The 57,671-nt window shown below is 51.8% G+C and carries 54 protein-coding genes and 1 pseudogene (1 of these 55 running past the window's edge); 11 read left to right on the forward strand and 44 right to left on the reverse strand.

Translation table 11 applies throughout. The features are described from left to right. Positions 1 to 136: 136 nt before the first annotated feature. From ABEA66_RS27660 to ABEA66_RS27690, 7 genes and pseudogenes are all read right to left on the reverse strand, one after another. Positions 137 to 889: pseudogene (locus ABEA66_RS27660) on the reverse strand (IS3 family transposase); the annotation flags it as partial. After that, on the reverse strand, positions 873 to 1,289 hold the full coding sequence (locus ABEA66_RS27665; protein ID WP_124331914.1) for a helix-turn-helix domain-containing protein: 417 nt from the start codon (positions 1,287 to 1,289) through the stop codon (positions 873 to 875). The gene ABEA66_RS27665 and the pseudogene ABEA66_RS27660, both read right to left, overlap by 17 nt. Before the next feature lie 123 nt (positions 1,290 to 1,412). Then, on the reverse strand, positions 1,413 to 2,306 hold the full coding sequence (locus ABEA66_RS27670; RefSeq protein WP_212962144.1) for a hypothetical protein: 894 nt from the start codon (positions 2,304 to 2,306) through the stop codon (positions 1,413 to 1,415). Between the two features lie 694 nt (positions 2,307 to 3,000). After that, positions 3,001 to 4,587, reverse strand: coding sequence for a 23S rRNA (uracil(1939)-C(5))-methyltransferase RlmD (rlmD, locus tag ABEA66_RS27675; RefSeq protein ID WP_345592735.1), 1,587 nt, complete (start codon positions 4,585 to 4,587; stop codon positions 3,001 to 3,003). Continuing rightward, a complete protein-coding gene (locus ABEA66_RS27680) occupies positions 4,568 to 5,551 on the reverse strand; it encodes a diacylglycerol kinase (protein WP_079914126.1) in 984 nt (327 codons plus the stop codon). Before ABEA66_RS27680 ends, rlmD begins: the two co-directional genes overlap by 20 nt. Before the next feature lie 37 nt (positions 5,552 to 5,588). Further along, positions 5,589 to 6,353, reverse strand: a complete 765-nt coding sequence (locus ABEA66_RS27685; RefSeq protein WP_345592738.1) for a sirohydrochlorin chelatase — start codon at positions 6,351 to 6,353, stop codon at positions 5,589 to 5,591. Between the two features lie 295 nt (positions 6,354 to 6,648). Continuing rightward, positions 6,649 to 6,939: a YerC/YecD family TrpR-related protein gene (locus tag ABEA66_RS27690; protein ID WP_028549983.1), complete on the reverse strand. Its 291-nt coding sequence runs from the start codon at positions 6,937 to 6,939 to the stop codon at positions 6,649 to 6,651. A 293-nt stretch (positions 6,940 to 7,232) separates the two neighbouring features. On the opposite strand from ABEA66_RS27690, the gene ABEA66_RS27695 reads away from it, so the two are divergent. Further along, the gene (locus tag ABEA66_RS27695; protein WP_256865578.1) at positions 7,233 to 7,703 is read left to right on the forward strand and encodes a hypothetical protein; all 471 of its coding nucleotides are present in this window, start codon (positions 7,233 to 7,235) and stop codon (positions 7,701 to 7,703) included. A 261-nt stretch (positions 7,704 to 7,964) separates the two neighbouring features. Here the strand turns inward: ABEA66_RS27695 and ABEA66_RS27700 are convergent, their stop codons facing one another. Next, positions 7,965 to 8,705, reverse strand: a complete 741-nt coding sequence (locus tag ABEA66_RS27700; protein WP_345592744.1) for a ThuA domain-containing protein — start codon at positions 8,703 to 8,705, stop codon at positions 7,965 to 7,967. Between the two features lie 205 nt (positions 8,706 to 8,910). Here ABEA66_RS27700 and ABEA66_RS27705 point away from each other — a divergent pair, with 205 nt between their 5' ends. Both ABEA66_RS27705 and ABEA66_RS27710 read left to right on the forward strand, forming a co-directional pair. After that, entirely contained in the window at positions 8,911 to 9,843 is a 933-nt protein-coding gene (locus tag ABEA66_RS27705; RefSeq protein ID WP_345592746.1) for a helix-turn-helix domain-containing protein, read from the forward strand. Positions 9,844 to 9,982: 139 nt separating this feature from the next. Further along, on the forward strand, positions 9,983 to 12,016 hold the full coding sequence (locus ABEA66_RS27710) for a penicillin-binding transpeptidase domain-containing protein (protein WP_345592748.1): 2,034 nt from the start codon (positions 9,983 to 9,985) through the stop codon (positions 12,014 to 12,016). 281 nt (positions 12,017 to 12,297) lie between these two features. Here ABEA66_RS27710 and ABEA66_RS27715 read toward each other — a convergent pair whose 3' ends face one another. The 4 genes from ABEA66_RS27715 to ABEA66_RS27730 are packed head-to-tail and all read right to left on the reverse strand — an operon-like array spanning position 12,298 to position 16,751. Next, positions 12,298 to 13,482 (reverse strand): Gfo/Idh/MocA family protein, encoded by a 1,185-nt coding sequence (locus tag ABEA66_RS27715; RefSeq protein WP_345592750.1) that lies wholly within the window; start codon positions 13,480 to 13,482, stop codon positions 12,298 to 12,300. A gap of 23 nt (positions 13,483 to 13,505) precedes the next feature. Further along, entirely contained in the window at positions 13,506 to 14,903 is a 1,398-nt protein-coding gene (locus ABEA66_RS27720) for an enolase C-terminal domain-like protein (RefSeq protein ID WP_345592751.1), read from the reverse strand. Then, complete coding sequence (locus ABEA66_RS27725) at positions 14,890 to 15,741, reverse strand: sugar phosphate isomerase/epimerase family protein (RefSeq protein WP_345592752.1); 852 nt, start codon at positions 15,739 to 15,741, stop codon at positions 14,890 to 14,892. The genes ABEA66_RS27720 and ABEA66_RS27725 overlap by 14 nt, the downstream gene beginning before the upstream one ends. Before the next feature lie 26 nt (positions 15,742 to 15,767). Then, the gene (locus tag ABEA66_RS27730; protein WP_345592754.1) at positions 15,768 to 16,751 is read right to left on the reverse strand and encodes a hydroxyacid dehydrogenase; all 984 of its coding nucleotides are present in this window, start codon (positions 16,749 to 16,751) and stop codon (positions 15,768 to 15,770) included. A gap of 152 nt (positions 16,752 to 16,903) precedes the next feature. Between ABEA66_RS27730 and ABEA66_RS27735 the strand changes: the two genes are divergently transcribed. Next, positions 16,904 to 17,653, forward strand: a complete 750-nt coding sequence (locus ABEA66_RS27735; RefSeq protein ID WP_345592756.1) for a helix-turn-helix transcriptional regulator — start codon at positions 16,904 to 16,906, stop codon at positions 17,651 to 17,653. A 137-nt stretch (positions 17,654 to 17,790) separates the two neighbouring features. On the opposite strand, the gene ABEA66_RS27740 is transcribed toward ABEA66_RS27735, so the two are convergent. The 3 genes from ABEA66_RS27740 to ABEA66_RS27750 form a co-directional block, all read right to left on the reverse strand. Further along, on the reverse strand, positions 17,791 to 18,945 hold the full coding sequence (locus ABEA66_RS27740) for a glycoside hydrolase family 88 protein (RefSeq protein WP_345592758.1): 1,155 nt from the start codon (positions 18,943 to 18,945) through the stop codon (positions 17,791 to 17,793). A gap of 88 nt (positions 18,946 to 19,033) precedes the next feature. Further along, positions 19,034 to 21,508, reverse strand: coding sequence for a glycoside hydrolase family 2 TIM barrel-domain containing protein (locus ABEA66_RS27745; protein ID WP_345592760.1), 2,475 nt, complete (start codon positions 21,506 to 21,508; stop codon positions 19,034 to 19,036). Positions 21,509 to 21,546: 38 nt separating this feature from the next. Next, positions 21,547 to 21,672, reverse strand: coding sequence for a hypothetical protein (locus ABEA66_RS27750; RefSeq protein WP_345592762.1), 126 nt, complete (start codon positions 21,670 to 21,672; stop codon positions 21,547 to 21,549). Between the two features lie 136 nt (positions 21,673 to 21,808). Here ABEA66_RS27750 and ABEA66_RS27755 point away from each other — a divergent pair, with 136 nt between their 5' ends. Further along, positions 21,809 to 22,666 carry an AraC family transcriptional regulator gene (locus ABEA66_RS27755; RefSeq protein WP_345592764.1) on the forward strand — a complete coding sequence of 286 codons (858 nt, stop codon included), beginning with the start codon at positions 21,809 to 21,811 and terminating at the stop codon, positions 22,664 to 22,666. A gap of 152 nt (positions 22,667 to 22,818) precedes the next feature. On the opposite strand, the gene ABEA66_RS27760 is transcribed toward ABEA66_RS27755, so the two are convergent. The 15 genes from ABEA66_RS27760 to ABEA66_RS27830 form a co-directional block, all read right to left on the reverse strand. Then, positions 22,819 to 23,061: a hypothetical protein gene (locus ABEA66_RS27760; protein ID WP_079914113.1), complete on the reverse strand. Its 243-nt coding sequence runs from the start codon at positions 23,059 to 23,061 to the stop codon at positions 22,819 to 22,821. A gap of 58 nt (positions 23,062 to 23,119) precedes the next feature. Next, entirely contained in the window at positions 23,120 to 23,320 is a 201-nt protein-coding gene (locus ABEA66_RS27765; RefSeq protein WP_345592767.1) for a hypothetical protein, read from the reverse strand. After that, on the reverse strand, positions 23,321 to 24,187 hold the full coding sequence (locus tag ABEA66_RS27770; protein ID WP_345592769.1) for a helix-turn-helix domain-containing protein: 867 nt from the start codon (positions 24,185 to 24,187) through the stop codon (positions 23,321 to 23,323). Between the two features lie 459 nt (positions 24,188 to 24,646). Continuing rightward, complete coding sequence (locus tag ABEA66_RS27775) at positions 24,647 to 25,408, reverse strand: hypothetical protein (RefSeq protein WP_079914111.1); 762 nt, start codon at positions 25,406 to 25,408, stop codon at positions 24,647 to 24,649. 244 nt (positions 25,409 to 25,652) lie between these two features. Further along, positions 25,653 to 27,347: a glutamine--tRNA ligase/YqeY domain fusion protein gene (locus tag ABEA66_RS27780; RefSeq protein WP_345592773.1), complete on the reverse strand. Its 1,695-nt coding sequence runs from the start codon at positions 27,345 to 27,347 to the stop codon at positions 25,653 to 25,655. 390 nt (positions 27,348 to 27,737) lie between these two features. Beyond that, positions 27,738 to 29,273 (reverse strand): sulfatase family protein, encoded by a 1,536-nt coding sequence (locus tag ABEA66_RS27785; protein ID WP_345592775.1) that lies wholly within the window; start codon positions 29,271 to 29,273, stop codon positions 27,738 to 27,740. A 23-nt stretch (positions 29,274 to 29,296) separates the two neighbouring features. Beyond that, positions 29,297 to 30,169, reverse strand: a complete 873-nt coding sequence (locus tag ABEA66_RS27790; protein ID WP_345592777.1) for a carbohydrate ABC transporter permease — start codon at positions 30,167 to 30,169, stop codon at positions 29,297 to 29,299. 685 nt (positions 30,170 to 30,854) lie between these two features. Further along, a complete protein-coding gene (locus ABEA66_RS27795; protein ID WP_345592779.1) occupies positions 30,855 to 31,835 on the reverse strand; it encodes an ABC transporter permease in 981 nt (326 codons plus the stop codon). Between the two features lie 39 nt (positions 31,836 to 31,874). Then, complete coding sequence (locus ABEA66_RS27800) at positions 31,875 to 33,455, reverse strand: extracellular solute-binding protein (RefSeq protein ID WP_345592781.1); 1,581 nt, start codon at positions 33,453 to 33,455, stop codon at positions 31,875 to 31,877. Between the two features lie 73 nt (positions 33,456 to 33,528). Next, on the reverse strand, positions 33,529 to 34,428 hold the full coding sequence (locus ABEA66_RS27805; protein ID WP_345592783.1) for a helix-turn-helix domain-containing protein: 900 nt from the start codon (positions 34,426 to 34,428) through the stop codon (positions 33,529 to 33,531). Positions 34,429 to 34,715: 287 nt separating this feature from the next. Beyond that, entirely contained in the window at positions 34,716 to 35,573 is an 858-nt protein-coding gene (locus tag ABEA66_RS27810; protein WP_345592785.1) for a copper amine oxidase N-terminal domain-containing protein, read from the reverse strand. Positions 35,574 to 35,784: 211 nt separating this feature from the next. Next, a complete protein-coding gene (locus ABEA66_RS27815) occupies positions 35,785 to 37,701 on the reverse strand; it encodes an FAD-dependent oxidoreductase (protein WP_377740191.1) in 1,917 nt (638 codons plus the stop codon). Between the two features lie 88 nt (positions 37,702 to 37,789). After that, on the reverse strand, positions 37,790 to 39,199 hold the full coding sequence (locus ABEA66_RS27820) for an ABC transporter substrate-binding protein (protein WP_345592789.1): 1,410 nt from the start codon (positions 39,197 to 39,199) through the stop codon (positions 37,790 to 37,792). Positions 39,200 to 39,223: 24 nt separating this feature from the next. Further along, complete coding sequence (locus ABEA66_RS27825) at positions 39,224 to 40,768, reverse strand: ABC transporter substrate-binding protein (RefSeq protein WP_345592792.1); 1,545 nt, start codon at positions 40,766 to 40,768, stop codon at positions 39,224 to 39,226. After that, positions 40,765 to 41,307 carry an RNA polymerase sigma factor gene (locus ABEA66_RS27830; RefSeq protein WP_345592794.1) on the reverse strand — a complete coding sequence of 181 codons (543 nt, stop codon included), beginning with the start codon at positions 41,305 to 41,307 and terminating at the stop codon, positions 40,765 to 40,767. The genes ABEA66_RS27825 and ABEA66_RS27830 overlap by 4 nt, the downstream gene beginning before the upstream one ends. Before the next feature lie 243 nt (positions 41,308 to 41,550). On the opposite strand from ABEA66_RS27830, the gene ABEA66_RS27835 reads away from it, so the two are divergent. Then, entirely contained in the window at positions 41,551 to 41,682 is a 132-nt protein-coding gene (locus tag ABEA66_RS27835; protein ID WP_256865574.1) for a hypothetical protein, read from the forward strand. Positions 41,683 to 41,716: 34 nt separating this feature from the next. Next, positions 41,717 to 43,756, forward strand: a complete 2,040-nt coding sequence (locus tag ABEA66_RS27840) for a peptidoglycan D,D-transpeptidase FtsI family protein (RefSeq protein WP_345592797.1) — start codon at positions 41,717 to 41,719, stop codon at positions 43,754 to 43,756. Between the two features lie 153 nt (positions 43,757 to 43,909). On the opposite strand, the gene ABEA66_RS27845 is transcribed toward ABEA66_RS27840, so the two are convergent. The 3 genes from ABEA66_RS27845 to ABEA66_RS27855 form a co-directional block, all read right to left on the reverse strand. After that, complete coding sequence (locus tag ABEA66_RS27845; protein WP_345592799.1) at positions 43,910 to 45,166, reverse strand: M16 family metallopeptidase; 1,257 nt, start codon at positions 45,164 to 45,166, stop codon at positions 43,910 to 43,912. A gap of 206 nt (positions 45,167 to 45,372) precedes the next feature. Continuing rightward, on the reverse strand, positions 45,373 to 46,308 hold the full coding sequence (locus ABEA66_RS27850) for an MraY family glycosyltransferase (protein WP_377740205.1): 936 nt from the start codon (positions 46,306 to 46,308) through the stop codon (positions 45,373 to 45,375). 135 nt (positions 46,309 to 46,443) lie between these two features. Further along, positions 46,444 to 47,280 (reverse strand): GNAT family N-acetyltransferase, encoded by an 837-nt coding sequence (locus tag ABEA66_RS27855; RefSeq protein WP_345592801.1) that lies wholly within the window; start codon positions 47,278 to 47,280, stop codon positions 46,444 to 46,446. A 256-nt stretch (positions 47,281 to 47,536) separates the two neighbouring features. Between ABEA66_RS27855 and ABEA66_RS27860 the strand changes: the two genes are divergently transcribed. The 3 genes from ABEA66_RS27860 (at position 47,537) to ABEA66_RS27870 (ending at position 48,807) form a co-directional block, all read left to right on the forward strand. After that, positions 47,537 to 47,917: a glyoxalase superfamily protein gene (locus ABEA66_RS27860; RefSeq protein ID WP_345592803.1), complete on the forward strand. Its 381-nt coding sequence runs from the start codon at positions 47,537 to 47,539 to the stop codon at positions 47,915 to 47,917. A 148-nt stretch (positions 47,918 to 48,065) separates the two neighbouring features. Continuing rightward, a complete protein-coding gene (locus ABEA66_RS27865) occupies positions 48,066 to 48,326 on the forward strand; it encodes a GlsB/YeaQ/YmgE family stress response membrane protein (protein WP_028549951.1) in 261 nt (86 codons plus the stop codon). A 31-nt stretch (positions 48,327 to 48,357) separates the two neighbouring features. After that, entirely contained in the window at positions 48,358 to 48,807 is a 450-nt protein-coding gene (locus ABEA66_RS27870) for a YtxH domain-containing protein (RefSeq protein ID WP_345592806.1), read from the forward strand. A 208-nt stretch (positions 48,808 to 49,015) separates the two neighbouring features. Here the strand turns inward: ABEA66_RS27870 and ABEA66_RS27875 are convergent, their stop codons facing one another. The 6 genes from ABEA66_RS27875 to ABEA66_RS27900 all read right to left on the reverse strand — a co-directional run bounded on the left by ABEA66_RS27875 (position 49,016) and on the right by ABEA66_RS27900 (position 52,934). Further along, on the reverse strand, positions 49,016 to 49,333 hold the full coding sequence (locus ABEA66_RS27875) for a hypothetical protein (RefSeq protein ID WP_079914094.1): 318 nt from the start codon (positions 49,331 to 49,333) through the stop codon (positions 49,016 to 49,018). Positions 49,334 to 49,421: 88 nt separating this feature from the next. Further along, positions 49,422 to 50,387: a magnesium transporter CorA family protein gene (locus ABEA66_RS27880; protein ID WP_345592809.1), complete on the reverse strand. Its 966-nt coding sequence runs from the start codon at positions 50,385 to 50,387 to the stop codon at positions 49,422 to 49,424. A 393-nt stretch (positions 50,388 to 50,780) separates the two neighbouring features. Beyond that, on the reverse strand, positions 50,781 to 51,557 hold the full coding sequence (locus ABEA66_RS27885) for a sigma-70 family RNA polymerase sigma factor (protein WP_079914092.1): 777 nt from the start codon (positions 51,555 to 51,557) through the stop codon (positions 50,781 to 50,783). Next, positions 51,554 to 52,003, reverse strand: coding sequence for an anti-sigma B factor RsbW (gene rsbW, locus ABEA66_RS27890; protein WP_345592812.1), 450 nt, complete (start codon positions 52,001 to 52,003; stop codon positions 51,554 to 51,556). The genes ABEA66_RS27885 and rsbW overlap by 4 nt, the downstream gene beginning before the upstream one ends. Before the next feature lie 20 nt (positions 52,004 to 52,023). Continuing rightward, positions 52,024 to 52,359, reverse strand: a complete 336-nt coding sequence (locus tag ABEA66_RS27895) for an STAS domain-containing protein (RefSeq protein WP_192705054.1) — start codon at positions 52,357 to 52,359, stop codon at positions 52,024 to 52,026. A gap of 131 nt (positions 52,360 to 52,490) precedes the next feature. Next, positions 52,491 to 52,934 (reverse strand): DUF948 domain-containing protein, encoded by a 444-nt coding sequence (locus tag ABEA66_RS27900; protein ID WP_079914089.1) that lies wholly within the window; start codon positions 52,932 to 52,934, stop codon positions 52,491 to 52,493. A 187-nt stretch (positions 52,935 to 53,121) separates the two neighbouring features. On the opposite strand from ABEA66_RS27900, the gene ABEA66_RS27905 reads away from it, so the two are divergent. Then, complete coding sequence (locus ABEA66_RS27905) at positions 53,122 to 53,280, forward strand: hypothetical protein (RefSeq protein WP_179136260.1); 159 nt, start codon at positions 53,122 to 53,124, stop codon at positions 53,278 to 53,280. Positions 53,281 to 53,410: 130 nt separating this feature from the next. On the opposite strand, the gene ABEA66_RS27910 is transcribed toward ABEA66_RS27905, so the two are convergent. The 5 genes from ABEA66_RS27910 to ABEA66_RS27930 all read right to left on the reverse strand — a co-directional run. After that, positions 53,411 to 54,589 carry an NAD(P)/FAD-dependent oxidoreductase gene (locus ABEA66_RS27910; protein ID WP_079914088.1) on the reverse strand — a complete coding sequence of 393 codons (1,179 nt, stop codon included), beginning with the start codon at positions 54,587 to 54,589 and terminating at the stop codon, positions 53,411 to 53,413. A 33-nt stretch (positions 54,590 to 54,622) separates the two neighbouring features. Next, complete coding sequence (locus ABEA66_RS27915) at positions 54,623 to 55,045, reverse strand: helical membrane plugin domain-containing protein (protein ID WP_079914087.1); 423 nt, start codon at positions 55,043 to 55,045, stop codon at positions 54,623 to 54,625. Positions 55,046 to 55,488: 443 nt separating this feature from the next. Beyond that, positions 55,489 to 56,538 (reverse strand): Leu/Phe/Val dehydrogenase, encoded by a 1,050-nt coding sequence (locus tag ABEA66_RS27920; RefSeq protein WP_345592818.1) that lies wholly within the window; start codon positions 56,536 to 56,538, stop codon positions 55,489 to 55,491. 173 nt (positions 56,539 to 56,711) lie between these two features. Continuing rightward, on the reverse strand, positions 56,712 to 57,266 hold the full coding sequence (locus ABEA66_RS27925) for a hypothetical protein (protein ID WP_345592820.1): 555 nt from the start codon (positions 57,264 to 57,266) through the stop codon (positions 56,712 to 56,714). Between the two features lie 77 nt (positions 57,267 to 57,343). Further along, a protein-coding gene (locus ABEA66_RS27930; protein ID WP_345592822.1) for a glucose-1-phosphate adenylyltransferase crosses the window boundary here: on the reverse strand, positions 57,344 to 57,671 show its 3' end. 872 nt of this gene lie beyond the right edge of the window; 328 of the gene's 1,200 nt are visible here — the last part of the coding sequence; its start codon lies beyond the right edge, outside the window; the stop codon is at positions 57,344 to 57,346.

Raw genomic sequence — 57,671 nt, forward strand, 5'->3', positions numbered from 1 at the left:
CAACCGACTAGTTCAGTGTTGTGTTTTGTCCGGAACAATCACCTATCCTGAGTTAGTTGGATAATCAAATTTCAAAAAATACAAACCCAGTGCATATGTGGTCAAGACCCCATTTAGCGGACATTTAAGAAAAACCCTACCCAACAAGCTGTCGCCGGTACTCAATCGGTGACAGCTTGTTTAACTTCCTTTGAGGTCGGAAGTTGTTGTAAAAGTGGATGTAGTCCTCAATTCGTCTTTGTGCTTCTTCGACAGATTTAATATCATAGGGGTAGAGCCCTTCCGCCTTCAAATGCGAGAAGAAGCTCTCCATTGAGGCATTGTCATAACAATTGCCTCGGCGAGACATGCTGATTTGGGCGCCAACCTGTGGCAGCATGTCGTGGTACTTGTAGGACGTGTACTGGGACCCCTGATCGCTGTGAACGATCAGCCCGGTTACGTCCTTCTCCTTTTCAAACGCCCTTGAGAACGTCTGCAATACAAGCTCTGTGTCATTACGCTGGCTAATTTGGTAACTTACTATTTCGTTATTGCACAAATCCTTTATCGCGGAGAGATACAGCCAATCGTCGCCTACCTTGTACTGTGTAATATCCGTCACCCACTTTAGATTAGGCGCTTCCGCTTGAAACCGGCGATCTAAGACGTTCTTAATGGCACGATCGCCAATGTTCCAGGTCCGGCTGTAGTGGCGGTATTTTCGACGTATTTTGGAGCGTAGGTTCATCTTTTGCATGAGACGCAAGACCTTCTTGTGATTCATCCAAACGCCATGATCTTGATACAGGAACAGTTGGATCTGTCTGTAGCCGTAAACGCCGTTGTAGCGTTCATATGTTGCTCTAACCAGTTGCTTTGCAGCTTCGTCCTTATCTTCTTTCATGCGCTTTACATGGGCGTAATATCCGCTTGGGGAGACACCAACCTCTTTGCATAGCTCTGTGACGCGCTAAAATTTTTACGGAGCTCATGGACAACCCGATACTTCTCTGGTACACCTCCGCCTTCGTAATGGCCAACCACTTTTTTAGGACGGCATTCTCCAATTCCAAACGCTTAACGTAACGATCTTCATCGATGTATTGCTTACGTTTACCACGGTGATCCATAAGACCATAATCGCCCATTTGCTTGTAACGACGCATCCACACTTTGAGGCGATCGATGTCTACAATCCCTAATACTTCGGCTACCTTTTGCTTTGTCATCCCTTGAAGACGCATTTCAACCGCCTTCTTCTTCGTTTCAAAACTGTACGCGACAAACTTTTGCCCTTTTCTCGCCATAACGAAAAGCACCCCCTATAGTTTTCATCGGTTAAACACCAAGGTGTTTTTCCAATCTCCACTATAAGGGGTGCACTTCAATGTGGCACTGGGTTCTCATTTTGTATGATTCGGCAAACGCAATTAATTATCTAAAACATTATAATAATGCAACCAGCTTGAGCAACCGCCAGTTGCATTTGTACTGACTTGACCTGAAATGTTGCCAATATATGTTCCTGTTACTGCGTTTGGATTGTAGTATACATTTGTAGTATTGAGCGCACAGAATGTGTCGTTCTGATAAGTAGCTGTTGTTGCCACTGTTATATTGACTGCCTTACCGCTTAAATAAGAGTAGTAAGAATTAATACTATGGCTTTTTTCATACCAACCTGATGCTGTTAGCCAGGTGCGATTATCTGATCCGTCAATATAGTTTACAGTAGTTCCGTCATAACTAAATGTAATATTGTCTTTCACGCTATTGACATTCAGATTAATCGGGTCCTCCCAAACCGTTTGAAATGAACCACTTTTCGTTGTGAAAGCCAACGGCTGTATTTTATTTTCAAGGGCAGTGTCTTTTTTCGGAGCTTCAGTAATTGAAGAATTAGCTTTTGCTCTTTCGCCATCGGTATTGCTTAAATCTACATCTTTCGAAGCAGTCCCTACCTTGATAAGCAAGGTTCTATCTCTTTCGTTGTATTTTACTGGTGCCGAAACGACTCGTTCATTGTACGTCGTCAAAACATAATCAAAGAAATATTGGCTGTCATCCTTTTTAGTCGCTGACACAATATAGTACTCAACATTTTCTAGTGAAAATGGGATGCGAACATTGGCTTCCTCTCCACTAAAGCTCTGGATCTGCTTTGTTTCCACTTTAACCACTTTACCTTCAACAGCATATTTACCATTTGAAAATCGCTCGTTTGGAGCGGAATTTGTTCCTGCCGCGAATACATTACCTGGCCCAATTGAGATTAGGAAAATCAATAATAACACCAAAGCCATTGAAATAGGGTTACGTTTCATTTACAAAGCACCTCCAATTTTTGTGGTTATAGAAGATATCACTTGCCGTTCTTCCTGACAATTTTACATATTTTTCTCCCCTCCTAGAGACCCATTCTTTCCTTGCCTATAGAGCATAAGTCATAGTAGTTCATGTTGTCTAAACATATAGACACATTTGGAAGGAAAAACGTTGCAATGCGTATTGGAAATTTTACCAACCATTTAATTTCTTTAATGGTTGGGCAATGCTTCATGACTTCCGTTTAAATGTACTTGAATATATCAGCCTCTCTGGCAGACGCAAAGGCAGAACTTTCGAGACCGAATCACCGGAATATGCCGACGTTGTGGTTTTGATCACACCGCACCTTTCTGATTCTTGAAGACTATCACTTCGGACATCCACAAATCCCTTGTCATGCAATAAACCGGTTGCGCTGAATATCTCTCAGGGCTACTGCCTTTCTGAATTATATAAAAAGAGAACACCGCAAGGCGTTCTCTTGTATATTCATGCGTTACAGCAACATCATTTTCAAAGCTGATTCGTGAACTTATTCCATTGTATTCAATATGTCTACACACCCGACGTCCAAATCCAGGTCCAAAACGACGGAAACCTCAATTTTGTCTTTGAGCACCTTATTTTTGAAGTCGTTGCCGTCCGCCGTGAAAGTCATAAAACGCGCAAAGTGTTGAAAATAAAGGATTTCTACGTATCGATTCGTTGCATTCCTATTACGCACTCCACATGCACCGTATGCGGAAACATATCCACCGGCTGGACCTCGACGGTGGTGTAGCCGCCTGCCGCGAGCACCTGCAAGTCCCTCGCCAGAGTCGAGGGATTGCACGACACGTACACTACTCGAGATGGACGCATCTCGAGTATCGTGTCGAGCAGCGCGGCGTCGCAGCCTTTGCGCGGCGGGTCAACCACGATGACGTCGGGGGCGATGCCCTGTCGACGCCATTCGGGGATGACGACCTCGGCCGCGCCGGTCTCGAACTGAACGTTGCGGATGCCGTTCAGCCGCGCATTGCGCCGAGCATCGTCGATCGCTTCGTCGACGATCTCGACTCCGTACACTTGGCGAGCGCGCTGCGCCAAGAAGAGCGAAATCGTGCCGATGCCGCAGTAGGCATCGATCACGGTCTCTTCGCCGGTCAGTCCGGCGAAGTCGAGCGCCTTCCCGTACAGCACCTCAGTCTGTACGGGGTTCACTTGATAGAACGACCGCGCCGAGATCGCGAAGCGGATGTCTCCGATGGTGTCATAGATCACATCGTCGCCCCAGAGCACCTTCGTCTTGTCGCCGAAGATAACATTGGTCCGCTCTTTGTTGATGTTCTGGCAGATGCTCTTAATGCCAGGAATGGCTTGGCGCAGCAGGCCGACCAGCTCGTCCGCGTACGGCAGGCTTTCGCCGTTCGTGATGAGGACGACCATGATGTCGCCTGTGTTGAAGCCGTAACGCGCCACGACGTGGCGCAGCAGGCCCTTGTGGGTCTCCTCGTTATATGCCCGGATCCCCAGCTCGCGGGCGATGCGTTTGACCTCGGCGACGACGAGGTCGTTGTTCTCCTGCTGGATGAGGCACTCATCCATATCGATAATGCGGTGGCTGCCTTGGGCGTAGAAGCCCCCGACCAAGCCGCCCTCCCGGTCGGCCGAGGCCGCTTCGAAGCCGATAGGCACCTGCGCCTTGTTGCGGTAGCGCCAAGGATCGTCCATCCCCAGCGTCGGATGGACGATAACTCCCTTATCCGCTCTAGAAAATGATCCTGCGTTTTCTGTACTCTGCCCCTTGGATAAATCTCCGCTTCCGACTACCTGAAGCTTACCGATCCGCTGCAGGTTGTCCACCACGAGCTGCCGCTTGAAGCGTAGCTGCGCTTCATAGCTCAAATGCTGCAGCTGGCAGCCGCCGCATTGGCTGTAGATCGGACAGGGCGCCGCGATACGATCGGGGCTTGGCTTAAGGATGCGCAGAAGCTTGGCGTAGCCGTACTGCTTCTTCAGCTTCAGCACCTTGACCAGCACCCGCTCTCCGGGCAGCGCTCCCTTAATAAAAAGGGTAAAGCCGTTCACACGGCCTACCCCTTCTCCCTCGTGCCCGATGCCGACAATATCGGCTTCATATTCTTCGTTTTTCGCCACAGGCAGGCCACTCAAATCTGGTGCAGGACCCACCGTCTTTCTTCCTGCATTCCGATAGCCGCCTTGGGCTTGGGCGCCATCCTGCTGTCGTCCCTTGCCCTGCGGCCTTCTGCTGCCGTTATTGCTCTTCGTGCTCATGTCCGTCCACTCCAGATTTGGTTTTCCAAGGCAGCTTGATCTGCTGCAATGGGTTCGTTTTATATACCGATTGACCGCTCTCGTCTACGAAAATGTGAAGATGGGACGGCAAATTAGTGAATAAGCACGGCAGAGTGCCGCCGAATTCGCCGTCCAGATTGATCTGCACATAATCCGGAGAGGTCACTTCAATGTTGCGGGTTTGAAAATAAATAATGTTCGGGTCACCCAGATGCTCGCCGCGGAGCGCTAAGGTGACGACGCGGATAAATTCGGCGAGATTGCACTTTTTCAAGATCAGGACATCGAACAAGCCGTCATTGAGGGAAGCGTCGGGCGCCAACCGCTCAAAGCCTCCTACGGAGTTGCTATTCGAAATGAGGAACAGCATCACTTCCTCATGGAATTCCGCTTCGTCGGTCCGGATATGCAGCTCGATTGGACGAAGCCGCGGCAGCTTCTCCAGTCCCTTCATATAATAGGCCAGCTGGCCGATCATTGTCTTCAGCTTGCTCGGCACCTCGTAAGTCAGCTCGGTCAGAGAGCCTCCGCCGGCAATGTTGATGAAGTAGCGCTGATTCATTTTCCCGACATCGATTACCTTCGTATGCTGCTGCAAAATGACATCGACCGCACCTTCCCAGCTGCGCGGAATATTAAGCGCCCGGGCAAAGTCGTTGGTCGTGCCCAAAGGCAGAATCCCAAGCGGAGGACGGTGCGGCTTCTCCGCCATGCCGTTGATCACTTCATACAGCGTACCGTCGCCGCCCGCTGCAATGATCACGTCGAAACCGCGCTCCACCGCATCCGCTGCGGCAAGCGTCGCGTCGCCTTCGCCGATCGTGGCGTGCGTGGACGTCTCCAGCCCGCCCCGCTCCAGCCGCTGCAATATTTCAGGCAGCCGCCTTCTCATTTCTTCCCTGCCGGAAGTTGGATTGTATATCAGTCTTGCACGTTTGGTCATTCCTTTATTCACCCGTTCGCCTCGATTTGCTGCATGGTTACCACTCCAAAAAAGGAGCCGCCTGCCGCTCCATCCACCGAGTCAGCAGAGGATGCGGCAACAGCGCTCTCCCATTATATTTATATGTATAGCCTTGCATACGAGAAGGAATTACCTCGTTCGTGAAGTACCCTTCGCTTAAGAATAGCGGAGCTGCCAGCACCGTATGATGCGGCTTACACTCGCTCCACTTGTTCAGCTTGCTTGGTATTTGATCGGGCAGCAGCATGGCTGTATCGACCTCATCGAAGCTGCCCAACGCTTGAATGCGCATCGCCAGCTTCCTCATGCCGTCCTGCCATGGCTCGAAGAATCCTTTTTCTACACTTCCGTGCCCTACTAAAAGAACGATTTCCTGAGAGGGATCGACCGATAGCGGCTTCAATTTCTCGTAAAGGATAGCTGCTATATCCGGATCGTCGTCAATGGGCGATGTAAAATGCACTCTTGCTTTTATATCGAATGGAAGCATATCCGTCGGAAGGACAGGCTCCTTCTTAACGCCGAGAGCATAGCTGATTTCATCGATATGAGTGCTTCCTGAAGAAACGAACAGCGGGATAACCACAATATCTGTCACGCCCTGCATCTCCAAAGCGGTGATTCCATCCTGGATCAGACGCCCCTCCACGATTTCCAGAAAGGAGGAGTATACCGGAACATTCGCCGGTACATGCATCGCCAGGACCGCTTCGTCCACAAGCCGAACCCACTCTTCGCTGCGTGAACCGTGACTTATGACTAATATGCCGTGTTTTACCAACGAATATCCTCTCCCCTGTACGAGAAAACCATCTATCGATGTAATCAGGCTGTTCGACCACGCTTATTACACAGCTTTTTCCTATTATAGCATAATCCTGCCGAGTCCGTTCCCTGGCGGCTCAACGACTTTGTGAATAAACTTTTTCAGATCAGTTCCTTAGCAGAAGTCACCGGATAGGATACCAGCCAGAGCTTCCCTGAAGGTACCGTTAGCAATGATTTTATTGGTACACGAAGAAAATCCCTCCCGGTTCACATTCGGGAAGGATGGCGAATAAGCTTGCGCATTTCCGCTAGCGTCCAAGGCGCTCCAGCGTCATTTTATAACCGTCGTTACCGTAGTTCAAGCAGCGCTTGACGCGGGAAATCGTAGCCGTGCTGGCACCGGTTTCCGCCTCAATTTGGTTATATGTATTGCCTTTGCGCAGCATCCGGGCCACTTCCAAACGCTGGGACAGGGACTGAATTTCGTTCACCGTGCACAAATCGTCGAAAAAGACGTAGCATTCTTCAATATCTTTAAGCGTCAGGACCGCTTCGAACAGTTGATCGATCGCTTTATCATTTAATTTTTTCAATTGCATGTTTTCGTTCAACCCCTATGATGGTCTGCTAACAATTCTTACATTAATGTATTCGACACCAATGGAGGAAATCCTCCCTTTAGATTAGCAATTCTTTACTATTTTTATGCGGTAATGAAGTAAAACATCAAAAAGCTGATAAAACCGTGACAGGAGTCCAATCCATTCATTCGCCTATAACATAGACTAAATTAGGTAAAACGTCTATGTCCAATTTTCGGTACGTCCAAAGGTACCTTTTGCCAGTGGCATCCAGTGACTTAGAAATCCATAATAAAGGATCGTGAAAACCCGTGACTTATCAAAGACCAACTATCGGAAACCAAGGTGATCCGATGCGCAGCTTTACTCAGCCGGGCTCTTTTTTTGAAGGAGGACAATACCCGGTTCAATATCCGGGAATGGAAATTAACAGCTATGCGCAGTCCCCTGTCCCTGCAACCAACAACGGCGGCGGAGGCGGATTAACGACTCTGCTGGGCGGATCGGGTGGCGGCGGGAACAGCAACATTAACATCGGCCAAATCAAGCAAATCATTGATCGGCTCGGTGGTATCGAAGGCATTGTTGATACGGTGTCGAAAGTACAGCGCATGGTGCAAAGCGTACAACAAGTAGCTCCGCTAGTCAAGGTGCTGATGGGCGGTCTCCTTAAGAAGAAAAACGGTGACAGCCTGGAGGTAACCCCCAGACGCAAAAGGCGCCGCAAACGCAAAACCGGTCCCGTACAAAAGACTCGCGTCAAACGGCGCACTTCCAGATAAGGCTGCAAGCCTTCACTTCTTCATGATGAAAAAGAGCTGCACCTGCGCGAGGGGCGGCTCTATTATCTGTTTAGCCAAATCCTCGTAGACGTAAACGGGTTTGCTGTAAAAATCCCTTCCATTGGGAGAAAAACGTCTATTATCCTCCTTTTCTAGAGGTGCAGCCGCATTTAGCTATAACATCAAAAAGCCCGGTAAGAGCAGCATATGCTCCAACCGGACCTCCAATTCCTTCCGATGCCAATAACCGCCCCGCCAGGCTTATCCCTGCTGTACCTTGGCCTTGATGGTCTCTAATGGCTTGTGGTTCCCATAAACCGGATATTCGCGAGTCGATGGCGCTGCCCAATGCGTTGCATTGCGAATCACGCGGCGTACTTGTTCGTTGTAATAGGTTGGATACGTCTCGTGTCCCGGGCGGAAATAAAAGATTTTGCCTTGACCGCGATGGAACGTGCAGCCGCTGCGGAACACCTCTCCGCCTTCAAACCAGCTGACCATAATCAGCTCATCCGGCTGAGGAATATCGAAGTGCTCCCCGTACATTTCTTCCGCTTCCAATTCAATATATTGACCGATGCCCTCCACAATCGGATGGCTTGGAGCCACAACCCAGATGCGTTCCTTTTCATCCGCTTCGCGCCATTTCAGATCGCAGGAGGTACCCATCAGCTTTTTGAAAATTTTGGAGAAATGGCCGGAATGCAGAACGATCAAGCCCATGCCGTGCAGCACGCGTTTATGGACACGCTCTACAATGGCGTCCTCCACCGCGCCATGCGCCTTATGACCCCACCAGATGAGAACATCCGTGTTGTTCAGCTTTTCCTCCGTCAGCCCGTGCTCCGGCTCATCCAAAGTAGCGTAGGACACTTCCACATCGGCTCCGAGGCCCTCTCCTATCGCTTGATGAATGCCGTTGGGATAGATGGAACGAACCTTTTCGTTCTCTTTTTCATGCCGAAATTCATTCCACACCGTGACTCGCAGCTTTTGACTCATGGGATTATTACCTCCATTGATAGGTCTTTTTTTGTACCTTGATTATATAAGATGCCCCGCACAAAAAGATATTCTCAAAATTGCCCCATCTGTATGCAATAATGTCATGTCCTGTCCAAACGTGCTATACTATTCTTATTTCAACGTCAAATTTATTATGCAATATAGTCTTCCTTTTTGTGGAAACGGGGGTTGCGGCAAGCGTATGACGAAGTGGGACGATACGGAAACCGTTGTATTTAATGAGCTCGTCGATTACCAGAATCCTCTGCTTCGCCTGAAAATTTGGCAGATCGAAAGCCCGGGCACTACCATATCGATTCCGAAGGTCTATAAATGGCATTATCATAAAGAAGTGGAGTTTCTTATTCTGACCGAAGGCGGTCTGGGGATCCAAACGAAGCATGATTCAAGACTGCTGCAGAAGGGCGATGTCCATTTGTTCGGCTCCTCCCAGCTTCACCGGACTCGCAAGGAGCTTCCGATGCCGCTCAGCTATATCGTGTGCCAGTTCGATTTGTCCCAGCATTTTGATGAGAGCACGATGCCTTACTTGGCTTATTTCAACGAGGCCAGACGTCCGCTCGGGCAGCTGAACTATATTTTCCGTGAGAAGCCCGAGGTGCAGCGGCAGGCGTTTGATCTCATTATGGACATCTATCAGGAAGCCCAAAGCAAGGCCAAGGGGTACGAGCTCGCGATAAGCGCTTCGATCCGCAGGCTGCTGCTGCTCCTTCTGCGTCATGACGACCGGGATCTGCTTCAAGGGGCCGACAATGCCGAGCTGATGAGGCTGCAGCCCGCCCTCGATTATATCGACGCCCACCTAAGCGAGAAAATCGCGATTGAACAGGCGTGCGCCGTCCTTAATCTGAGCTATCATTATTTCATTAAGTTTTTCAAAAGGGTCATGGGCATGTCGTTTGTTGACTATGTGAATTATAAACGGATTAAAAAAGCCGAACGGCTCCTGCTGACCAAGGATGCCAGTATTATGGAAATCGGTGATGCTGTCGGCATTCCGAATATGGCCCAGTTTTACAAGCTGTTCAAGCGCCATAACCAGTGCTCGCCCAAGGAGTTCAAGCAGCGGATGCGGGGTGACAGCTCGATGGAGCAGGCAGCTCAGATGATGTAAGGGAGAGGATCGTCTCCCTTTTTTTGTTGCCTTTTCGCATCAGTGGGCTGTGAGGGGATTATCAGAGTGCAGCCATTCTTCCCTGCCAAATTTATCTATACAATAGGATAGCAACGGAAATGCAAGGGAATGGTGAAGCATGAAAAAGAAACGAATGGTGACCTGGAGCCGCTTGCTTGCGCTGACCTGCGTGCTGGTTGCAATGGCGGGCTGCAAAGGCAATGAGCCGAACCCGGATGATGCGATGCGAGCCTTCGCGAATGCGTGGCAGCAAAAGCAATACGAAGCCATGTACGATTGGCTCTCCACGGACTCCAAGCAAAAAATCGACACAACCGCATTCGTTACCCGCCACAAATCGATCTATGAAGGAATCGGCATGAAGGATTTGTCCATCCAGTGGCTGCCGGTCGAGCAGGACGATTCCCGTAAAATCAAGGATAAAAAATCGTACAGACTGCACGTGAACCTGAACAGCACGTATGGACCCATATCCTATGATCAGAATGCGCTGATAGTCAAAGAAGACGTAAATTGGAGAGTCCAATGGGACTCCGCTTATATTCATCCCAAGCTGGGAGACAAGGACAAAGTAAGAGTCGAGGATACCAAAGCGCAGCGTGGAGAAATTCTGGACCGGCAGGGCTTCGGGCTGGCCATTAACGAAGATAAGCTGGAGCTTGGCCTTATCCCCAAGAAGCTCCCGGAGACTCCGGACCCTTCGATCCAGAAGCTGGCTGATTTATTAAAGCTGGACCCGAAAACAATCCAAAATCTGCTCAATGCCTCCTGGGTAAAGCCGGATTATTTCGTTCCCGTAACCATTGTGCCCAAGGGCGATCAACGGCTGGAGGCTCTGACGGCCATTCCCGGCGTCACCTATCGCACCAGGAAGGTGCGCTCCTACCCCTTGGAGGAGGCAGCCGCCCATCTTGTTGGGTACATAGGCAAATTGACCGCAGAAGAGCTGGCCAAATACAAGGACAAAGGATATGCAGCAGACGATTGGATCGGCAAAACCGGACTGGAGCTTTCCCTGGAATCAAGGCTTAGAGGAACCGATGGAGGACGGATCTATATTGTAGATGCAGACGGCAAGGAGAAAGCAACACTGGCGAGCCGGCAGGCGGTCGATGGTGAAGATATTAAGCTGACGATCGATTCGACTCTCCAATCGGATTTGTACCGGCAGCTTGCCAAGGACGCGGGGTCCGGCGCCGCCATTCAGCCTATGACAGGGGAAGTGCTGGCCTTGGTCAGCGCTCCATCGTATAATCCCAATCTGTTCATTAGCGGCGTATCGGCCGATCAGTGGAAAGCTTGGACGGATGATCCGAACAAGCCGCTTTTGAATCGTTTTGCCCGGGCTTATGCCCCGGGGTCGGCGTTTAAGCCTATCACGGCGGCCATCGCCTTGCAGGAGCGCACATTGGATCCGAATGCAGCGAAGGAAATTACGGGGAAAACGTGGAAAAAGGATTCCTCCTGGGGCAATTATTACGTGTCCCGGGTGTCTTCATCCCAGAGCCAGGTCGATTTATCCAAAGCGATGATGTATTCGGACAACATCTATTTCGCTCAGGTGGCACTGGAGCTGGGCGAGCAAAAATTCATGCAGGATGCCGGCAAGTTCGGGTTCGGTGAACCGCTGCCCCTCCCGCTTGCGTTCGATGCCTCCTCCCTCTCTAACACGGCGAAGATGAAGAACGATATCCAACTGGCCGACTCCGGCTATGGTCAAGGAGAGGTCGTCATGAATTCACTTCATGTAGCGACGACCTACACAGTATTTACCAACAACGGAACGATGCTGAAGCCGACCTTGCTCTTAAGCGATGCAGCCAAGCCCGAGCCTTGGAAAAGCGGGCTGCTTGATCCTGATGTCGTCAAGACCGTGACCGATAAAATGGTCGAGGTCATCGAAAACCCGGCCGGCACAGGCCATGCCGCGATGATTAAGGGCCTGCGTTTGGCAGGCAAAACGGGCACCGCCGAGCTGAAGCAGAAAAAGGACGTCGCCGGACAAGAGAACGGCTGGTTCGTCGCCTTCAACACCGATAAGCCTCAGCTTTTGCTCTCCTTGATGGTCGAGCAGGTCCAGGAACGCGGCGGAAGCCATTATTTGAGCGAAAAAATCAAAGCATTATTTCAATCCTATCTAAAACCCTCTTAAAAAAGAAGAAACGGCACCCACCGCCGTTTCTTCTGTCTGTTGGGGAACTTGTTGGTTCAGATCATCATCGTCAGCTGGAGGTGAGGTGTCCCCTGCAGGAGCGTAGCGCCCGCCTTTGTTCTCGGGAAATACCCGCTATCAAGCGGATTATAATCAGAATTTCCCGAGAACAACAGCGGCCGGAAGGGGATACCTCACCGGAGCGCCACATCCCCATCTGAATCATTCATGCTTCCCCTCAGACTCAAACGGCCAAGAGCCGTTTCTTCTTTTTATCCCCCTCACCGAAATGACTCCCGAACATCCACCATAACCTGATCCTGACTCGCCTCCGGCTTACGGTACGTGGAATGCTTGATCAGCCTTTGCAGCTCCCGCTCATATTCATCGCTGTCTAGCGGCAGACGCACCTTGCTCTCGCGGATAGAGGATAATACCATGCCGTTAATAATCATCAGCGAATGTAAGCCCTCAGCCGCAGGTACCAACGGTTCCTGCCGGTCTGCGATCGCTTGAAGGAAATCCGCCACAATCCGTTCATGTCCAGGACCCGCACTTCCGTCCCATTCGATCTCCGCCACGTCGTGCCGGACGGTACCGAAGGCCCGCTTGGAATGCTGAATGTAGCCGAGCGCCGATTCCGCATTTTGATACAGCGTTACTTTCTTGTGCTCATACACAAGCTTGCCGTATTCGCCGACGATCTCCAGCCGATCCGTGCCCGGGCACTCCGACGTGGACGCAACGAAGCTTCCCATCAGCCCGCCCGGATACTCCAGCATGGCATGAACCTCATCCTCGACCTCAATATGATGGTACTTTCCGAATGCAGCCGTCGCTGTAATCGATTGAGGGAGGCCGAACAGCCACCACATCATATCCAGATTGTGCGCGCACTGATTTAACAACACGCCGCCGCCTTCGCCCTTCCACGTGCCCCGCCAGTTCCCTACGTTAAAATACGCCTGCGGACGGAACCAATTCGTATTAAACCAGGCGAACCTCATTAGCCTCCCGAGCTTGCCTTCCTGCACCACTTGTCTGATATACTGCCACTCAGGAGCTGTTCGCTGCTGATAGATGGCGGCAAATACGAGATCCGGCTTATGCCTTCGCTGCTCTTCGTACACAGCAATCATACGCTCCGCATCCTTCACATGGGCTGCAACCGGTTTTTCCACCAGCACGTGAATATTTCGGCGCAGCGCCTCGATCGTTACGGTCGTATGCTGATAATGAGGGGTAGCCACGATAACCGCATCCAGATTGCCTGCATCCAGCATCGCAATATAATCGGTAAAGCCCTGAACTCCGTATTCGGCAGCGAGACGATTTACTTTTTCTTCCGTTTGACTCCAAATAGAGACGACCTGACAGCCTTCCATCCGGGACAGCTGCTCATAATAAAGCTTGCCCATATTGCCCATGCCAATAATACCGATGTGAATCCTGCCCTTCTCTTGCATCAGCTTCACCGCCTTTCCGCTGTCTAATAGCATACCGTGGGCTGCGGGAGGGGTCTCGCGATTTGTTCGACCTGATAGCCGAATCCGTAACCGGTCAGACTGTCCAGCTGTACCTTGCCGTCCTGTCTCCGATACAATCCGGGGTAAACCTGGGCTTCATAATAAGAGGCTTCAGGGTAAAACTGCATTCCGTTCGTCTCCACCCCCATAATGGTACCTGCATGATAAGCCAGCAGCAGGTGAGGAATTTGCGCAAGCATCGGATTCGTTAAATCCTGCACCATCAAGGTCATGCCATGTGCCTTCGCCCAGCAGAGGCTTAGCAATGCGCCTGTCTGCGTCTTGCACGTTTTGAGCGCAACGCCGGTCCAGCCCAGCTCCCGCCCCAGCTTCACCAGCTCCCAGTCATGGGCGCTCTCGTCCATGAACAAAGGCTTTCTGGCGCTGACGCTGCGAACATCGAGCCGATGCTCCTCCAATTCATAAGGAAAAGGCTGCTCAATATACAAGATCGCTTTATAAATTTCCGGATGCTCCTGCATTAACCGGTCCAAGATATCGTTCACGTAGCTGCAATCGGTAACCTGGCAATTGAAGTCCGCCGTCAGCCATACAACCCGTCTGGCTAATGCAATGTCTCCGACTTGAACAAGCCGGTTGTAGTCCCATGCCGCATCATTCCCCGTCAGCTTGACCTTCAAGCATTGCAGGCCGTCTCGTTCAATCCAATCCTCCAGCGTGTACGGATAGCCGTCATCGCGTTCGCTGCCGGTCAATTCGTGCCGGTACAGCAGGTCTTTGCCTCCTACTAGATGCCATGCGACCAATTCTTTATGCTTGGGAATGGAGAAAAAATCCTCCGGGTACAACCCATCAAAGCTAACCGATGACCCTGCCGCCGGCTCCAAATAAGCGGACAAATCCTCGTTCATATAGGTCCCGTTGTAGGTCTCGTAGATGTTGACACGGTTCGTCTGTCCGTAAGCATCGTGAAGCGCAATGTCAAATAGGGAAAAGCAGACCAGCGCCGCCAAATAAGGCACAGGCTCAGGCAAGCCCGAGCCCGCGTTAAAGGCATCGACCACCTTAGGCAGCCGCTGCTTCTGATAACGTACGCCCAGCTCGAACGGATGGCCCTGCTCCTTCCACCCGGACAGATCCTCGGCAATGAGCCGGCATATCTGCTTCAAGGCTTGCTCGCGCGCTTCATAGCTAAGCGAACTCGGCCATACCCATTGGACGCTTAACGGCGTTTCCCCCCAGCCCTCGGCACGTTCGCCTAGCCGATTTTCCGTCTGAATGCATACTCTTGCGCAGGTTACGGTAGTCAGTACCTCAGCCCCGAACTTCAAAGGGACGCGGGTTTGCACAGGCAGCTCATATAACTGCAACCCGGTTACGGTAATATCATACGGCTTCATGACAGGTCTCCCCCGTTTCTCTCATGATGCTCTTGATATACGCCACCTCTTCACGTAGTGCAGGAATGAGGAGATCCAAGTTACTGCTATGATAAAAAGGCTGAAAGTTCAGCACGCCTTGAAACTTGGCTTCGTGCAGCGCCTTCGCGATGACATGCCAATTCGTTACGCCTTCCTGACAAGGCGTCCATTGCTTGCTCCAGCCTTTGTTCGGAGCCGTCCTGCCCTCCGGATTGTACACGTACTGGGCGTCCTTGATTCCCATACCGGCCAAGTAGCTTCCGAGCGATAGAATCGCCCTCCTCCAGTTATCGTTACCCTCATGAAACTGGTTGCCCGGGTCCGGCATAATGCCGACATAGTCGGACGGCAGCCCTTCTACAAGAGACAGTGCCGCATAGGAATGATGAATAAGCATGCGGTCCCCGTGGTGGATTTGGTACACCGCCTTGAGCTTATATTTGGCGCACAGCTCCGCCATTTGATACATCGAAGCACGGGCTTTCTCCATTTGCGTAAACAAGTGCTCTTGCTCGTTATACGAAAAGTACGACATGCGGAAGCTGCGGATGCCTACATCGGACATGACCTTCAAGGGCGTGTCGTCCTGTGCGAGCATTTCCGGCGAAAAGCCGGTTGTCGCGAACTCCACCTTCAGGCTGCTGCGCTGCATGGACTTCACAAAAGCAGGAGCTTCTTCAGCAAATCGGTCCGGAGTGACCCAGTAGCCTTCACGAACCACCAAATCGACCGCATCGAATCCGCTCCCCCGGGCAGCCTCAGCAAGCAGGTTCACATCGCAGCTCTGAAAAAACTTAGGAAACAAGGTATACAGCATCGAATCGATCTTCCCCCTCTCCCCGGCTACGCCAGACGGTCCAGCATATCCCAGGTAACGACCATTTTCGGTTTGGAGCCATTTAGGAAAGCCCTTACATCTTCAACGACCTGATTCCCGATATGATAGCTTTGACCTCCCGCCAAGTGGGACGTATAAATGCAGTTAGGCAGCGTGCGGATCGGATTGCTCATCTCTGCAGGTTCCGGATCGGACACATCGAGAAAAGCGAACAGGCGTCCTTTCTTAAGCTCTGCAATCAATGCCTGCTCATCAATGCAGCCGCCGCGGGAGGAATTGATAAAAATCGCGTCATCCTTCATCGCCTGAAATTCCTTTGCTCCCATCATATGGCGCGTGCTGTCCGTCATCGGGGTATGCATCGTGATGGCATCGCATTGCCCACAGAGCTCTAGAAGCGAATCGACCTTCGTCGCCCCGAGCTCTGCGGCGGCTTCCTGCGAGATATACGGATCATACAGCAGCACCTTTGGGCCGAAAGGCCGTACGAGCTGCAGGAAGTAGCGGCCCACCTGGGACGCGCCGATGATGCCGACCGTAGCAGCCGCCAGATACAATTTGTTCGGTACCGGCTGCCGGAACTCGGTTCGGTTCGACTGGGCATTCGGAAGGATTCGTCGCAGGCCGATGATCATTTCGCCGAGCACCATCTCGGCTACGGTTCTCCCTATCGCCGGAGCGCAGGAAGCAATCACAATATCGCTGCCGCGCAAATCGTCGGTGAAAAAGCCTTTGACAGACCCTGCGGCATGCTCCCACAGCCTGAGGGACGGACAAGCCTCCAATATAGCCTTCGTAGGCTTAGGCGTCCTCCAGGAGCCTACAGACACTTCGCAATCCTGCAAAAAGGCAGCGGCTTCCTCATCGTTGAGCTGTACATCCGCTGGATTCCATTTCACTTCAGCAATCGATTCAAGCTCGTTGCGGCTTGCTTCCGAAAATATAGCTTTTTGCATACTAACCGGCATTAAAACTCCTACTTTGGCCATGCTCCATTCACACCTCTCCGTCATTATTTTACATAGTAAATATAACACCTTGCGAAATAGGGACGAATGGCAAAATCAAGCCTTTACTTGTCGTTTTGTGTGATAGTTGATATGGTAAGGGGAGATGCCTTTGTAGAGGGAAGGTGTATTCAATGAACTCCAATCTGCTCATTTTGTTTAAAGGGGAAAAACACGGCCACGGGAAGGTCGCTTTGCACTCGCATACGTTCTGGCAGCTGGAAATGGTCACCCGCGGTCACATTGCCTATACGCTGTACGACAATACCGTCAGGGTGCTGAATGCAGGAGATCTGCTGCTGATCCCTCCCTTTCAGGAGCATGAATTTATCTATGATACTCCTGGTGCGGCATGGATTACATTGAAGTTCGAACGAAGCGAAGCTTCTGACTCGTCATGGGGAGGGGTTATTCCAAAATCGCTGTTCACCGAGAAATTTACGGCGTCGCTTCTTGCGACGATTACCGGAACGATCCTGAAGCCCTACGAGAAAACGTTCGTGGAGGGAATGCTGGAATCTCTCTTTGTGTACATCGGGTCGGACGATTTTTGCCAAATGGAGGATGAGCCGAGCCAGCTTGTCCGCGCTATTACCGATATGGTGCGGGAGCGGAACGGCAGACCTATCAGCGTGGACGAGATCGCAGAGCAGCTGTCGTATACGCGAAGCCATATATCGAAGCTGTTCAAGCAGCTGACCGGAGAAAATTTGAAATCCTTCATCGACCGGGTCCGGCTGGAGAAGGCCAAGGAGATGCTGCGGTATAGCGAATTCAATATATCTTATATCACGGAGGAGCTGGGCTTTAAGGATATTTTTACATTTTCGCGGTTTTTCAAGCGCATGACGGGAATGAATCCGAGGCTGTATCGAGCTCATTAGATAACCCCACGAAGTAGGCCCATGGCTTCGAAGCTGATTCAGGCACATGCGGGGAGCCGCGAAATTTAAAAAAGCTCCTTCCCGCACAAAGCGGGAAGGAGCTTGGTTCATTTTGGATTCGGCTCACGCCGAACCAATTAGAAAATGCGGTTTTTCCAGCCGAGCAGCTTGGCGATTGCTTCTACGTAGTAGTAGTCTCCGTAGATCAAGGAGACGTTCACGTTTTGTCCCGCCGGCTTGTTACCCGTTCCTTCGAGCAGAATCGCTTCGTGTTCAGGACGGTCCCAAGTGCCGTAGTTTTGCGTCAGCGAAAGCAGGATACGCTCCGCTGCGTCGCGGTAGGCTTTGCCTTCAACGCCTGGCAGCGCGTCTGCCAGCTCCAGCAGCCCGGATGCGGCGCAGGATGCGGCCGATGTGTCGCGAGGCTCGTCGGCCAAGTTTTCCGCCGCGCGGAAATCCCAATGCGCCACATGATCTTCCGGCAGCATGGACAAGAAGTAGTGCGCTACGCGCTGTGCTGCGCGCAAATATTTCTTATCGCCGGTGTAGCGGTATGTGTTCGCCATGCCGTGCAGCGCCCAAGCGGCACCGCGGCTCCAGGAGGAATGAGGGCCCGCGCCTTGACCGCCGAGAGACTCAATGACCTCACCGGTCTCTGGGTTGAAGCTGACGATATGGTTAACCGAGCCGTCCTCGCGGATAAAGTGGTTCACAACAGTGTCCGCGTGAGCTTTAGCGATATGGCTGAAACGAGGATCCTTGATTTCTTCGGCTGCCCAGAACAGAATGGACAGGTTCATCGAGGAGTCGACGATCGACCAGCCGATTTTTTCCTGATTCCATGCGCGGAGGAAATTGCCTGCAATGTTGAAACGTCCAGCGAGGAAGTTCGCGGCCGTCAGCCCGCGGCGCTTGCCGTCCTCATCACCTGTCAGCTTGTACTTGATTACCGCAGTAGGCAGGTATTGGAAGCCCACGTCGTGGTGATAGTTGTTTTGCTGGATCGATTTTTGCTCCAGCTTCTCGTCCCATACCCAGGCTGCATTTTTGTAATGCTCTTTGCCTGTCATTTCGTGCATAATCCACAGAATGCCCGGCCAGAAGCCCGATGTCCACCAGTCATGGCGCATATCGTCATAAACTCCTGTATCAGCCGGAGCCACGTGAGGGGACTTGTCCCCGATTTGGGTAATCATACGATCTACCTTGTGCTGCAGAGCCTCCCAAATATGCGGAAGTGCTTCTTGCAAATTCGCTGCTTGCTTCAACTTGCTCGTATCCAATGCTGTCATGCTCGTTATCCTCCTTTAGGATGGCTTCTGAAATCGAATGAAGTTTATAGATGCAGGATGCGCCATAGCACACCCTGCCCGAATCACTTTAGATGGTTAAGAATGCGGTCGGCAAGCCGGCGCTTGCAACGCTTACGACGGAGACTGGCTCATGCTTTGTTCCATTAGCCGCCGCGCTTGCCGCTGGTCCCCCTGCCGATACGAAGCCGGTCACCGGCACGCTGGCGGCAGCTCCGCCTACAGGATCAATCACGATGCGTGCGCGTCCGTTCGTCAGCTGAATCAAGCTGGAACCGCGCACCGTACCTTGGCGGTCGATCAGCTTGCCGTCGCCGGTTAAGCCGAACCGGACGAAGTTCAACGCGTCGAGGCAGCGTACGCCGTTGGCGTCATAAGCAACCGCTTCGACAACGATATTGCCGTCTTCCTGCTTCTCAGAGCTCAGTCGGAGCTCGACCGGCTGGCCCCAAGCTTCCGTTTGATATTCAAACGACAGCTCGTCGGTTACCGTAACGCCGTCTTTGGTCGCTACCACCTTCACCTGGTTGATGCCCGGCTTCAGTACGGTCTCCCATCGCAGACCTGCCGCAGGGAAGTTTTGTGAATCGCGCTTTTTCACGCCGAGGCTTACGCCATTTAAGAACAGCTCCGCTTCCGGGCAGTTGGAGTATACCTTGATGGTTTTCAGCTCATCCGCGGCTCCCCACCGAACCGGCATCGTATGGCCGTAAATACGGGCCATCGGCTTGCTTGTCCAGTACGATTGGTACACGTAGTAAGCTTCTTTTTTCGTGAAGTCGCGTTCGATGATCCCTTTCATATTCAAATAAGGAATCGGGGAGTCCGGACGAACCGGTGTCGCAAAATCCTTGAACGCCCACTGAGCCGCACCGGTCAGCCAGTCCATCTTCTCCTGGGATTTCAAATACCAGTCGATCATTTCGCAGAAGTAGGTTTCCGACCAGTCGCCGTCACGGGATACGCGAGGCTCGCCGCCGGTCAGCAAATAATCGCCGTCACGCTCGTCGGTATCGCCGTCACCGCTCTTGATAAACTCAAAGCCGGTGTACGTTTTCTCCACATGACGCGTTGCCAGGTTATCTGCCCCCCACTCCATATGGAAGAAGGAATCGACGTTCTCGAACGCTTGACGGCTGCTTTCTTCATAATCCGTATAAATACCGCGGTACCAGCCTGCCCAGATCGAAGGCGAGTACACGTCGATAATGTCCTTGCAGAACTCGCAGCGGCGAATCGCGGTCAGACGGCTCGGGTCCAGCTTATGCGACAAATCGTGAAGCTCCTTCATGAACGCGCGGATTTCCTGCTGGTCGAAGTAGTCAAAGTCACATTCCCAATCGTTCTCGTTGCCGAGTCCCCATAGAATAACCGAAGGATGGTTGTAATGCTGCTCGATCATCGCGGTCAGCATATCGCGGCACTGCTGGCGGTACTGCTCGCCTCCGAGACCTCCGCGGCACCAAGGGATTTCTTCCCAGACCAGGATTCCGAGCTCGTCGCACAAATCTAGAACGATACGGGATTGCTGGTAGTGGCCGAGGCGAATGAAGTTCGCTCCCATATCCTTGATCAGCTGCATTTCCGTGCGGATCATTTCCTCGGTCATCGCAGGTCCAACGCCCGCATGATCCTCGTGGCGGTGAGTACCGCGCAGCAGCAGACGCTCGCCGTTCAGCTTGAACGGCCCTCTTTTCACGAATTCGAAGCTGCGGGCCCCGAAACACTCCACCTGCTCCGTGCGGCCGTATGCACTTTCCAGCTCCACCGTGCAGCTGTACAAGTAAGGACTGTCCGTCGTCCATAGCACAGGATTCGCCAGCTCCGTTACGGCAAGCTCCTTCATCCCCGTCCAAGGCTTCTCGCGAAGCTGGAATTGAGCCAGCTCCTGTCCTTCTCCGTCCTTGATGCTGACCTTCAGGGTCACTTCTTCCTGCAAGCCTTGCGGATTGTATAAGGCAGCGCGAACCGCAACACGGCAGCTGCTATGATCGTCAGACAGCTTCGGCTCCACATGGACACGCTCCAAGGAGACCGCAGGCACATAAACCAGGTTCAAATAGCGGTATATCCCGCCGTACAGGTTAAAGTCACTGGCATCCGAAGGAATCGTCTCCAGCTCACGGCTGTTGTCGCATGCCACGGCTACCGGAATGAGTCCTTTGTAGCGCTCGATTTCGCGCGCCTGCGCAACAGCTTCCGTAATGTCTACCGTAAATTCGTCATAGCCGCCCAAATGGGAGCCTACCTTATTCGTGTATACATAGACATCCGTACGCTGGCCCGCTCCCTCAAAGTGAAGCAGCGTCCTCCCTTGAGGATAAGGGTTGTTCACTTCCAGCTTATTGCGGTACCAGCCCTGACCTTGATAATACTTGCCGTCCGGGTCCAGTACGTCCAGTCCGTTGTAAGAATGAGGCAGCTCTACGCTATGCCATGGGACATTGTAATGGTTCTGCAGCTTGTCCTGGCGCCATACCTCCCAGGGCCCTCCCAGGCTTCCGCGGTGATGCTCCCATTGCTCGATTAATCTGCGCTTGATCAAATCTATTCACACTCCGTTGGTTATAGTGGTTTCATTTATTAGCGAGTGATTGGAGAATGTCTGCCGTCGTATCCCGCCACGCTTCGGCTTCTGACCATCGGCTGCCGCCAAGTGCTTGTACTGGCCAAGCCGTGAAGCAGAATCGGCCATTCATGGCCGGTCACCGACCCTTTCCTAAACGATTCTCCAGTGAATCCAAATACTATAAACAAGCTTATCAAAAAATGCTCGTCCATTGTTTGGTGTGTTTATGATAAAATGTTGTTATATTACGGTTAACCGACTGAGGTGATACTACCGATGAAAATAATGAACTATATGAACTTGAACCGACACCCGGTTAAGCTCTCCTTCGCCAGAGACCGTACCCACGAATTTGTTGAAATTTTCCACGCCCATCAAGGGATGGAGCTTTTATACGTTCATGAAGGACACGGCAGTGTCATCGTAAATCAGCAAATCGTGAAGCTCGGGCCGGGGAGTCTGGTGTACTTCCGTCCGTTTCAGCTGCATCGTATTCAAATGAAGATCAGCGAAGAGGCCCCTTACATCCGTTCTTTGTTCGTATTCGAGCCCTCTGAGCTTGACCGTTATCTAGCACCGTTTGCATCGCTGCAATCGTTCTTTCGTTGGCTGTGGAAGGACCCTATCGCTTACCAGGTGTTCTCCGGTCTGCCTCAAGAGCGGATGGCTGCACTGTTGAATGTATACCGTACACGAATTGAGAAAGCACAGCCTGAGGATCTTCTGGAAGAAGAAATGCTGTTTCTTGTCGCTCTGCTGCATGAGCTGAAAGGGCATTGGAATCCTGAAGAGGCGGCGAGACCCGTTCGAAGCAAATCGACCAGCGCCGAGCAGGTCATGGAGTGGATCGAGGAGCATTATATGGAGGAATTCCATTTGGAAAGCCTGGCCAAAGCCGTTCATCTATCGCCGAATCACATCTCGGCCGTATTTCGCCAAACAGCGGGGACCAGCATTACGGAATACTTGACCGCAAGGCGGATCCGGCAGGCGTGCTGGCTGTTGAAAACAAGCGATTTGACCGTTCAGGAGGTCGGCCAGTCGATCGGGCTGAGCAATTTCCCATATTTTTGCCAGCTGTTCAAAAAGCATGTGGGGCTGACCCCGTATCGCTACAAGCGTTCCTTTGATTAATGTGCCGAATGATTTATGAACTAAAGCCCCGATACCGTGCAGCTCGCGCCGGAACCAGGGCTTTTTGCGCATATCGTAACCGATCAAGTCCTCTCAAAAATACAGAAAAAAAATAAGCCGGCACCGTCCAAAACGATGCCAGCTTGTATCCGTTATTTTTTGCTATCAGGGTCCGACGGTTCTTCCTTAACCCAGCGGTCATACCGGTCGTCGACTTCTCGAGCCATCTGCCGGTACAGCTTGGTTTCCCGTACGACAGGATCGATCTGAGCCTGTATACGGATTTCCGTCTTGATCGGCAGCCGCTTGCGGGCCGCTTCCTCGGTATCCTCCGTGTCCATTTCTCCTTCCGTCAGCTTGCGCGCGAGCTGCTCTTCCCATTCTTTTTCATCCATCGTCAGGTCCTCCTTCACATTCAGTTCCATTCGATATAAAGATAAGCTCACTTCTAATTTACCCGATGCGAAACAGGATTACACCTGTTTTTTCCGGTTGGTGAAGAGACTTTACTTCGGCGGCGGCGCGGTGCTTCCTGTTAGCCTGCTGTATAGTCAAATAGTTATGATAAACCTGCCACCCCTCACCCGTCGGGGTCCGCCAGCTCCAGCTGCCCGTAGCCTGTAACGGCTTCATAAGGAGTGACTGTCGCGTCATTCAAGGCTGCTCCAGCACCTCTTCTTCCGGGAAAATAGCTTTGCCGGATGCTTTGCGGTATTCCGATGGGGAAAGGCCGGACTGTTTTTTGAATATCCTAGAGAAGTAGTACAGCTCCATTCCGATCTTGTCCGCTACCGCGGATATCGACAGATCGGTCGTAGCCAGCATTCGGCGCGCCTTCTCCAGACGCTTCTTGTTGATATACACAATGGGAGAGAGCCCCATCATCGATTTGAAATAGTGCATGAAATAGTTCGGATGAAAATGGACCAGCTTCGCCAATTCCTCGACAGTAATCGGCTCGGCAAGATGACGTTCGATATAGGACAGGACGATATTGATCTTGGACGTGCTGGAGGTCGACGCCAAGTGCAGCTGCGTCTCCGATTGCTCGATGTATTCGGATATAATCTCGAACAGGATGGATTTTATGCGCAATGGCGCCGTAACGGAGCTATCCGTATGCAGCTCCAGCAGCTGCTGAAATTGCTTTTCGAGCAGCGGCTCGTCCTTTACGGTGATCCAATGAGGCAGGTCGAGCATTTGAAACAGGTTCACGTCCCCCACCGTCGCCGAGAAATGGCACCAATATTTGCCTAGCGGATTATCGTTCTCCGGAGCGTAAGACAGCCGCATGCCTGCAGGCAGCAGGAACAGCTGGCCGGGCTCGGGATAATAATCCTTGCCGCGGATATGAATCCAGCCGCCGCCTTCCCGGATATAATACAGGCGGTTGACGTCCGTCATCATGTTGGAGACCCGCCAGTTCGTGCCTACCTTCGTGTAATGCGCCATTTGCAGCGTAATCTGGGTATTGTCCAGATAGCTTCGCATGAGCTGAAGCTGCAATTTGTCTTGATCCATGATAGCCTCCCACTCAACCAAAAAAGCATTAGGATTGTGCAAATGTCTGCTACTATCATACATCCGCTTCCCCTGTTTTGCCTACAACAATATGTATGCAGCCTTGCGCTGCTTAGGGTAAGATGAGCTTTTCTGCGCTATTCACCGCTATTTGGTGAGAGGCGGGAAGTACAAAAGGACACATCCTTTTTGGATGTGTCCTGAGTCTGTCGAGAAACCTATTGAGCTTGAACTATTGCCAATATACTCCGATGGGGTATGCCCCTCCAGCCGCTGTTGAAACCCGTGAATGGGATTAGATTTAGCGGTATTTTCACGGGTTTCAAAGGCGGACGTAAACTCCTCCGAGGCATACCCCACCTCCACATATAGCATATTTCGCGCAAAACAGGGTCTCTCGACAATCTGAGGACACATCCTTTTTGGATGTGTCCTTTTGTTCTGAGGAGTAGAAGGGAATTACTCCTCCTTCCCCTCGGATGAGGAGGCAAAATAAGAGTTCAAGATCATGACGGACTCGTTCCCCGTACGAAGGTAATCCTCCTCGTAGAAGCGCTTGGAGACGTAAGCCGCCGCCAAGAAAGCGATGCAGAGCAGCACGAACATCGTCCAATGCAAATTAATGGCATAAGAGTAGGATAGCACGACATTCAGCAGCTGCAGGACCATAACGAAGCAGAATGCGACGGCAAAAATCCCCGTCAAAGAGCGGTACGTGCTGCAACGAAGCTTGTACAGAAGCAGCGGCGTCTTCCAGCCCCGGATGGACGCCAGATGCGAGGCCCAGCGGTAGAACGGGGCCCATCCCATTTTGACCCGTATTTCGCGCAGCGTAACATGAAATTCCGCGTACAGCTTTAATTTTACCCCTTCCAACACTTCCGTATTTTCCTTGAAGCAGATGGCACGGTTGCGATCGAGGGGACCGCGCTCCAGCAGCCATTTGCCGAAATACGAAATGATGATGCCAAGCAAGTAGCACCCGATCAGTCCTGCGATCGTCAATCCTGTGACAATGGCCGCGGCCAAGGGTCCGTCCTCCGCCAGCTGCTGAATGCAATAGCTCATAATATCGCTGCTGGCATGAAACGAATTCATTAACCGCTTATGCATGGTCCAATCGATCAACAGACCATAAGAGCATCCTATAGCCGCTATAAATATCAGTCCTTGGAAGAACAAACCGACGATATCCAATAAAAATGACGCTAGCTTTTGCAAAATAATTCTCCTATTTGCTGTATTGGACGGCTCAGCCATCCTATGGTTACCTAAGTTGTATTCGACATATTGCTATAAATATCCTACCTATTAATACATTTCCAATAAATAACGATATCTGCGCTTTTCTCGAATGCTGGTAAATGCCCCGTTTCCCTTGCGCGCGGCACAAAAAAGCGGGCCGTTCAAACACGACCCGCTGCTCCAACTGCCTATTTGCCGCGAAAATAGTCCTCCTTCCGCCTTATGTCCTTTTCCAGCCGTCCTTCAAAGAAACCGTCCTATGGAACATCAGCCGCTTCGACGAGGAATGTTTGGAATCTACGCAAAAATAGCCGTGCCGCATAAATTGATACCGGCTCTCCGGCGGCGCTTGGGATAAGAAAGGCTCGACGAAGCAATCTGTCAGCTCGATCATGGAGTCCGGGTTGATTTTGTCCCCCCAGCCGGCCTGCTCGTCCTGCAACGCCCCCTCATCAAGCAGCAGCTTGTCATACAGCCTGACGCTGGCATTCACCGCATGCTCCTCCGATACCCAATGAATCGTTCCTTTGACCTTTCTGCAGGTGAAGCCGGTACCGCTTTTGGTCTGCGGATCGTAGGTGCAGTGCAGCTCGGTAATCTCCCCTGTGACCGGGTCCTTTCTAAACGTTTCACATCGTAAATAATAAGCGCCCTTAAGTCTGACCTCCTGGCCTGGGGACAGCTTATGAAAGCCCTTGACAGGATGCTCCATGAAATCGTCCCGCTCGATATAGAGCACCCGTGAAAAAGGAACCCTCCTCTCCCCGAGCTCCTCATTCTCCGGGTTGTTCGGGATCGGCAGCCACTCCACCTGACCCTCCGGATAGTTGGTGATAACGACCTTCAGCGGCCTGAGAACCGCCATCACGCAAGGTACTGTCGTTTTCAAATGATCGCGTACAAAATGATCCAGCAGCGATATATCGACCGTGCTCCACGACTTGGATACCTCGATTTCATCCAGAAAACGGTGAATACTTTCCGGCGTATAGCCTCTTCGTCTCAGGCCTTTGATCGTCGGCAGCCTCGGATCATCCCAGCCTTCCAGGAAGCCTCCCGCCACCAATTCTCTCAAGTACCGTTTGCTCGTAACCGTGCCTTGGATATTCAGCCTACCGAACTCTCTTTGTTTTGGAGCGGGATGAATATCTAACGCATTCAGAACCCATTCGTACAGAGGCCGGTGGTCCTTGAACTCCATTGAGCATAACGAGTGGGTAATGCCTTCGATCGCGTCCTGCAAAGGATGGGCAAAATCATACATCGGGTAGATGCACCACTGATCCCCCGTCCGGTAATGATGCGCATGAATAATCCGATACAGGACCGGATCCCGCATGTTCATGTTCGGCGAAGCCATGTCGATCTTGGCCCTAAGAACCCGCGCCCCTGTCGGAAATTCCCCCTGCTTCATTCTGTGGAACAAATCGAGATTCTCCTCCACGGTCCGGTTTCTGTAAGGACTTTCCTTGCCCGGCTCGGTCAAGGTGCCGCGATAGTCATGGACTTCATCCGCGCTTAGGTCGCACACATAGGCAAGTCCCTTCCTTATAACCTGCACGGCGTAATCATAAAGCCGGTCGGAATAATCCGAGCCGTAATAAATGAATGGCCCGGGATCGAATTGAAGCCACTTCATATCCTCGATGATCGCCTGAACGTACTCCATGTCCTCCTTCAATGGATTTGTATCGTCCATTCGCAGGTGAAATCTGCCTCCGAAGGTTTTGGCTATCGAATAATTAATGTTAATGGCGTAGGCGCTCCCGATATGCAGATACCCGTTCGGCTCCGGCGGAAACCGGGTGCAGACCTTTTGCTCATTCGGCCCTTGCATCGCCAGATCCTGTGCGACCATTTCCTCTATCGCGTTTAGCGGCTTATTCTCCATGCTTGATACGCTCCCATTTCCCATCGTACAGATGACCTCCCAACTTTTTTCACTTATGGACCTCAGAACAACAAAAAAAACTCCCACCCCCAAGATTCGTCTTGGGGGCGAGAGTCCGATTTCGCGTTGCCACCCCAGTTCATCGGCATGTCGCCATGCCGACCTTATCAGGTACGGCGAAGCCTTATCATAAGCAGCGATCGCGATACCCTAGCTCTGTAACAGGAGCACCTGTCATAGCCTCCCGCTTGCACGCAGTTCCTGCGCAAGGATCGGTATGAGACTCAGAGGCTTGTTTCGGTAAAAGGCTCTTTACCCCTTTTCAGCTGCCGGGGCTCTCTGGTGAAAAAACCGTTTTACTTACTCTTCTCGTCATTGTCGGTCAATTTTGAATTATTGAACAATTTACATCAACTACAACCATTTGTCAAATGACAAATCCAATGCCTTCAAGCCCTGTTTATCATAAAAGGACGGGCCTCTGGTCCACGCGCAGGCCAGATGCATAAGCAGCTCGGCTGTCATTTTCTCCCGAACGGCTGCATACTCTGGCATACCATATAGATTATGCCATTCATGAGGGTCCTGCGCCAAATGATACAGTTCACCCTGGACCTGGTCCACCCGGGAGAAGGCGTCGTGAAGCGCTCCGGGCAAGTACAGGATCAGCTTCCAATCCTGCTTACGCCACATCAAGGAAGGGGGCATATGCTCTCCGTATGTGCCTTTGGAATGGTATTCGCAGAACGTCCCTAGGCGCTGCTGCTCTCCGAGCAAATCCAGACCGGGGAGGAGAGGATTTCGCGGAAGGCCCGCCACTCTCGACAACGTAGGCACAAGATCGATAAGCTCGGCCGGGCGGTCGTCTTCCGTTCCCCGTTTTTCCTTGGCAATATAAGAGCCGGATAAAATCATCGGGACCCGCACGCTGCTGTCGTACAAGCAGTACTTGCTGAACCGGAAGCGGCGCTCGCCCAGCATTTCTCCGTGATCGGATACGAACACAATCAGCGCGTTTTCCAGTCTTCCCTGCTGCTCCAGCAGGTCCAGCGCCCGCCCGAAATAATGATCCAGCCAGGTACAGTTAGCCCAATAACGCAGCGTCGTTCGTCTTCTCTCCTCCGGCGTCATCCGCTCCCAGACCTGTCTCTTATCGAGATAATTGCTGCGGGTCTGAGCGCTCCCCCCATCGTTAGCGGCCAAATGAGTCCCCTGCTCCTGCTCCCAAGGAGGCTGCGGCAGATCGGGTATGTCCTCGAGGCGGTACATAGACTCGAAAGCTTCGGGCACGTTGAACCCGGCATGCGGCTTCAGGAAGGAAAGGTACAAAAACAGCGGCCTTGATTCGTCCAAACCGTTTTGCAAAAACTTCATGCACTCCTCGGCTACCCATCCGTCCCGGTGCCAGTGCATCGGAATCCGGCTTGTACAGCCGATATACCCGTTCGCGTTCTCTTCCCCGCCGCCGTAATTCCGGGTCTCCTCATGGTAAGCGGCCAAGCCCTCCGGCTCGGCATCGCCCATCATGACCGCCCCGTCTTCATAATGCCCGCTATTGCGGGCAAGTCCTACCGCGCGCACCTCGAAGCCTCTCGTCGGAGGAACGGGATTCTTCTCACCGTGGTTCCAATGCGTCTTCCCGAAGCCGGCCGTCTGATATCCCGCTTTGCGCATCAGCTCCGGCAGCGGATCGCTCGGCAGCTTATCTTCGTCGTGCAGGCCGCCGTAATTGGTCAGCACGCCAAGCTGCGACGGATAGTAGCCGAACATCATGGAGGTTCGGCTGGGCACGCACATGGGCGCTTGACACACCGCCTGGTTGTAGACGATTCCTTGATCGGCAAGCTTATCGAGGGTCGGGGTTTTAATATGCTCGTTGTACCGGCCGATACAGTCCCAGCGCTGCTGGTCCGTCATGAAAAAAATAATATTCGGTTTGGTTTGTACCATGACCATCATCCTCTCTGTTTATCCTATGCTTTGATCGAGCCTACCATAGCGCCTTTGGCAAAATGCTTTTGCAAAAAAGGGTATACCAGTAATATCGGCACGGTAGCCACAACAACTGCAGCCATCTTGAGCATCTCCGACGGAGGAGGCTGCATGGAGACATCATAGGCCTGCAAATCCGTGTTGGAGGCGTTAAGCAGCATATTTTGCAGCAGCACCTGAATAGGCCACTGGGAGGAATCGTTCAAATACAGCAGGGCTGAAAAAAACTGATTCCAATAGCCGACAGCATCGAACAGAGCGAATGCGGCGATGGCCGGAAGCGATAGCGGAAGGACAATCGTGACCCAGGTTCGGATATCGTTGCTTCCGTCGATGGCGGCAGACTCGTCCAGCTCGGCGGGGATGCTGTCGAAGAAGCCCTTCATCAGGATCACGTTCCAGCCGCTGGCGAGCGCCGGAATAATCAGCGACCACACGCTTCCGATCAAGCCCATTTGCCGGACCAGCATGTAGTGGGGGATGAGTCCCGGACTGAACAGCATCGTCAAGAGCACCATGAAAAGAATCGCTTTGCGTCCGCGCATCCGTTTGCGGGAAAGGGCGTACGCCATCATCGATGTCACCGTTAAGCTGCAGATCGTTCCAACGATGGCCAGAAAGGCGCTGTTGCCTACCGATCGAAGAAACGCTTTGGTGGACAGCAAATATTCGTAGGAAGCTATGCTCCAATGATCGGGAAACAGCACCCACTTTTTCTGCAAATATTCGCCGGGATCCGTAAAGGACACTACGACAACGTAGTAGAACGGAAAGCAGGTCAGGAACGCGAGCAGCGCCAGCAAGGCGCCGTTCGTATATCGGAAGACGGAGTCTCCTAAAGTAGTATGTTTCATGAGTGTACCTCCTAAGGGCTTTGCTGAGCAAAGCCTACTTCGTAAGCTTCTGCTCTGGGCTTTGCTGAGCAAAGCCTACTTCGTAAGCTTCTGCTCTGGGCTTTGCTGTGCAAAGCCTGCTTCGTAAGCTTCTGCTCTGGGCTTTGCGCAGCAAAGCCTGGGTCTGCTGAAAAACCTATAGAGCTTGAACTATTGCCAATATACTCCGGTGCGGTATGCCCCTACAGCCAAGCTTCCGTAGCAGGCTTTGCTACGCAAAGCCCCCAGCAGTTGAAACCCGTGAAACGTGATTATATTAAGCGGTATTTTCACGGGTTTCAAAGGCGGACGTAAACTCCTCCGAGGCATACCCCACCTCCATATTCGGCATAGTTCCCGCAGAACAGGTTTCAAAAACCAAGGGCTTTGCTTAGCAAAGCCAACTTCATTAGCTACTCTCCAAGCTTTGCGAAAGCAAAGCCTAGAGATTGTTGAGTAGAGAAAAATGCAAAAGGTGAAGGTGGGTTGTCTCCTGGTGGAGCGATAGCGTCCGCCTTTGTTATCTGGAAATCACCGCCAAATAGCGGATACATTGAAAATTTCCTGATAACAACAGCGGCCGGAGGGAGATACCCCACCGGAATAACGTTGCAATTTTTCAATCTCTACAAACAACCCAGAGCTTGCCAAGCAACGCGCCCCCCTGTCAAAATACGCCGTCCTGGCCGAACTTCTTGGCAATCCGGTTGGATACGACGACCAGGATCAGCCCGACGACCGACTTGAACAAGCCTACGGCAGTGCTGTAGCTAAACTGGGCCCGTTGAATCCCGTTACGGTATACATACGTGTCGAATACCTCGGCAACCTGGGATACAGCCCCGTTATACATAAGAAAAATTTGCTCAAAGCCGACGTCCATCATATGGCCGAGCCGCAGGATGAGCAGAATCACGATGACGCTGCGAATGGCAGGCAGCGTGACATGCCACATCTGCCGGAATCGGCCGGCTCCGTCCATTTTGGCGGCTTCATACACTTGCGGGTCGGCTCCGGCGATAGCCGCAAGGAAGACGATCGTCCCCCAGCCGGCCTCCTTCCACATGGACTGCACCGTCACCATGACCCAGAACAGATCCGGGTTCGTCAGCACGTCGATGCGCTCCTGCCCCATCGATTCCAGCAAATGGTTAATCAGGCCTTCCCCTTTGGCGAACAGCATGAACGTCAAGCCGGCTATGATAACCCATGACAAGAAATGGGGCAAATATATCACCGATTGAATGAACCGTTTGTAAATAACGCTCCTCAGCTCGTTCAGCATCAGCGACACAAGGATAGGCAGCGGGAAGAAGAACAATAAATTCAATACATTAATCGCGAGCGTATTGCGAAAGAGTAGCCAGAAATCAGTGGTAGAGAAGAACCGCTGAAAATGCTCCAGCCCTACCCACGGGCTATGACTGACCCCTCCGAAGGGCGAATAATTTTGAAAGGCAATCACAATTCCCCACATCGGCACATACTTGAAAATAAGGAAAAATACGATTCCGGGCAGGGCCATCAAATACAAATAGCGGTCTCTTTTTATGTCCAGCCCGAGCTTGCGCCAGAAGGGCCGCGTCTTGCGGCCGCTGTGCGGATGATTCTGGCGTACGGGCACAATGCGTCCTTCGGTGTGCTCCATGGATGTCACCCTTTCTTTTTACGTCAGCCCTATAGGACGCTATTTGCCGATCCGCTTGTGATAAGCCTGGGTCATCTCCTCCGTCATTTTGATCACGTCCGGGCTATTCTTCGTCTTGGCAACGAAATCGTCCCAAGCGCTGATAGGCTCTCTTCCGATGACGATCTTGGACTTCAGATCCAGGATCTGCTTCTCCAAATCCGGAAGCACCATGAGCGCAGTTGGCGAGCTTAAGCCAACACTGATATCCGGCACGCTGATCTTGGCCCTTTCCTCCTGAATTCGCCTCTTCTGGTCGTCCGCCGCCTTCATATCCGGCGTAGGTGCAGCCGCATCCAGACTCGGATCGGTCGGATTGACGATCTGGTTAAAGTCCGAAGCATTATCCGCGTTAAGCTTCTCTGGAATCGTGACCTTCACCCCGTTGACGACGTTATGATGTACTCCCTCAAGACCGAAGCGCTGAATGGCGCCTACTTCATTGGTCATCCAAGTATCGATCAGCTTCAAAATCCGCTTCATCTTCGCTTCAGGCACGGTTTTCGGAATCGCCAGGATGCCGTTAAAGCCCGTTCCCTTCGGCGTAAAACCGTTAATGGAGGTTAACGGATAAAAGTCCGTATCCTTAAACGTCGGCACAAGCTTCCTCAAATCGGTCGCGTACACCCGATTGCCCGTTCCCGTTTTATCGATAACACTGCCGGCACGGTTGCCCTTGTATAAATCGCGAACCTGCGTCAGCTTAAGCGAGAGCTGATCCTCCGGCAGCAGCTTTTCCTTGTAAGCTTGCGTCGTGAACTCTAACGCCTTTCGCACTTCCGGCAGAAAAGCAGTATAGACGAGCTTATCGCCTTCAAGCTTCCACTTGCCGTTAACCCCGGTAAAAATACCCTCGAACGTTCCCAGCAGCGTATCAAACCCCGTCGACAGGCCGAACGTATCGTTCTTGCCGTTGCCATCAGGATCTTGCTCGGCGAAAGCCTTCATCATCGCGTATAATTCCTCGGTCGTTGTCGGGGGCTTCAAATTCAGCTTGTCGAGCCAGTCCTTGCGGACAATCAGGAACGCCTCGTCGTTCTCATCCCGTGCGCGGGGAATCCCGTAGTTCTTCCCGTCCTCCATCTTCGTCAGCTCCCAAGCAATCTTGGGCGTACCGTTCTGCAAATTCGGATAGTCCTTGATATAAGGGGTAATGTCCCAGAATGCTCCTTGGGCGACCATGGTCCGGAACGTGCTGTTGAAAGGATCGTTAATCATCGTCAAATCCGGGATATCTCCGGAAGCCAGGGCAATATTTAATTTCTCCGTATAAATATTGTTGGACACCCAGCGAATCGACATCTTGGAGTTCGTCGCCTTCTCAATCTCGCGTTTGATGACATTGTCATCGGAGGCAGGAGGCGTGCTTGGCGTCACCGTCATGATGCTCAATTCCAGCGGTCCGCTATCCTGAGCCGCTCCCTCCGTCTTGCCGGCAGCCTTGCCGCCGCCGCACGCCGCAAGCAGTGCCGAAGACAGCAGCAGCGCAGCCATCGTTCCCGCTATCCGAGATTGGCTTCCCTTCTTCTGCTTTTTGCGCTTTGTAACCCTCCAATAAGCCTTCTCTCCACTCAAATGCATATCCATTTCTCCTATCTATATCTGTTTAACTATACGGTCCGACAAGCGAACCCTTTCTCCCCATACGGCCCTTTTATGATATTTTGCGGGCCTTGGACTGCTTGCGAAAGCTGCCTGGCGTACTGCCTACCATACGTGCGAACAATCTCGTAAAAAAGGATGCATCCCCGAAGCCTACGGCGAGCGCGATCGCCTCTATACTTTTCGGTGTTTCGCGCAGCATATGCTTCGCCCGCTCGATTCGGATTTGCTGCAGCATGGCCGTAATGCTCATCCCCGTCTCCTGTTTGAACACGCGGTTCAGATGCCGCTCGCTAATCGTAAATTCCTTCGCCAAGGAGGCAGCCGTAATTTTTCGGTGAAAGTTCATTTCAAGATGATGTCTCACTCGGCGCACCAAAATCTCATGACCGCTCGCTAACGGCCGATGCTGCTTCTGCATAGATTGCTGCTGCAGCTTACAGCGCGATAAGAGGACGAGCAATTGAATCAGCTTGAGCCGGTTCACCATCCCGAATCCGGGCTCCATGTCCTTTCCCTCCTGGATCATGCTTTCGAGCAAAGCCACAACAGCACTAGACTGCTCATGCGTCAGCTGTAGGTTTCGGGGTAATAAGGCAAGCTCTTCAAAAAAAGGGGCTACGTAAGCCAGCTCACGAACCGTATCCGGCTGATCCGGATAGGCGGTAAGCACCGACTCTGCCTCAAACAGGCAATTGATGATTTCTATGCCGGAAGCCCCCACATCCACGTAGGCATGGCTTTCACCTGGCAGAATCACATACACATCTCCGGCATGAATATCGAAGCATTGCTGGTTAATTCGGTGGCGGCCCTCGCCATGAACCACATAGACCAGCTCCACATAGTCGTGCCGATGCTCCTCAACGATATTGTGCAATCCATGTGAGGATCGCTGGACCCAGATGGAGTGTCCGTCGTTCCTGTACTTGGCGAATGTTTTGACTAACATATCCGGATCTGCCCCTTCCTTAATACCAAGTATTACACTAGATTTTGTATGGTTTATAGTTAACTCTATCTTACCTCATTTTGCAAGCATGCGGCATGTTCGATCAGGACAAAATTATTGCTTATTACGACAACGATACAGATCAAAATAACCCCGCAAAGCCATCCATGCTGCTGGCGCGGCACCGCAGGGAATGCCCAAACGGATTGCAAGGCATATTTCCGGGGTACAAAAAAAGCCAGAAAGTGCTATATGCACTCTCTGACTTTTCCTTCCGGCTTGCGCCCTTATTCTTCGTTAATTATGACGGAGGTCGTATCCGGCTCCCAGTTAACAGCAGCTTTTAATGCTTCGCTAATAAATCGTACCGGCACAACGGTGCTGCCGTCGGCAATCTCCGCAGGAACTTCAAGCTTGACTTCTTTTCCGTCAACGTAAGCAGTTGTGCTTCCGATAAACAATTTCACGGAAATTCCATCGCGCGTTACCGTAACGGAACGTTCCTCTTCGTTCCAAGCGACATCCGCCTTCAGCGCTTCGGCAATAGCACGGAACGGAACGAGCGTGCTGCCTTCACGAATAAACGGAGCCACTTCAAACGACGGCTCTTCCCCGTTCACATAGAGCTTGACGCCCTTTTTGCCCAGCTTATCGTACAGTTTGCCAAGCTTTTTATATGCTTGAATATTTTTGGCGTTTGCCCGAACTGCATCCTTCTGAACATAGACGGCATCACTTACGCTTCCTTGCTCCTCAAGCAAGTCTGCTACAGCGGATAATGCTTCATCCTTCGCTTGAATAGCCTCCAGCTTTGTTCTTTGTTCATCCGTCAGTTTATTTTCGTATTTCGTCAGCAGCAGCTCGGCGATCACCGCGCCTGCCGGTTTATCCTGAACATGGTCAATAGCATTCAATAGCCCCTTATATCCCTGATGGCCGTTGGCGTTGTACGTGCTGTCCGTAACGGAAGCCCCGGTATCCGCTTTCTTGGTGCTTGCTTTCGTTTCCGCCGAAGTCTGAGTTTGGATCACATTCTCCGCTTTTTTCTCCGCACCGTTGCCGTTGTCGGACTTCGCCAAGGCCGCTCCGGCAAATAGACTGGTAGCCAATACACCGGATGCTGTCGCTAATAGTACTTTGTTCATGAAATAATCCCTCCAAGGATGTAGGTTGAGGTAGCTGTTAGTAGAATTCGGTAAAAGCCCCCCGCTTTTGGAGGGTGAGTCCAAAAAAATTTTTCACGCAGGTGTATCTGAAAATACGAACTGCCTTCCTGCATCCGATAGGAAGCTTGATTCAGACATAAAAAAAGCCATGAGGCTCTACGCTAGGCAGAACTCCACAGCCCTCTCTACTTCACTCATACTTAACTCCGGCCGTATTCTCCACGAAATCGCGGATCAGCATATAGCTGTCACCATTCGTAAGCTGCAACGGGTCCGAAATTTGCTTGATCGTATCCTTCTTCAGCCATCCGCGCTGCACCAGCTCCGCTACGGCCTCTTCCCTCGTGCTCTTGAGACCCGCCGCCATAGCCAGGGTCAGAGCCGCCTGATCCAGCGTCAAAGGCTGCTTCGCGGGGGTCGGCATGTGCCGGATGGATAAGCCGGCATCGCCCTGGAACGGCGCCGGATGTACTTTACGTACATTGGCCATATGGGAGACAAACCGCTGCGGATTGGACTTGCCGTCCAAATCCCAATTCATATTATCGTAGCCGCCTATCGTAACCGCCATGCTGACTGCGGCTTTCAGGCCCGGGAATGCTTTATGCTGCATATAAGCAGGTTTGTCGAATGGATACAACGACAGCTCCACGTTTTGCTGCATCAGCTTGTCCCTCAGCTCCGTTATGCCGTCCTTCGATTGGGACAGCTGCCGGAACGTCACTCCCCGGTCAAGCGCTATTTTGGCTGCCGCTCCGGCCGCTTCTCCCGTCGCCATTCCAAGCGGAATGACGCGAGCGCTTCCATGAGGCAGAGAATCGAAGCTCGCCGCTCTCCCGACGACCAGCAATCCGTCCACCTTCAACGGCACCAGACAGCGGAACGGTACGCCATACTGCTTCGGCTTCATCATGACCGAGCCGGGATCCTTATAGTTCGTGCTCTGAATATCCACTTCGTAGGAGCCGTAAGCTATAGCATCCCAATGATCCCTGTTCTCCATCAAGTCGGTCATCGTCAAGCGGTATTCCCCTTTCAGATGCCTCGTTTCCCTGACATACAGCTCAGGCGCCGTTCCTAGCAGCTCCACCCGCTTGAACTCGCTGAAGTTGTTTTTCATATAGGTAACGATATGCTCGGCTTCTTTCCTCCCGATCTCCATCCCTTCACGGACCGATTCAGGATTCAACGGGTCGACACCGAAGATTTGCATCGCATTGATCAGGACGGTATTATCGTTCTGCCTGCCTATATTCAGCCCTCTCATGCGCACCCGCTCTTTGTTCGTGGACACATAGTCCTTCATTTCGGGAAAGCCCCAGGCGCTCATCTTATCGCTTCCCGTATGAGGATGCTTGCCGAACGAGTCCCACACCTTGGGTGTAACTCCGCCAAGCTTGAACACGAGTGTCACAGCCATTTGGGAGGAGGCATCGCCGATATCCTCACGTCCCATCGTGAACGGTGCGCCTGCCATGGCAGCGATATCCCCATCCTGTGTAGCGTCGATCACTGTCTTGGCATAGACCGAATGCTCGGTCTGATCAGCGCTAACAATACGCAAGCCGATTACAGCGTTTCCTGCCTTGCCGGCCTGGACCAGAGGCTTGATTTCCCTCGTCTTCATTAGCAGATCGATGTTCGGCTCGCCGCTTACCATCTTATAAAACACATTGGCCGCCGTATGCGTGTCGAACGAGGTTCCTTCGATCTGGTTATACCATTCCTGAAAAATGCCCTTATTCAAAAAGTTGTGTTTACCCGAAGCCGCCGGCTGCTGGGGAGCGTAGTTCAAATCGAGCGTATTCAGCCAGCCGAGGGTCATGAGTCCCCCCAGGATGTCACGGTCCTTCCCGTCGACCAGGAGCACCTTTAGTCCATTACGCGCTGCCGAGACGGCTGCGGCAATGCCTTCCGGATCAGTTCCCACGACGATCGTATCATAGCTCTCCTTAATCTGCGCAGCCGATTCCACCTTCTTCAAAGGCTGCTGCGGACCTATCCCGGCGCTGCGGCTCTTCCATGCGTCCCATTGCAATATCCCCCCAATCATCGCTACTAAGATCATCGCGCCTATCCACATACGGAACCGTTTCACCTGAAACATTCAACTCCTGTTACAATAAAAAATGAGTTCAATTCCATATATTGTAACAGGAATCTTTTTACAAATTCAACACTTGATCCGCTGCGATTTAATTCCCTGTCCTTGCCTTTTCCTCTGCGCGCGCTTTATCCAACGCCATTTGCCCTTCCTCCTGCAGCTGCTTCAGTCCCGCTTCCACGGATACCCCGTCCTGAAGCATCGCTTGCATCTGCTTCTCCATAATCACCTGAAGCTGCTCGGTGAAAGAGACCGGGATGCTGTCATTGTAACCGGATTGTACATTTTCGTTATATTTCACGTTATAGAACGGCTCCAGGCTGTGACCGTCGATCTCCTTGGCGAATTCCTTGCGCACCGGCAGATCCATCGATGTCTTGGCTTCGATCTTGGCAGCCTCGCGCCCGTTAAAATATTTGACCACTTCCCATGCGGCGGCTGTATTCTCGGCTTGGGCGTTGATGCTGTAAATCGGGTAGACTGAAAAATTCGGATTGCTGCTATGTCCCGGATTGGACGAAGGGGCACTCGTCATCTCCCAGGCAAAGGTCGCCCCCCTCTGCTTCAGACCGTTGATCTGCCCCAGATTGCTGATCGTCATGGCGGCCCGGCCGGCACTGAACATATCCTCCCGCTCCACATCCTCCTTATCGTACATGCGCTTATCCGGCATAAAGCTCCACTGAAACACCCCGCTCTTGTAGCCGTCGATGACCATCCGGTAGATGTTTCTCCACGAATCTGTATCCAGCATCGCCTTACTCCCCGTTGGATCGGTATATGCGAGTCCCTCCGCCTGGCCGATATAGGTAACCAGACTCAGAGGCGACCTCATGTATCCCATATGGAAGCCGTAAATCCGTTCGTCCTTGCCCCCTTCCGCCGGAAACCGCTGTGCCAGACGAATCATTTCCTCCCACGTCATCGAATCCTTCGGATAAGGGATCCGATACTTGTCGAACAGATCCTTATTATAAAATAGCACTGAGCTGGTGAAGCTCGGCGACAAGCCGTACAGCTTCCCGTCCCCTTTCATCTTCAGGAAATCGACGGCCGCCGGAAGCAGATTCCCCACGTCGAACTGGTCCTTGGCAATCAGAGGGGACAAGTCGTACAGCTTCCCCTCCTGAACAAGCTTCCCGTAATCATACGAGTTGGTAATGAGAAGGTCCGGCTTCTGCTCATCTATCAGCTTCAAATAATTCTTCATATAGTCCTTCACATAGTTTGTGCCATACAGATCCTGCGTAGGAACGATCTTCACATCCAGCTCAGGAAATTTAGCTATAAAATAGTCCGCGTACTCGTACTGGAATTGATCCTCGTTGCCCATAGCAATCCGAAGGGTGCCTTTGATTGGGCCAGCCGAAGCCTCCTCTGCTTTGTCGCACCCGCTCAAAAGAAGCATAACGGAGGCTGCCAACGCAAGCGCAAGCATGGAGAACCCGTACCGTTTCCTTCCCCATTTGGCAGGTATGCGGCCATTTTTTCGAATGCTCATCCCTATCCTCTCTCTTTCCATCCATTAATTCCGGCTGTCTACCAGGGCGTTGAACAGCGCCTTTTGCGCGTCTTCCTGCAGCTGTTTAAGCATATCGTCCAGCCTCTCCTTACCCTCGACGACGGAACCCGTTCTTTGTGCGGCCGCCGGGGCGAAGGCCTCATTGAACTTGCGGAGCAGACGGGGATGCACCGAGGAATCCGGCAGCTCGGCAGGCTTCATGCTGTAGAACGGAGCGTAATTATGCTCCTCGTCAGGCTTTAAAGCCTTTAAATGGACCGATAGACCGCCGCCATAGGATTTATCCAGCTTCTTGGCGATTTCCAGACTGTTGATCAGCTTCAGCATCTCCCAGGCGGGCCGCAGATGCTCCGACTTGGCATTGATCGCGAACACCGATCCGATAAACAGGGAGGACGTCTCATCCGGATGGGCCGGATGAACAGGCTCACTTACAATATCCCATGGAAAGGAAGGCATGTTGTATCTGCTGGCAGCCTGCTTCAAATCATTACTAAGCGAGAACCCATAGACAGCCATCGCTGCTTTACCCGAAATGAAGGGATTTCTTTTGTATACCTCATCCATCATCATATTGCGCTGGGGAGACGGCTCCCGTTTGTAGACATACCCTTTCTGAAAACCGTCAATCGCCATTCCCCATACCTTTTTCCAAGCGTCCGTGTTCACCGTAGCCTGTGTTCCGTCCGAACCGATCAGGCTCATGCCGTTCGTCTTCCCGATTTGCATAGCGAGCTCTGAAGCGTCGCTGTAATAGGACGGCATAAGACCGTAAATCCGGTTCTCTCTGGTGCCGTCTGCAGGGAACCGCGCCGCCAGCTGCAGCACCTCTTCCCAGCTCATTTTATCCTTTGGATACGGGACCCCGTATTTGTCGAATAAGCTTTTGTTATAGTACAGGGCGTTCATTTCGTACTCCGGAGCCAATCCGTACAGCTTGCCTTCTCCAAGCTTGCGCAGCGTATCGGTTACGCCCGAATACAAATTTTGCAGATCATAATGATCCTGCTTCATGACCGCCTCAAGCGGGTACAATCTGCCTTCCTTGGCAAGCTCGCTATACAAGTCGGGGGATAAGTACAGCACATCCGGGTTTTCCTTATCGATCAGCTGGACCATCTTCTCCTTATAATCAGCCTGTCCCCACCCGCTCGTGTCGACAGGAACGATCTTGACCTCCACGTTCGGATAACGGATGGTGTAGGCCTTGCCGTAGCGCATTGAAAACGTATTTTCATGAAAATATGCGACCTTCAGCGTCAGCTCCTTTTCTTGATCCATCGGTGACAGCACCGCAGGGCTGGCCGGCTTCGACAGCTGCCCGAGCAAGCCCCCGAGCTCCTCCTGTCTGGTAAACGCAAAGGCTAACAGCACACAAGCTAACAGCACCGGACTCAGCTTAAGCCAGCGCCGGCTTCTCGGATTTCCCTCCACTTCGACACGCTCCTTTATCTTCCTCATCAAATCTTTGGAAAAGCCCCCCTCGCCCGGCCGTAACGGCGATCCCGCGAGCCGCTTCTCCCATTGCTCCGGTTCCATCTGCTTCATGGCTTGCCCTCCTTGTTCAACAAACCGCTTACTTTGGCCCTCGCCCGATACAATCTTGATTTGACCGTTCCCTCCGACAAAGACAATAATCCGGCTATTTCGGCATGAGTCAGCTGATGATGCGCATGAAGCAGCAGCACCTCCCGCAGCTTGCGGGGCAGCTCGAGGACGACATGCCATACCTCCTCCTCCACCATAAGCCCCATGGCCTCCGTCTCGGCTGAAGGACTGCTGCCTTCCCTGGTCTGAAGACCAAACGGGATGACCCTGCGAATCCAGGAGGAACGCCAATGGTCCTTCACCAAATTGCGCGTTATGGTAAGCAGCCATGTTTTCACCGAGGCCTCTCCCCGGTAGGAGTACAGCCGTTCATATACCCTTACGAATACCTCCTGTGTGATATCGTCGGTAAGCTCTTTATTTCGTGTCATGAAAAATGCGTAATTCCACACATCGTCCCCGTAAGCAAGCATGATGTCTTCCAGAATGACATTCTTGTCCATCCCGCCGGAAAGTGATTTTAAATATTCAAAGGCCACCCCTGTTCACCTCACAAACAATTGGACGAACCAACAGGAGGAAGGTTCCCTTTATCGGAAATATTTTCTTCTAATGGGGATAACCCGTAACTTTTCCTTCGAGCGCTTCGTCATATAGACAGACGTCCGCTAGCCCGTTTCCTTATGCGCCATAACGCCCAAAAAATTTTCATTGTTGTGGTAAACCTCTCAACACAGCAGCCTTGCGGCATGGTAAACTATGGTTGTAAAGGAGAATGCGGGATGGATACACGTCTATTACAGGATAAAACAAATCGCAGGTTCGATTGGCGCTGGGCTTCCGTCTGCGGAATGATGGGATTTCTGGCGGCCGTCGTGCTATGGATAGCCATCATTTGGTTTGCGCAGCAATAATTTACGGGACATGGGTCTGAGGAGTGAAAGACAAGTGGGCAGCGGCTTTTTTCGTTATAAAGAGGACCAGGCCGAGAAGCAGGAGATCCGGAAACGGAGACATTTTTCCATTCGGTTGAATTTATTCTTTTTTGTTACGTTTTCCCTGTTTAGCGTACTGATTATTCGATTAGCCATTTTGCAGTTTGTAGAGGGAAAATATTTCAAAGAGATCGAGAACAAGGTTTCCCACAGCGAAAGCCCGATCGCCCCCATCCGCGGCACGATCTACGACCAGACGGGTTATGCTATCGCCCAGTCCCGGTCCATGCAGTCACTCTACTACCGGGTAGAGGGCCGTGCCACGAACAAGGATGAAATCATAGAGCTCGCTTATAAACTCGAGCAGATCTTCGCCGAGAAGGGCAACCCGGATGCCAAGGTGCTCTCTGCCGCCGATATCTTGAAGCTGATGGATGTCGGCTTTGATTTGAATAAGAACAAGACCAAGGATCCGAGCTATTATTCCATCCCAAGAAGGATTAAGGCCGATTTATCCAATAAGGAAATCGCCTATTTGCTGGAGCACCGGGATGAGCTGCGGGGCATCGAAATCCTGGAGGACAGCGTCCGATTGTATGACAGCCAGAGAATCGCAGCCCAATTGGTCGGCTATATGAAACGGTTCAACGCCGCCCGAAATCCGGACTCCGGTCTGGCCTACTACAGGAGCAAGACGGATGAGTATCTGGATGTCGAGGATGTCGGCTTCGATGGCCTGGAGCTGATGTATCAGGAGGAGCTGCGAGGGAAGAAAGGCAGTAAGACCTATCCGGTCAATGCAGCCGAGAAAATTATAGGCCCCCCCACAATCGTTAAGCCAGAGAAAGGCCATAATTTATACTTAACCATTAATAAGGACATTCAGCTTGCGACCCAGAAGGCGATTACCGAGCATCTTAGCTTCCTTCGAAACCGCTCGGCCGCAGGGGAGTTCGCCTATGCCCCGAATGCCCGCTCCGGGTTCGCTGTAGCCATGGAGGTACAGACCGGCAGGGTCGTTGCCATGGCAAGCATGCCGGACTACGACACGAATCTGTGGACCGGCGGCATTAGCAGCAATGAGGCTTACAACCAAATCATGCCGTTCGTCAATAACGGCACCATTACGACGTCCTATCCTGATTTTCCGGAAAAGGAGCGTAATAAGCATCCTTCCTCGCTCGTCTTCATGGGTTCTGTCATCAAGCCCTTGACCATTCTGATCGGGCTGAAGGAAGGCGTCATTAATCCTAACAGCACTTATAACGATTCAGGCTCCTTCTCCTTCGGGGTAGGCAATAACGCCACGATCCGAAATTCAGACGGGCATGCCTACGGTGCGCTGAATCCGACAACCGCAATCATCAATTCGTCCAATACCTATATGTCCGCTATGGTAGGAATCCCGCTCTGGAACAAGTACGGCGGCGAGAAATCCAAGGTGCTCGACGTATGGGCGGAGCATCTGGCAGAGTTCGGCCTGGGCGTTAAAACCGGAAGTAATTTGCCCAACGAAATTGCCGGGTCCAACGACTTTTTCCAAAACGCCAAAACGAGCAGTAAGCAGTCTGCCATGGTCTATGCATCATGGGGGCAAAACGAGAAGTATACTACGCTGCAGCTGGCGCAATATGCCGCCACGCTCGCTAACCGGGGCAAGAGGATGCAGCCGCAATTCGTCGATAAGATCACAACGGCGGAAGGCGAGCTTGTCAAAGGATTTGAACCCGTCCTGTTGAACGAGGTCAATTATCCTAAAAATTACTGGGATATCGTAATCAAAGGAATGAAGAGCGGCGCAGCGGGCATTGAGGATCTGCCGTTCCCCGTAGCGCGCAAGACCGGTACGTCCACGCAGGCCGTACCCGGCGGAACCGTCGATAATGCGGTGCTTATCTCCTTCGCTCCGGCCGATAATCCCGTCCTTGCGGTAGCCGTCGTCGTTCCGGAAGGAAGGTTCGGACGGTACGGAGCCGCTCCGATCGCAGCCAAAATCTACGAGGCCTACGATCAATATATCGGCGGTCTGAGCAGCAAGGAGAAAAAGCGGTAAGCCGCTTCCATGACAAGCACCAGGTGTGGAAACAACGCGGAAGTGGAGCCTTGGCTTCGAGGCTGATTCAGCTGCTTTGCAAGGGCCCCTTGAATTTGAAAGTAAGTCGAATAAGCCGGAATCCCTTACAGGGAACCGGCTTATTATGTTTGCTTATACCGCCTTATGGCCCTCATCCTGCCCGGCCTCTTCCGCCCGGCTGACTTGGACGAACAGCATTTGATCCTTGCGCAGGTAGCTCCGGGCGAACGCCATGACGTCCTCCGGCGTCACGCTGCGGATTTGTGCGGCAAAATAGTGCGGGTCTGTCTGGATCCGATACAGCTGCTCGGAGGCCAGCCTGCTGTTCACGGCTTCCGTCTGATCCTGAGAGATCATATGCCTGCCGATAATCGCATTCTGGGCCCTCTCCAGTTCTTCGTCCGTGATACGTTCGTGATGCATCCGCTCCAGCTCCTCAAGAATTACGTTTTTGGCATCCTCAAGCCGAAGCGGATCGGTGCCGACATAGCCCGTGATGAAGCCCTCACTGACCATGGGACTAATGGCAGCCCATACCTCGTAGGCCAGCCCCATCTCTCCCCGAATACGCCGCTTAAGCCTCGACCCGTGTCCGCCTCCCAGCAGGTGGAGAGCTACATAACCGGCATACTTATCGTCCTCATAAGAGCTCGGGCCGTACATTCCCCAATGAAGATGCGCCTGCCGGATGTCTCTGGCCTCATGAATGACACGCCCGCCGAGCTGGTACGGCTGAAGCTTATCCAACGGCTCCGTGAAAGGCTCCGATGCAGGAATATCCAGAGAGCTGATATATTCAACAAGCTTGTCATGCTCGATATTGCCTGTGACGACCAGCACGATATTGCTAGCCTTGTAGTAATGCCTATGGTACTTGATAAGATCCTCTCTGGTCATCGCCGTGAGCGTCTCTTCCGTCCCCAGATTTCCTGCCCGTTCCGGGTGCATGGCCCTCAGCATGCGCAGCAGCGTGCGGCTCCCGTGATCACGCGGATTATCGTGAGCTCTCTTGATCTCCTCAATCACCACCTTTTTTTCAAGCTGGAGCTCCTCCTCCGGAAATTCGGAATGGAACACCATATCTGTCAGCAGCTCTACCCCCTGCCTCCATTTATCAAAAGGAACATGAGCATAATAGCGGGTCCGGTCCACGCTGGTCGCAGCATTCATTCTGCCGCCGTAATTCTCGATATCGTTCGTAATCTGCTCCTTCGTTCGTCCCTTCGTTCCCTTAAACAGCATATGCTCCAAAAAATGCGCGATGCCGTATGGATACTGCTTCTCATAATGCCCCCCTGCCCTAACCCAGTAGCAGATCAGGGTCGACACGGCCTGCTCGTTGTGCTTGCTCACTATCGTAAGTCCGTTAGCCAAAGTCGTCTTTTGCATATTCCGTCTCCTCTCAGTGATTCCTCGACAAAAATCCCGCTTAAGATATACGTATTCGGGTCTTCCCTGTCCTTCCCCTTCCGTTATGCAGGCAAAAGGCTAATTTTCCCTTTTTCAGGCCCATTTTCTGCTTTTTGGCCAAATATAATTTCCCACAAAAAAAGCCTGTCCGCGTCTAAGCAGCACGGCAGGCTTGTACACATACATTATACTTTTAGCATCAATATGATGATAGAAGTCAGTCCAAAGCATACGTTGATCAAGCATAAAAACATCAGCACCTGCTTCGGATTCAATCCGCTGGCCAACAGCCGGTAATGCGCCTGGCTCGTATCCGCTTGATAAATCGGTTTGCCGTTCAGGAACCGTTTGAAGACCACGAACAAATTATCGAAGATCGGAACGCCTAACGCAAGAATCGGGATAAACAAAGACAAGACCGTCGCCTGCTTGAAGGCGCCGTTCAAAGCAATGACCGCGAGCATAAAGCCGATGAACGAGGCTCCCGCATCCCCCATAAACACTTTGGCCGGAGGCTTGTTATAGCGTAGATAGCCTAAGCCGACGCCGACCAGAATGATCGCCATCATGGCGGAATCCGGTTGATTCTTCGCCAAAGCGACAATGAACAGCGTCAGCGCAGAAATCGTCGATAAGCTGCCGGCCAGTCCGTCCATGCCGTCCGAGAAGTTAATGACCGTCGTTACGCCGAAAATCCAGGTGATAGTCAGCAGAAATTGCGCCCAGGTCCATAGAAGAATTTCTTCCCCGGTGAACGGATTCGTGAAGCCATGAAATACGATCCCGGATTTGTATACGATGACGGCCGCCAGCAGCTGAACGACCAGCTTCGGCAGAGCCGACAGCTCTTTGCCATGCGTTTTGTACCAATCGTCGACAAGTCCGATCATAAGCACGAGCAATCCGCCCGCCATGATCGCTAAGGTTTGGGACAGATTATCTCTTATAAACAAGAGGTATGTAAGGACAAATCCTGCAAAGATGGCGATTCCTGCCGTAAGCGGGATCGGTTCCCGATGAATCTTTCTTTCATTGTCCGGCCTGGGCTTGTCCACAAAGTCGATCCGGTAAGCCAGCTTGCGCAGCGGAGGTATGCTTACCAATACAATCACAAACGATATCAGTCCAGCAATAAAGTACGAAATAACGATCCCTCCTCAAAAATTGTCACATGAGTCGAATGGATAAGAATAAACTGACAATTTCCATTATATCACAGAGGCAGGAGGGTGAACATGCTGTCGAATGAAGCCTGCTTAACCAAGGGAGCCGCTGATACGGGAATAAATCATATCGGGACGCCATGCCGAACGTTCTCCCAGCACCATGCGATCGGCGTAGGAGGCGATCGTCAATCCGATCTGCTGAAGATAATCTATCGCCTTCGTATTAAGCTCGCTTACCCCGATGGAGCGATGCTTCTCTGAGACTGCAGCCTGCCGCAGCAGCATTCTCCCCGCTTCCACATCGCTCGCCACAATAGGACCGGGGCTCCACGGAGCTCCATGCAAATAATAGCCGCGAATGCCTCTCCCATCCTCCTTCGGAACGACCCAGCCGCCGTTATGCTGAAGCAGCTTCTCCAATACAGTCATGCGGTTCTCTCCAGCCGCCCTCCGGTCCAGCTCTGCGATCATAGGAAGATCGGCTGCCTGAACGGCCCTCAGCTGCTCTGATCCGATCGCTTCTTCCATCACGGCCTCCGGCTCCGCCTTTAAGAAGCAGTACCGGGATTCTACGGTGAAGCCCAGCTTCTCGTATACCGGCTTGCCGAACTCGGTAGCAATAAGCTGAAGCGTGCGGCAGCCCTTCGAATGGAGATCGTCCATTACGGTCCGGGTGAGCCGCGAACCCAGTCCTAGACCTCGAGACGAGGGCTCCACAATAATGGGGCCTAACCATCCCGTTGGCCCCCAGCAAGTTGCGTTAGCCACGCCGACTATACGATCTCCCCGCTCGGCAACAAAGGTCATACAGCCGGGATCATTCCAATAATAAAGCATTTGCGGTGCAATATCGCCCCATCCCTCCGGACGCAGCTGGCCTACAGCCTCCAGATCATTCCATAGCATCGGTCGAATGACTATGTCCATCAATGAACCACCTCTTTTGTCGTGAATAAAAATAAATAATATTGAATTATTATACATAATCTAATAGACATATTCTACCGTTTCTTACGTTTTTATAAAGCCTTCCTCCGCAGCAGTAGTGAAACAAAGGAAAATAACCAGGATTGTACCACAGGGAATTATTGTATATGCTAGTAACAGCTGCCGATAAGTATGGCGGACATACGAAGATGCAGGGCACACACCGCCCGGCAAGACAAGGGAGGAATGAATATTTATGGATAAGCCGCAGCAATACCAGCTCCATTCAGTCATACCGATACTGCGTATGTTTGACGTCGAGAAGACTCAACAGTTTTATTTGCATTATTTGGAATTCGAGCTCGACTGGGAGCATCGATATGAAGATAACTTCCCTCTCTACATGCAAATCTCTAACGGAAGCTGCGTGCTGCACTTATCCGAGCATCACGGAGATTGCTGCCCTGGTGCGGCCGTTCGGATAGAAACTAAGCATATTGAGGCCCTTTACGCGAGGCTTTCCGCCAAGCAGTACAAATATATGAAGCCTGGACTCGAAACAGCACCTTGGGGGGCGAAGGAAATCACGGTGCTGGACCCTGCAGGCAATCGGTTGATCTTTTATGAGCATGAATAGCCTATTGCGCCATTATGATGAGCACTATACCCTAACAGCCCTTCTGCTTCCCGCCGGGATGCTTCGGGCTGTTCTTGTGTTTCACGATTCCTCCTAACGGGTACTAATTATCATGCAAGACAACCCAATGGAAGGGAGCGTGATGGGGATGATCAGCTTGCTGATAACGATCATCATGGCTATTGTCATCGGGGCTATCGGTTCGGCAATTGCGCCAGGAGGAATGTCCGGGGGCATTATCGGATCGATGATTGCAGGGTTCGTCGGCGCATGGCTCGGGGCATTGCTGCTCGGGACCTGGGGACCTATCATCGGGGGCTTCGCCGTGGTTCCGGCCATTGTAGGAGCGGCATTATTCGTCTTCCTGCTAACGCTATTGTCCAGAACCTTAAATGGCAAACAGTCTTAAACCCATTACATGGTAAGGAGAGTGGATAACGATGACAGCAACGGAAAGCAAACGAAATGATGTCGTTTTGGGAACCATTATCGGAGGTGCTGCCGGAGCATTGATCGCTCTTCTATTGGCACCGAAATCAGGCCGCGAGCTGCGAGAGGACCTTGTAACCAAAGTCCAATCCCTGCAGGCCAAGAGCCAAGATTGGCTGGAGCTGGTGAAAACCAAAGCGGCGGATACGGTAGAAACCGTGAGCGGGCAAGGCACCGAGCTGCTGGAGAAAACCAGGGAAGCTGCAAATCAGGCGCTGGACTCCGCGCACAAGGTAACAGAGGCTGCGGCAGATAAGGTGCGGCAAGCAGCGGATAAAACGGCGGATACCGCTCACCGTCTGGCCGATCGCGCGGCCGATACCGCACATAAAGCGGCGGATCACGCCGAAGCTAACACTCACGAGGCGTTGGATAAAGCTAAGACAGCCTCTCAGGGGTAGCTTCCGATGCTTCTCTCAAACCAGCGATGTTCCTTCGGGGGCATCGCTTTTTCTCATGCTTTTTATGCCCGGCCGCAAGAGATGACCCCGCATAGCGGGGCGCTTTACGGGGACCTCGATGTTATGTAATAAAGCCGCAAGCAGGCGGCTGTCTCCATTTGACAGCCGCCTGCTTGCGCCTACTCGTTTAAGCTTCATCTATATGGACTTATCGTTCCAGCAGCAGTACCAGCTCATCCGGCATCGTTTGCTCGTGCAAAAGCATCCCTACATGCAGCTTGGGCCTGTCCGGCTTTACAAAATGACCGTCTTCCAAATGATAGCCGAGCTCCTTGGCCGCTGCGTGCAGCTTACAGAACAGCTCTGCCGCTTGAATCGCATCGTCCAGGTTTGAGAACGTTTCCAACACATTGCCTGTTCCCAGCGGATTGACCTGGGATTGAATGGTAACTTGAAATTTGTCCGAGTCGGTCTGACGAACGGAAACCTCATTGCCCCCGCAAGGGATACTGTGTTTTACTGTCATGGCAAACACCGCCTTTGTACAATAGGATAATGTGTTGCTTAAGTATCATTACCCTGTACCTGACAGCTTGAAACGAAGCAAGCGGCGTTTAGAACAGGTTGGAATCCTTCTTTTTCCCGCGGATCAAATCTCCTGTCCAGCCCTTCCACTTCAGCCATCCGTAGACGATAAGGGTAAGCAGCAGAATGAATACAATGGATACCGGATAGCCCCATTGATATTCCAGCTCGGGCATTTCTTTGAAATTCATACCCCACAAGCCCGCAAAGACCGTCGCCGGCGTACAGACGACCGTAAATACGGTCAATGTCTTCATAATCTCGTTCCCTCTGTACGACGCTATATTCTCATCCATAGCCAGAAGCGTGCTCACCTCGTCGTTAAAATGCGCCATTCGAAGCGTAAGCCGTTCCACCCGCAGGCACGTCAGACGATAGGCTTCGCAGCGCGCCAGCTGCTCGGGATCATAAAGCTCCTTCACGGCTACCAGCAGTTCTTCCAGAGGGGTAATCCGGTGCTGCCAATGCAGCAGATCGTACTGCCGCTCTATCAAATGGTCCAGCAGGTGCGCGTTATTAAATCTTCTCATTCGCTGCTCCAGCTTGGTCAGCCTGGCGGAGAGCAGATCCAGACCATGCAGGCAGACCAAAGCCAGCTCACTCAGCAGCACGAAGAAGCCCTCTGCCGCCGTGCGGCAGCCCTTCATCCTATCATGGAGCCTCTCTTCATCCAGATGAGGACTCATGCTGGAATAATCCAGCTCGGAAGTAAATAACTCATTCTCAGCCAAGTAAAACGATACATAGAGAGCCTCTTGATCCTCGCGCGGAGCCGGGCTGCCGTACAGAATCGCTCCGTACAAAGCTTTCGAGCCGTTATCATACATTCGGATTCTGGGTGTACGGAAGCGGACCGTGCTGTGCTTTTTGAGCTGCTGAAGGCCGTTGACCGAATGAAGATCATCCCGAGATGCCTCATCCCCCTTTATTGCGGCCAAATCATCGCCGACATGCCATCTCCACCCGCCAGGCATGTTGAGCTGTCGAATTGTCATTGTCCATCTCCTCCCTCCAGGCGTGTTAACCAGGTGCGCATAAAAATACGCCCTTGTGAGGGCGTGAGTCTGTTGAAAAACCTGTAAAGCTTGAAAAATAGCATTGGTACCCCGGTGGGGTATCCCCCTCCGGCCAAGCTTCCGAAGCAGGCTTTGCTTTGCAAAGCCCTTAGCTGTTGTTCCCGGAAAAATTTTGATTATATCGCTTTACAGCGGGTATTTTCGAGAACCAAAGGCGGACGCTATCGCTCCTACGAGGGATACCCACCTACCACCTTTTACATTTTTCTATATGACCGGTTTTTTCAACAACCTTACGCTCTCGAGAGGGCGTGAGTCTGTTGAAAATCTGCAATCTGAACGCGCTTACACGAAGGCTTGTCCACTAGGCTATCAAGCGTCCGAAATTTCGCGGGATTCCGTAAAAAACTGCTTCAGCTTGTCAATCGCCCGTTTCTGAATTCGGGATACGCTCATTTGCGATACGTTCAGTTGCTCCGCTATGGTCCGCTGGGACTGGCCTTCTACATAAGCAAGATGGAGCACCTGCTGCTCCTGGGTTTTCAGCCGCGCCATCGCATCTTCCAAATCCAGCTTGCGCTCGAGCTGCTGAAAATCATCTTTCTCCTCGCTCAGCAAATCGCCGATAGTGGCCCCATTGTCCTCCGTAGACAACGGCGTGTCCAAAGAAACATAGTGATAATATTCACGGCCGGCCAGAATCTCGATTGTCTCCTCGACGGAAAGGTCCACCTCTTGAGCGATCTCCTCCACATTGGGTGACCGCTCAAGCCGAACCGTCAGCATATCGATAGCGGTTTGAATACGGCCGCTTTTTTCCTTAACGCGCCGCGGTACCTGGATATACCAGGACTTATCGCGCAAGTAATTTTTCATATGTCCTATGATGCTTTTCATCATGTACGCTTCAAATTGAACCCCCTGCTCCGTATCGAACTGCTTAAACAGCCGGAGCATGGACATCTGTCCCACCTGGTACAAATCTTCATAGAGGTCCGGACGGTTGCGCGACATTTTGCCCGCAGCCATCTTGACCATCGGTTCAAACTGCAGCAGCAAAGAGGTGGCGACCTCATTACAACCCGTTTGCTGATATTTTGCAATCAGATCGTGAATATGGAATGCCGGTCTCTCTGAATTTATTTTCATACCATTTCCTCACTTCTACTAAGACGTTTGGTCAATATGACCTCGGTCCCCCTCTCGCTCATCACTTCCACTTCATCCATCAGCGCCTGCATCAAATAAATGCCCAAGCCTCCGATGTTCGCCTCTTCTATTGATTTATGATGAAGCGATGTGGCCTGTTGAGCTTTCTCTTCATAATCAAAGCTGTGACCATGGTCCTTAACCGAAATACGTACCCCGTTCTCCAGCATTTCGAAACGGATATCCATCGTTCCCGGTCTGCCCGGATCATAGGCGTGGACGACCACATTGTTGCATGCCTCGGCTACGGCAACCTTCATATCCTCAATTTCCTCGTAGGAGAAGCCGAGCTTGGTGCATATGCCATACAAGGTCAAACGCACGAGATCTATAAACTCCGCTTCGGCAGGTAACGTCATACTAACCGTACGATTTTCCCAGTTCATATCTTCTCTTCTACCCTTTCTTATATCGCGTTATTCTTGGTTTCTTGGATAAACGGGGTTAACCCGGTCATATCGAACAGCCTTTTAATTTTGGGAGGAATATCCTCTACAATGATCGGAGCTTTCAGTACGTGTCGGGCTTTGAGCAGAGATAGGATCACCCCGATCCCCGTGCTGTCGATATACCCCAAATGCTTCAGATTCAGCACCATCAACCGGTCCGTATCCGCTACGAAGGAATCCGCAGCCGCTCGAAATTCAGCCGCCTTGGACAAGTCGAGCTCGCCTTTTAAATAAACCAGATTGCTATTTGGAGTGACCTTTTTTTCTATTTCGAACGTATGCTTTCGATTCATTCCTTAAGCTCCTCTCTAACATCCAAACTTGTTTCCCATTATCATACCATTACCCCGAAAAGGAACCAATGAAACAACCGAAATCGGATGTTGTCATGAATTTTTATTTTCCCCGTGCTCCGAATGCTGCATCAAGGGGCTGGCGATTGACGCCGCTTGATTTGATGCCAGGCTTCCAGCACCACCGGCGCCAGCTGCAGTGCCTTGGCGATAGTTCCTGCCATGGGCCGGCACGCTTCTTCCGTCACCTTTTCCTTGATCGTACGGGCCGCCGCAGCCGATGCCTGCTTCACCGAGGAAGTGACCTCCTCGACCGCCTCACCTGCCAGCTTGACCGAGTCAAATACAGGCTCCAGAGCATGCAGCTTTTGCAAAATATCCATAGTCACCTCATTCGTATGCCCGAGCAGCTCGGACGCCTCCTGCGTCATATTCTTCACTTCGTTCTGCAGCTCACGAATGGTCGTATTCGTCTGGCCCAGCAGCGATGTTACGGAACGCAGTGTCGTAATTAGAAAAACGACCAGAACCACAAACGCGATGGCGATGACAGCTACACTGATTTGAATGATCATGGATTTCCCTCCCCAGAGTTCATGAATGTCAGCTTCAGCCCCGTAAGCCGGTACCGCTTATTCATCCTTATTTGGCTATTACCCTCCGCAGGTACATAATGAAACTTGATTCATTCTCGCAAAGCCGGGGTAATACATGCTACAGCGCTTCACCCAATTCGAGATGAATGTAAAGGAGCGATGCAGCATGGAACCGAACAATGTAGATATTGAACAAAAGCGCATCGAACAAAAATATGATAAAGGGCTTGTCGCCTCCACCTTCATTAAATACGCAGCCTACATCGTCATCTTCTTTGGCTTCTTATACTTCATTGTGCGCTATATCTTCCCTATGTTCCGGTAAAACCGGTACAAACCAAAAAAACTTCGCCCCCTCCGTTTTCATCCAAGAATGGGGCGAAGTTTTTTCTGTAATCAAAGCAAAAAAGCCTTGCTGCGGAAAGCAATTCCGGGCAAGGCTTTTGGCATATGAATTAATAGGCAAGCGTGAAAAGGCCGTTGATATGAGACAAATAACGCATGTTGCTTGCTTCTTTCATCAGGGTAGCAGGCAAGCCCTTCAAGCGGGTTTGGTTCGCGCCGATCGTACCGATGCCGTCTTTGCGGCCCAAGCTTGCAAGCGTACCGGAGAATACAGGGCTGAACTCTTGCTTTGGTCCGTTGTTGAAGTAAGCGAAAATATTGTAGCCGATCGTTTCGCCCATTTGCCAAGCCAATTGAGCGGTAGGAGGATATGGACGGCCTTCTTTGCCGAACACAACCGCACTGTCGCCAGCCAGGAATACGTCCGGATGGGATGTGGATTGCAGGAAGTCTGTTACGGTTGCACGACCGCGGTTTACTTCGATACCACAGTTAGCCACAACGGAGTTACCTTGAACGCCGCCGGTCCATACTAAAGTGCTCGTATCGATGGAACTTCCGTCTTTCAACGATACGGTAGTTTCCGTCATTTCCGTAATAGGAACGCCGGTCAAGAACTGAACGCCGCGTTTTTCCAAGCTGGTTTGAGCGCGCTCAACCAATTCAGGAGCAAAGCCTGCCAGAATGGAAGGACCCGCTTCTACGCAGTACAAGGAAATTTCGTTGAAATCGATCCCTTTTTTACGGCACAGGCCAGGAAGCATATCCGCGAATTCGCCGACAAGCTCGACACCGGTAAGACCGCCGCCGCCGATAACGAACGTTGCGTCCGCTTTGTTCTTGGTTTTCGCGTAAGCATCGATGCGCTCTTCCACATGCGCACGCAAGCGGTTAGCGTCAGCCGCCGATTTCAGAACGAAGCTGTTTTCTTGCAAACCTGGGATTCCGAAGAATGCCGTTTCACTGCCCAATGCAATGACAAGAACGTCATACTCATACGTTTTGCCGCTGGCCATAAGAACCTTTTTCTCGTCCGGGCTGATTTTCTCAACAGTGTCAATGCGCAGATTTACGTCTTTACCGCGAAGCAGCTTTTCCAAAGGAAGAGCTACAGCCTGCTCGGACAGGTTACCTGCAGCCAATCTATGAAGCTCGGTAATGATTTGGTGAGTCGGAAAACGATTCACAAGAGTAATGGTTGCTTCTTCTGCTGTCATATATTTGCGTGCAGTCAGCGCAGTCAACAATCCGCCGTAACCGCCGCCCAAAATTAAAATTTGCTTCGACATACTTATCCTCCGTTCTATGGTAAATCCAATGGATTAACGCTGTTCCTTTTGTTCACGGCGCTCAGCCATAACATCCAGGAAAGCTTGGGAAAGCTGCAGCATTTTTTGCACTTGCGGATCTTTCAGCATTCTCAAGATGCCGAACAGACCGACAGAAGTGGTTTGCGCTGTCGCTACACGATCATTAGCCTCGATAGCAGCCGATGCAATACTTTTAGCACCATCTTGAATCGGTTTTACGAATTCTTCCATACCACCCTTGATATCCTCGATCAGCACTTGGTCCGTCACTACGTTTTGTACCACGTCGTAGGTTTTGGTCAGGATAGTAACCAATTCAGCCAGCTTAGGCAGGTTCTCTACCAGGACGGTTAGAGATTGCTGCACCTCAGGCTTCATCAATTGGTCAAGAACATCCGCAGATTCACGTGAAATCGTTTGTGTTGCTTCTGACATAAGTAAACGTCCTCCTTTGCATTGAGATAGAAAACCGCCAGTGTTTGCATCCCTGTTCATTCATTATAGCTTTTCCGTCTCAAGGAGATTTATGAAAATTGGATTTCAGGCTAATTGCTAATTGTAACTTTTTTCACAAGTAAGACAGAAGTCCAGCATTTAACTTTTTCCTTGCGATAGAACAGGTGCGAACGGAATCCTATGTAGTTCCTATTATACTCCTACTTCGTCAATTAGAAAAAAGCAATTTTCGACATCTGTGAACATTCTGCGAACAAATTAAGCTATTTTACGGATTTATGCCCTATTTATGGCACGGAATCATCCTTTTTTTAGACTTGCCTGCGAATTCTTCTGAAAATGAAACAAATACCCTGAAAATATTAAAAACGCCGTTCATGCCCATCCTTCGGACGAAACAAACGGCGGCTCTTATCTATAATTTAAGGCGCCGCACCGACAAGCCGCTGATCGGCCAGTCTATCGGCTGCAAGAGATGCGGCAATCCCCTCTGTCCGGGCTGATTGGAACACGCCGGCTGCATTGGCCGAGATGCGTTCCACCTGCTGTTTGGCTTGAGCCCCGTTGCAGCCGTTAAGCTCAGCCGCGGTAACAATGATTCCGCCTGCATTAATCACATAGTCGGGAGCATAAAGAATCCCTGCCCCGTTCAGCAGCACCCCATGTCTCGGTTCGGCGAGCTGATTGTTTGCGGCGCCCGCTACGATACGGCAGCGAAGCTGTCCTAGCGTCGTATCGTTCAAGATCCCCCCGAGCGCACAAGGGGAAAACACATCGCACGCGGCGGCGTATATTTGATCCGGCATGACGGCGCTCGCGCCAAATTGCTTCATCGCGAAGAGGACTCGCCGTTCGTCCACATCCGCCACGATCAATCTGGCGCCTGCGTCGTTCAGGTATCGGCATAAGAAGGTGCCCACCTTGCCCAGGCCTTGCACCGCCACCGTGATGCGGTTCAAATCATCGGTTCCGTACACTTCCTTCAGGGCAACACGTATCCCCAAATAAACCCCATATGCCGTCATCTCCGCTGTGAATTCGCCTGTTGCGCATAAGGACCCCGTCGTATCCGTTACATAAACGGTCTCGTGCCTGACGGCATCCATATCTTGAACCGTCGTCCCCAGATCGATGCCGGTAATATATCTCCCCTGCATCGTTTCAATGAAGCGGCCGAGCGAGCGAAAGACCGCCTCCCGCCTTGCCGGGTCGGGTTTGCCCATAATGACAGCCTTGCCGCCTCCATAGGGGAGGCCCGAAACGGCACATTTGTACGTCATCCCCTTTGCCAAACGAAGCGCGTCCCGAATAGCCTCCTCCTCCGAGGTATAGTCCCATATACGGCACCCCCCGAGTGCAGGTCCCAGACGGGTATTGTGTATTGCTATAATCGCCTTCAAGCCGCTGCCCTTATCCTGACATAGGACAAGCTGTTCCGTATCATCCAGCTCCATCGCTTCCCATAATTCCATAGAGAGGTCCCCTTCGCCAAGCCGATTGTTCAGGGTATTCATCACAAATGCATGACTCTACTATAGACATATTCAAAGGCATGGACGCTGGTGACTCCAAATGGGAGGCAAAGAACGTTTCATATAAGAAATACCCCTGTTCCTATGTGGAAACAGGGGTTAGGCTCTTGCATCTACTGAACGGCTTCTTGAAAATAGTGAACCGAAGTCACCTTGCCGCTGACTACATCGGTGTAGATTTTTAAGACATGGCTTCCATCCTTATAGACGATACCGTCCTCGCTGACAAAATAGGGCTGCCCCAGCTTAACCTTAAGCTTGTCGATATCCATCGGAACCTGGTCCCCATCGATATCCAGCTTCCCGGTTGACGCCGGCACCACCACGTACTCGATTTCGCCGTCCACCATAATGATGCTGCAATCGTTAAAGGTGTAAGTTTTTAAGGAAGGTAATATTTCATCCTGTTTCATTGATAGGGGCTGGCCTTTCATTTCGAACACGGTCTTCAAATCATCCGTTAGCGACAATCCGTTCACGGATTGAAAGCGGGGCTGGCCCGATTCCGGATTCGTCTTCTGCGGCTGGACCGACATGTCCGAACGGCCCCCCGGCTTGGAGGAATCCGTCATGGCCAAAGCAGCCTCTTCGTGAATGGGCTGAACAACTCCCAAGCCCGTCCATAGGAATATCGTCGTTATTGTAATCATCCAAGACATCCTGTTCATGTTCCTTCCCTCCCCAATGTGTGGTGTTAGGACCCAAAAACATGCTGCCGGGAAATCATAAACAATAGACTTATTATTTAGCCTATGAGCTCCGCTTGCAATTGATTAGCCGAAACGAAAATTTTCGGCAGCTTTTGCCCCTGAATGCTGATGACTTCTCTGTCGCCGATCACGGAGATCATCTCCCCGTCGGCCGAACCCCAAGTGGTGCCATCACGTACAACGGCGCCTTCACCGACTATCGATTTGTAAATGGTCACTCCGCTGCCGATCTGTGCTCCCGGCATAATGATGCTGTCGAAAATACGGCTGCCCTGCCCTATAACAGCTTCCGTGGAAATCACCGAGCGCTCCACCTGCCCATGAATGGTGCAATCGGAGCAGATAAGCGATTGCCTTACGAGT

This window comes from Paenibacillus vulneris, assembly GCF_039543185.1.
Taxonomy (GTDB): Bacteria; Bacillota; Bacilli; order Paenibacillales; family NBRC-103111; genus Paenibacillus_S; species Paenibacillus_S vulneris.

What these genes read in the sequence shown, in the direction of transcription:
- ABEA66_RS27770 (WP_345592769.1), bottom strand. Translation starts at nt 24,187, where the DNA reads ATGGATCAAGACAAATTGCAGCTTCAGCTCATGCGAAGCTATCTGGAC.
- ABEA66_RS27885 (WP_079914092.1), bottom strand. Translation starts at nt 51,557, where the DNA reads ATGAAAATAAATTCAGAGAGACCGGCATTCCATATTCACGATCTGATT.
- ABEA66_RS27760 (WP_079914113.1), bottom strand. Translation starts at nt 23,061, where the DNA reads ATGGATGAAAAAGAATGGGAAGAGCAGCTCGCGCGCAAGCTGACGGAA.
- ABEA66_RS27715 (WP_345592750.1), bottom strand. Translation starts at nt 13,482, where the DNA reads ATGCAAGAGAAGGGCAGGATTCACATCGGTATTATTGGCATGGGCAAT.
- ABEA66_RS27805 (WP_345592783.1), bottom strand. Translation starts at nt 34,428, where the DNA reads ATGTTAGTCAAAACATTCGCCAAGTACAGGAACGACGGACACTCCATC.
- ABEA66_RS27735 (WP_345592756.1), top strand. Translation starts at nt 16,904, where the DNA reads ATGAACTCCAATCTGCTCATTTTGTTTAAAGGGGAAAAACACGGCCAC.
- ABEA66_RS27915 (WP_079914087.1), bottom strand. Translation starts at nt 55,045, where the DNA reads ATGTCAGAAGCAACACAAACGATTTCACGTGAATCTGCGGATGTTCTT.
- ABEA66_RS27925 (WP_345592820.1), bottom strand. Translation starts at nt 57,266, where the DNA reads ATGAACAGGATGTCTTGGATGATTACAATAACGACGATATTCCTATGG.
- ABEA66_RS27860 (WP_345592803.1), top strand. Translation starts at nt 47,537, where the DNA reads ATGGATAAGCCGCAGCAATACCAGCTCCATTCAGTCATACCGATACTG.
- ABEA66_RS27815 (WP_377740191.1), bottom strand. Translation starts at nt 37,701, where the DNA reads ATGTTTCAGGTGAAACGGTTCCGTATGTGGATAGGCGCGATGATCTTA.
- ABEA66_RS27670 (WP_212962144.1), bottom strand. Translation starts at nt 2,306, where the DNA reads ATGAAACGTAACCCTATTTCAATGGCTTTGGTGTTATTATTGATTTTC.
- rlmD (WP_345592735.1), bottom strand. Translation starts at nt 4,587, where the DNA reads ATGAGCACGAAGAGCAATAACGGCAGCAGAAGGCCGCAGGGCAAGGGA.
- ABEA66_RS27720 (WP_345592751.1), bottom strand. Translation starts at nt 14,903, where the DNA reads ATGAAGCCGTATGATATTACCGTAACCGGGTTGCAGTTATATGAGCTG.
- ABEA66_RS27825 (WP_345592792.1), bottom strand. Translation starts at nt 40,768, where the DNA reads ATGAAGCAGATGGAACCGGAGCAATGGGAGAAGCGGCTCGCGGGATCG.
- ABEA66_RS27740 (WP_345592758.1), bottom strand. Translation starts at nt 18,945, where the DNA reads ATGACAGCATTGGATACGAGCAAGTTGAAGCAAGCAGCGAATTTGCAA.
- ABEA66_RS27810 (WP_345592785.1), bottom strand. Translation starts at nt 35,573, where the DNA reads ATGAACAAAGTACTATTAGCGACAGCATCCGGTGTATTGGCTACCAGT.
- ABEA66_RS27910 (WP_079914088.1), bottom strand. Translation starts at nt 54,589, where the DNA reads ATGTCGAAGCAAATTTTAATTTTGGGCGGCGGTTACGGCGGATTGTTG.
- ABEA66_RS27875 (WP_079914094.1), bottom strand. Translation starts at nt 49,333, where the DNA reads ATGACAGTAAAACACAGTATCCCTTGCGGGGGCAATGAGGTTTCCGTT.
- ABEA66_RS27665 (WP_124331914.1), bottom strand. Translation starts at nt 1,289, where the DNA reads ATGGCGAGAAAAGGGCAAAAGTTTGTCGCGTACAGTTTTGAAACGAAG.
- ABEA66_RS27905 (WP_179136260.1), top strand. Translation starts at nt 53,122, where the DNA reads ATGGAACCGAACAATGTAGATATTGAACAAAAGCGCATCGAACAAAAA.
- ABEA66_RS27865 (WP_028549951.1), top strand. Translation starts at nt 48,066, where the DNA reads ATGATCAGCTTGCTGATAACGATCATCATGGCTATTGTCATCGGGGCT.
- ABEA66_RS27780 (WP_345592773.1), bottom strand. Translation starts at nt 27,347, where the DNA reads ATGGGAAATGGGAGCGTATCAAGCATGGAGAATAAGCCGCTAAACGCG.
- ABEA66_RS27895 (WP_192705054.1), bottom strand. Translation starts at nt 52,359, where the DNA reads ATGAATCGAAAGCATACGTTCGAAATAGAAAAAAAGGTCACTCCAAAT.
- ABEA66_RS27880 (WP_345592809.1), bottom strand. Translation starts at nt 50,387, where the DNA reads ATGACAATTCGACAGCTCAACATGCCTGGCGGGTGGAGATGGCATGTC.
- ABEA66_RS27700 (WP_345592744.1), bottom strand. Translation starts at nt 8,705, where the DNA reads ATGAGTCAAAAGCTGCGAGTCACGGTGTGGAATGAATTTCGGCATGAA.
- ABEA66_RS27870 (WP_345592806.1), top strand. Translation starts at nt 48,358, where the DNA reads ATGACAGCAACGGAAAGCAAACGAAATGATGTCGTTTTGGGAACCATT.
- ABEA66_RS27730 (WP_345592754.1), bottom strand. Translation starts at nt 16,751, where the DNA reads ATGGCCAAAGTAGGAGTTTTAATGCCGGTTAGTATGCAAAAAGCTATA.
- rsbW (WP_345592812.1), bottom strand. Translation starts at nt 52,003, where the DNA reads ATGAACTGGGAAAATCGTACGGTTAGTATGACGTTACCTGCCGAAGCG.
- ABEA66_RS27765 (WP_345592767.1), bottom strand. Translation starts at nt 23,320, where the DNA reads ATGACGCGACAGTCACTCCTTATGAAGCCGTTACAGGCTACGGGCAGC.
- ABEA66_RS27820 (WP_345592789.1), bottom strand. Translation starts at nt 39,199, where the DNA reads ATGAGCATTCGAAAAAATGGCCGCATACCTGCCAAATGGGGAAGGAAA.
- ABEA66_RS27920 (WP_345592818.1), bottom strand. Translation starts at nt 56,538, where the DNA reads ATGGAATTATGGGAAGCGATGGAGCTGGATGATACGGAACAGCTTGTC.
- ABEA66_RS27790 (WP_345592777.1), bottom strand. Translation starts at nt 30,169, where the DNA reads ATGAAACATACTACTTTAGGAGACTCCGTCTTCCGATATACGAACGGC.
- ABEA66_RS27900 (WP_079914089.1), bottom strand. Translation starts at nt 52,934, where the DNA reads ATGATCATTCAAATCAGTGTAGCTGTCATCGCCATCGCGTTTGTGGTT.
- ABEA66_RS27835 (WP_256865574.1), top strand. Translation starts at nt 41,551, where the DNA reads ATGGATACACGTCTATTACAGGATAAAACAAATCGCAGGTTCGATTGG.
- ABEA66_RS27690 (WP_028549983.1), bottom strand. Translation starts at nt 6,939, where the DNA reads ATGCAATTGAAAAAATTAAATGATAAAGCGATCGATCAACTGTTCGAA.
- ABEA66_RS27845 (WP_345592799.1), bottom strand. Translation starts at nt 45,166, where the DNA reads ATGCAAAAGACGACTTTGGCTAACGGACTTACGATAGTGAGCAAGCAC.
- ABEA66_RS27795 (WP_345592779.1), bottom strand. Translation starts at nt 31,835, where the DNA reads ATGGAGCACACCGAAGGACGCATTGTGCCCGTACGCCAGAATCATCCG.
- ABEA66_RS27680 (WP_079914126.1), bottom strand. Translation starts at nt 5,551, where the DNA reads ATGACCAAACGTGCAAGACTGATATACAATCCAACTTCCGGCAGGGAA.
- ABEA66_RS27855 (WP_345592801.1), bottom strand. Translation starts at nt 47,280, where the DNA reads ATGGACATAGTCATTCGACCGATGCTATGGAATGATCTGGAGGCTGTA.
- ABEA66_RS27710 (WP_345592748.1), top strand. Translation starts at nt 9,983, where the DNA reads ATGAAAAAGAAACGAATGGTGACCTGGAGCCGCTTGCTTGCGCTGACC.
- ABEA66_RS27800 (WP_345592781.1), bottom strand. Translation starts at nt 33,455, where the DNA reads ATGCATTTGAGTGGAGAGAAGGCTTATTGGAGGGTTACAAAGCGCAAA.
- ABEA66_RS27785 (WP_345592775.1), bottom strand. Translation starts at nt 29,273, where the DNA reads ATGGTACAAACCAAACCGAATATTATTTTTTTCATGACGGACCAGCAG.
- ABEA66_RS27755 (WP_345592764.1), top strand. Translation starts at nt 21,809, where the DNA reads ATGAAAATAATGAACTATATGAACTTGAACCGACACCCGGTTAAGCTC.
- ABEA66_RS27705 (WP_345592746.1), top strand. Translation starts at nt 8,911, where the DNA reads ATGACGAAGTGGGACGATACGGAAACCGTTGTATTTAATGAGCTCGTC.
- ABEA66_RS27725 (WP_345592752.1), bottom strand. Translation starts at nt 15,741, where the DNA reads ATGCTGTATACCTTGTTTCCTAAGTTTTTTCAGAGCTGCGATGTGAAC.